Consider the following 57,280-nt stretch of genomic DNA (forward strand, 5'->3'; position numbering starts at 1 on the left):
CGGTGGCGCGGGTCGTCGGGCGCTATTTCGACCGCTTCGTTCGCACCGCCGACGGCTGGCGCTTCGCCCACAGGCGCACCGACATGACCTTTCGCGCCGCCTGACCTTGCTCAGCCCACCGTCTGGGCGCCGTCGACCACGAGCACTGCGCCGGTGACGAAGCAGGCCTCGTCGGACGCCAGATAGGCGAAGGCGCTGGCGATGTCCTCGGGCTCGCCGCTGTCCTTTCCGGCGAGCTTGGGCGGCTTGACCATGATATCGGGATCCTGATCCGCGATGGGCGCAAGTCCGGTGCCGATCTCGGTGCGGACGCGGCCGGGGCAGATGGCGTTGAAGCGCACGCCCTTGGGTGCATATTCCGTCGCCAGCGACTTGGTCATGGCGATGATGCCCGCCTTGGAGGCGGCATAAGCGGCGGCATAGGCGATGCCCTGCAGGCCTGCCGTCGAAGCCGTCGACACGACGTTGCCACGCGATGCGACAAGCGCCGGCAGAGCCTGATGCACGATGTGGAAGACACTTTCGAGGTTGATGCCGAAGACCAGCGACCAGTCGTCGCCGGTCTGGTTGGCGAAATGGTCGCGACGATAGATGCCGGCATTGTTGATGAGGCTGTCGAGGCGGCCGTGGAGTGCAAGTGCTGCGTCGACCATCCGGCGCGCCGAGGCCTTGTCGGCAGCGTCGTAGGCAAGCGCATCCGCGCGTGTGCCAAACTGTTCCGTGGCCATGGCGCAAACCTGCTTCGCGCCTTCGATATTGCGGTCGGCGAGGATCAGTGTCGCACCCTCGGAGGCCAGGCGCAGGGCGGTCGCGCGGCCTATGCCCGATGCTGCGCCGGTAACTAGCACCACCTTGTTGTCGAAACGCTTGAGCCCCATAGTCTCCTCCAGTGCGATACGCGACCGCTTCGCGCCGGCCGTCGGCAGCGAGTAGACTAGTCGAGGCCAAGCGCCAGCATCCCACATTTGGACGATGTTGCTGGCGCCGGCCGGTGGCATCCGGCATGAAGCGCTTCATTGCCGCATCAGGCGCAACGGCGCCGCTCCAATCCGTGCCCGACAGGACCGCATGCTCGAATTCACACCAGACCAGCAGATGATCCGCAAGGAAGCCCAGCGTTTCCTGCGCGAACAGTCGTCCTCCGAAGCGACCCGGCGCGTCGTCGACGCGGCCGCCAGCCACGACGCTGCGCTGTGGGCCAGCATTTCGCGCGAGCTCGGCTGGTGCGCCATGGCGATCCCCGAGGAATATGGCGGGTTGGGTCTCGGTGCCACCGAAGTGGCGATCCTGATGGAACTCACCGGTGCGCGTCTTGCCTGCGTGCCATTCTGGTCGACGGTGTGCCTGGCGGCACCGCTGTTGCAGTCGGCCGGAAACGAGGCTGCCAGGGCCAAGTATCTTGCAGCCATTGCCGCGGGCGAAATGGCCGTGACCGTCGCCTATGCCGATCCTTCCGTGGTCGATCCGGCGGCGACGGTTGCGGTCAAGGCGTCGCGCACCGCGGCCGGCTATCGGCTGGACGGCAGGGTCGCCCAGGTCGTCGATCTCGAAGTGGCCGATGTCGTACTGGTGCCGGCCGAGCTCGAGGGCGGAGCGACCGCACTGTTTGCGCTGTCGCGGGACGCCGGCCAGACCGTCACGCCGCTCAAGGTTCTGGACGGCACCCGGCCGATCGCTTCGCTTGATCTCGCCGTGGAAGTCCCGGCGGACAGCCGCATCGACGACGGTGGCGTGAGCGCCGACCAACTGGGGCAGGCGCTGGCATCTGCCAATCTTGGCCTCGCGGCAGAGCAGCTTGGTACCGCGCAAGGCGCGCTCGACGTCACGCTCGCCTACATCGCCGAGCGCGTCCAGTTCGGCCGCACCATCGCTTCCTTCCAGGCGATCAAGCATCGCTGCGCCAGGCTGGTGGTCGACATCGCCGAGGCGCGCTCGCTGGTTTTCGGCGCGGCGGCAAGCCTGGGCGAGGGGGGCGACAACGCCCTGGAGATTTCTGGCGCTCGCGTGCTCGCCTCCGACCTGCAGTTCCGCGCTGCAGAGGAGGCGATCCAGCTGCATGGCGGCATCGGCTTCACCTGGGAATACGACCCGCACCTCTATTTCAAGCGGGCGCAGGCGAGTGCCGCGTTGCTCGGCCCGCGCGACGCTCATCTCGACGGCATTGCCGCATCCGTCTTCGGCGACGGAGGCCTGAAGTGAGCGACCTGACCGCATTCCGCGCCGAGGTGCGCGACTGGATGGCGCGCCATCTCACCGGCAAGTTCGCAGAGCTGAAATATCGCGGCGGTTCGGGCGAGGGCGATGTCCTGCCGGAACTGCGCAAGGAATGGGAACGCGAGCTGGCCGCCGGCCGCTGGACCTGCCCGGGCTGGTCGCAGGAACATGGCGGGCGCGGACTGTCAGTCGCCGAGCAGGTCGCCTTCCAGGAAGAGTACAGCCGGGCCGGCGGGCCGGGCCGCATGGGCCACATCGGCGAAGGCCTGATGGGGCCGACGCTCATCGCCTTCGGCACCGAGGACCAGAAGAAGCGCTTCCTGCCGGGCATCCTCAGCGGCACCGAGGTTTGGTGCCAGGGCTATTCCGAGCCGAGCGCCGGCTCCGACTTCGGCAACATCAAGACCCGCGCCAGGCTCGACCCCGAGACCGGGGACTGGATCGTGTCGGGCCAGAAGGTCTGGACGTCGCTCGCGCATCTCTCCGACTGGATCTTCGTCGTGGCGCGCTGCGAGGAAGGCTCGGTCGGCCGCAACGGTCTGATCTTCCTTCTGATGCCGCTTGCCCAGCCCGGTGTCGAAATCCATCCGATCAAGCAGATTGGTGGCGGCGCCGAGTTCAATTCGGTGTTCTTCGACGGCGCACGCGCCAAGGCCGAAGATGTCGTGGGACAGCTCGGCGACGGCTGGAAGATCGCCATGGCGCTTCTCGGCTTCGAGCGCGGCATCTCCACCCTCGGCCAGCAGATGAGCTTCCAGCAGGAGCTCGACCTGATCGTCGATATCGCCAAGGGGAACGGCTCCGACCGGTCGCCGGCGATCCGCCAGCGCGTCGCCTATGCCTGGACCGGACTGCGCGCCATGCGCTACCTCGCCATGCGCGTCCTCAGCGACGACCAGTCTGCCGAAACGCGCCGCGAGGCGCTGACCTACAAGTACCAGTGGTCGAACTGGCACCGCGACCTCGGCCGCCTCGCCATGGACGTGCTGAAGATGGACGCCAACGTCGTCTCGGACGATCCGCGCCGCGAGCGGCTGCAGCAGATGTTCCTGTTTGCCCGCGCCGACACGATCTACGGCGGCACCAACGAAATCCAGCTCAACATCATCGCCGAGCAGGGCCTCGGCATGCCCAGGGAGCCGCGCGGCAAGCTGTAAGAGGCAAGGACGCGCCTGGGCCAGGGAGGAAATTGGCATGGGCATTCGGGAGGCAGACTTGGGCGAGCTTGCGGCGTGCGACGCGCTGCGGCGTCTGGTGACGGCCTATTCGCGGGCGGTCGACCGGCGCGACTTCAAGCTGTTGCGCAGCCTCTATCACGACGAGGCTTTTGAAGAGCATGGCGACATGTTCACCGGCGGGCCGGACGAATACATGGCCTTCGTCGAGAAGGCGCTGTCGAACTATGCCGCAACCGCACACTACGTCGTCAACACCAGCTTCGAGATCGATGGCGACCGCGCCGAGGGCGAGGTCTACAAGATCAACTACCACCGCGCGCATGGCCCCGACGCCCACGAGGTGATCACCGGCAGCCGCAGCCTCGACCGCTACCGGCGCGACGATGGCGAATGGCGCTTCCTCGGCCGCTCGATCACGCTCGACTGGTCGACCAGGCGCGCTGTCGACCCAGACGCCTACAGAAATTTCGCCGCCGGCAGCCCGCTCGGGCGGCCCGGGCCCGACGACCTGTCCTACCGGGTCCTCGCGCTTTTCGGCCGCCACGGCTGACGACTTCACCCATTCGCAGACAAGATTTCCTGAGGGAGGGAAAGCATGACTGACCAGAGACAATTTGCCGGCAAGATCGCCGTGGTGACCGGCGCCGGCAACGGCATCGGCCGAGCCGCCGCGATCGCCTACGCGCAGGAAGGTGCCGATGTCGCAATCCTCGACCGTGAGGCCGAGGCGCTGGCCGAAACCGCTGAGCTGGTGCGCGCTCATAACGTCAAGGCGCTGCCGCTCGTGGGCGACATGACGAGCCAGGAGGTGGTGACCGACAGCTTCGCCCGCATCAAGCGCGAACTTGGCCCGGTCGACATGCTGCTCAACAACATCGGCCAGACCGCGCGCGAGAACTACTCCGAGTTCTGGCAGGCAAAGCCGGAGACGCTGCAGTTCGTAATCGGTGTGTCGCTGATGACCACGCTCATGTGCACGCGCCAGGTGGTCGAGGACATGCGCGAGCGCCGCTCGGGCAAGATCGTGTCGATCTCGTCGGACTCGGCCATGAACGGCGACATCGGCACCGTCGACTACGCCTCGGCCAAGGCGGGCGTGCTCGGCTTCACCCGTGCGCTCGCCCGCGAACTCGGGCCGTTCAAGGTCAACGTCAACGCCGTCTGCCCCGGCCCGACCAACACGCGCGCCATGCAGCGCATCCCCAAGGACGCCTATGAGCGCGCCAAGAACATGATCCCGCTCGGCGAACTGAGCGAGCCGGAAGACATTGCAAACGCTGTGATTTTCCTGTCGAGCGAGAAGTCGCGCTTCATCACCGGCCAGACGCTGATGGTCAACGGCGGACGTGTCTTCTACTGATCGTTTTCGTTAGTTCATTCAGACGATGTTCCGCTTTGTGCGGCGCATCATTTGAAACAAGACAGAGCGATCGCCCACCTGCAATCTGGCAACGGGCGGTCGCCGGAACTTCCAGCGGGAGAGAATGCCCATGAGCCTGCATACCGTCTTGTGCGAACGCCTCGGCAGCCGCTACCCGGTGGTGCAGACGGCCATGGGCTGGGTCGCCGACGCCAACCTCACGGCCGCGACCTGCAACGCCGGCGGCTTCGGCTTCTTCGCCGGTGCGACCACCGAGCCGGGCGACGTGGAGAACCAGATCCTCGCCATCAAGTCGAAGACCGACCGTCCCTTCGGCGTCAATTTCCACATGTTCCAGCCCAACGCCGAGGAAGTGATCTCGGTCGTCATCAAGCACAAGGTGCGCGCCGTGAGCTACGGCCGCGGCCCCGACGCCAAGACCATCAAGCGGCTGAAGGATGCCGGTGTCGTCTGCATGCCGACGGTCGGTGCGGTCAAGCATGCGGTCAAGGCGGTGGAGCTCGGCGCCGACATCATCACCGTCCAGGGCGGCGAGGGCGGCGGCCACACCGGCGCCGTGCCCACGACCATCCTGTTGCCGCAGGTGCTGGATGCGGTGAAGGTGCCGGTGGTTGCCGCTGGCGGCTTCTTCGACGGGCGCGGCCTTGCCGCGGCCCTCGGCTATGGCGCGGCAGGCATTGCCATGGGCACGCGCTTCCTGATGACCAAGGAGTCGCCGGTGCCGCGTTCGGCGCTCGACCGCTACCTCGCCACCAAGGATCCGACGCTGATCCGCACCACCACCGCCGTCGACGGCCTGCCGCAGCGCTTCATCGAGAACGCCGAGATCAAGCGCCTCGAGAACATGAGCCTGCCGGCGCGCCTCGCCATGAGCATGAAATACGCCCGCCAGTGGGGCAGGGAGAGCGGGCTGGGGCCCATCGCCATGGCCAAGCTCGGCCTCAAGGTGCTGTCGAGCGGCGAGAACAGCTTTGCCCAGACCGTGATGGCGCCGAACCTGCCGACGCTGGTGCAGCGCGGCGTGGTCGACGGCAACACCGAAACCGGCCTGCTGCCATCCGGCCAGGCCGCCGCCATGATCGACAGGCTCGAGAGCTGCGAAGAGCTGATCGCCCGCATCGTCAGCGAGGCGGAAGCGCGGATCAAGGCCGTCTCGGCGCTCGTCGCTACCAACTGATTGGAGAGAATTCGATGAGCGACCAATTCTGGACCAGGATCGAAGACGGCATCGCCGAGCTGGTGATCGAGAGCGCCCCGGTCAACGCGCTCGACAGCATCGGCTGGCGCAGGCTTTCGCAGGAGATCGACGCGCTGAACGCCAATGCCGAGGTGCGCGTGATCGTCATCCGCGCCGAGGGCAGGGGCTTCTGCGCCGGCGTCGACATCAAGGAACTGCAGAAGCACCCCGAGCGCATTCCCGAAGTGAATGCCGGCAACTGGGAGACCTTCCGCGCCATCCATCGCGGCCTGAAGCCGGTGATCGTCGCCGCCCACGGCTACATCCTCGGCGGCGGCATCGGCATCTGCGGCTCGGCCGACATCATCCTGTGCTCGCCTGACGCGACCTTCGGCGTGCCCGAGGTCGACCGCGGTGCGCTCGGTGCCGGCGCGCACTTGCAGCGCCTGTTCCCGGTGCAGAAGGTGCGCCAGATGTACTTCACCGGCGAGCCGATCGATGCGGCCGAAGCCTATCGCCTCGGCGCCGTCGAGAAGGTGGTGCCGCGCGAGGAACTGCGCGATGCCGCCATCACGCTAGCCAGGACCATCGCCGCCAAGAGCGCGATCATGATCCGCTTGGCCAAGGAAGCGCTGAACGGCATCGAGGACGGCGATCTCGAGAAGAAATACCGCTGGGAGCAGGGTTTTACTGCCCAGGCCTACCTCACCCAGGAATCGCAGGAGGCGCGCGACGCCTTCGTCGGCAAGCGCGACGCCGACTTCAAGAAGTAATCTGACCAGGACGCCCCGACCATGACCGCCACCAAGATTCTTCCCGCCCCGCCCTATGTCGAAGGCCATGGCCTGCTCAAGGGCCGCTCGGTGCTTATCACTGCGGCCGCCGGCGTCGGCATCGGCTTTGCCGCCGCCCGCAAGGCGATCGAGGAGGGCTGCCGCGCCATCATGATCTCCGACGTGCATGAGCGTCGCCTGGCGGAAGCGGCCGAGAAGCTGCGCGAGCTCTCGCCGACGGTCGAGATCTACAGCCAGCTCTGCAACGTCACCGACGAGGAACAGGTGCAGGCGCTGGTCGACGCGGCCGAGGAAAAGCTCGGCGGCATCGACGTTCTGATCAACAATGCCGGTCTCGGCGGCCTCAAGCCCGTCGTCGAGATGACCGACGCCGAATGGAACCTGGTGCTCGACGTGACCCTGACGGGCACGATGCGCATGACGCGCGCAGCCCTCAAGAAGATGCAGCCGCGCGGCAAGGGCGCCATCGTCAACAACGCCTCCGTGCTCGGCTGGCGCGCCCAGAAGGGCCAGTCGCATTATGCCGCCGCCAAGGCCGGCGTGATGGCCTTCACCCGCTGCTCGGCCGTCGAAGCCGCCGAATACGGCATCCGCATCAATGCCGTGTCGCCGTCGATCGCCATGCACGATTTCCTCAAGAAGTCGGCGCCGCAGGAACAGCTCGACGCGCTGACCAGCCTCGAAGCCTTCGGCCGCGCGGCGGAAGTGTGGGAAATCGCCAACGTCATGATGTTCCTCGCCAGCGACTATGCCGGCTACATGGTCGGCGAGATCGTCTCCGTCTCCAGCCAGAGGGCCTGACGATGGGCCTCGTCTTCTCCTCGCCCGACGAGGCGGTGGCGGCGATCGGCCAGAACCTCGGCTCGACCGACTGGCTCCTCATCGACCAGGCGCGCATCGACATGTTCGCCGAAGCGACCGGCGACCATCAGTGGATCCATGTCGATCCGGTTCGCGCCAAGGACGGCCCGTTCGGCGAAACGGTGGCGCATGGCTGCCTGACGTTTTCGCTGATCAACGGCTTCCTGCCCGACCTGTTCAAGGCGGAGGGCATGAAGATGGGCATCAACTACGGCTGCGACCGGCTGCGCTTCCCAGCACCCGTGCCGGTGAACTCCAGGGTTCGCGCCACGGGTGAGCTGGTCAACGCCGAGTTCCTGCCCGGCAACGCCGTGCAGACGACGGTGCGGGTGACCATCGAGATCGAGGGCTCGGTCAAGCCCGGCTGCGTCGCCGACATGGTCGGCCGCTACTACTTCTGAAGCGCGCGGCGCTTCAGCCACCGGAGGTGACGATGGACAAGACGAGCGACGCGCAGGCCGAGATCCTGGCGCGGCTGGACAGGCTCGAGTCGCGCGACGAGATCCGCCAGCTGATTTCGAAATATTCGCTGGCGCTCGACATGCGCGACATGAACGCGATGGCCTCGCTGTTTGCGCCCGACGTCAAGGTCGGCGGCGGCAAGTCGGGCAGGGCGGCGCTGCGCGATTGGCTCGACGAGACGATGCGCAAGCAGTTCGACGGCACCTCGCACCATGTCGGCTCGACCATCATCGAGTTCATCGACGCCGACAATGCGGTGGGCGTCGTCTACTCCAAGAACGAGCACGAATGCGGCGCCGAGTGGGTCATCATGCAGATGATGTATTACGACCGCTACGAGCGCATCGACGGGCGCTGGTTCTTCCGCCGCCGCCAGCCGCTCTACTGGTATGCCACCGATCTCAACAAGCCGCCCGTCGGTTCGCGCAAGATGCGCTGGCCGGGCCGCGAGCCCTATGAGGGCTCGTTCCACGAGCTGTTCCCGTCCTGGAAGGAGTTCTGGGCCCGTTCCGGCCCCGACGAGGCGCTACCGGAACCGGCGCCGCTCGAAGCCTTCATCGAAACCATGCGCAGAGGCAATGATATCCGTGGCAACCGTGTGCGCTGACAATTTGATCGCCGACAAGCTGTTCCGGCCGATCAAGATCGGCGGCCTGGAGCTGTCCAATCGCATCGCAATGGCGCCTATGTCGCGCTACCTCTGCCCCGAGGGCATCCCGCACGAGAAGGTGTCGTCCTATTACGCGCGCCGCGCGCTGAACCAGGTCGGGCTGATCATCACCGAGGCGACCTATATCGGCCATCCGACCGCGCCGAGCTATGAAGGCGTGCCCTATTTCGCCGGCGAGGCAGCCTTTGCCGGCTGGGCCAAGGTTCTCACGGCGGTGCATGCCGCCGGCGGCAGGATCTTCCCGCAGCTCTGGCACACCGGCAGCTTCCGCAACTCGTCGATGGCGCCCCAACCGGGAGTTCCCGGCATCGGCCCGTCCGAAAACCTCAATGCCTTCACCGGCCATGCCGAACCGACCAAGGCGATGACCGAGAAGGAGATCTTCGAGGTGATCGAATCCTACGCCGAGGCTGCGGAAGCGGCGCAGAGGCTGGGCTTCGACGGCGTCGAGATCCACGGCGCGCATGGCTACCTGATCGACGAGTTCTTCTGGGCGACGTCGAACCGCCGCACCGACCGCTATGGCGGCAACCGGCGCGAGCGCACGCGCTTTGCCGTCGAAGTCATCGAGGCGATGCGCAGCCGTGTCGGTCCCGATTTTCCGATCTCGTTCCGCTATTCGCAGTGGAAGCAGCAGGACTACAAGGCCGTGCTGGGCGAAACGCCCGCTGAACTGGCCGAGGTGCTGGAGCCGCTGGTCGATGCGGGCGTCAGCATCATGCACTGCTCGACGCGGCGCGTCTGGGAGCCGGGTTTCGCCGCCGAAAACGACATGACGCTCGCCGGCTGGACGAAGAAGCTCACCGGATTGTCCGTCATCGCCGTCGGCGGCGTCGGACTGGACCGCCCGGGGCTCAATGCCGCCGAGGCCACCTCGCTCGAGGTGATCGAAAAGCCGCTGGCGCGCGACGAGTTCGACATCCTGGCCGTCGGCCGCGCATTGTTGGCCGACCCGGCATGGGCGCTGAAGGTCCGGCAGGGCCGGGCCCACGAAGGGGTGGGCTACTCCAAGGAACAGCTGAAATCGCTGTTCTGACCGCAAAAGGCGCCGTTCGCGGCGCCTTTCCTGTTTGTGGCGACGCCAGCCATTCCCTGCCGATCATCGTAGCCAGCAAAAAAAGAAGCGCCGGGGACTTTGTCCGCCGGCGCTTGTGAGCTTGGGTCGACTGGGAGGATTGCCGGTCAGGCCGCCTGGCGCGGACCATGGCCGAGGATGACGGCACTGTTGAGCACGAGCCGCACCAGCTCGGTCTGCCGCGTGATGCCGCTCTTGGAAAAGATCGAGCGCAGGTGCGCACGCGCTGTGTTGCGGCTGATGTCGAGCGAGCTCGCCGCATCTTCGAGCGACAGGCCGGCGGTCAGGCGGCGGGCAACGGCAGCCTCTGCCGGCGTCAGGTCGAAGAGCTGGCGCACGAGATCGCCCTCGACCTCGGAATTGGCCTCCGGGTCGCGGATGTAGACCGCAACCGCCGAATTGGCCGCCGCCGCGTTGTCCTTGCTGCCGCGGATCGGCCGGACGATGACGCCGAGGTTGCGCGAGCCTGACTGCTTGGTCAGCGACAGCCCGCGCGAGACGGTACCCTCGTCGTCGGCCGCGCTCTGCATGGCGATCTTCACCAGGTTCTGGAAATCGCGGTCTTCCTTGGCCGAGGTGGCGCGCAGGCGATTGCTCTGCACCTGGAGCCCGTCGCGGGCCTGAAGCAGCTTGAGCGCCGCATCCGAGGCGCGGACGATCTTGCCCGAATGGTCGAGGATGACGACGCCGACGTAGAGTTTGTCCATGACGTCGGAATAGAGCCTGCGCTCGACCTCCGTGGCGCCCATCCGCCACGACGTTTCGACCCCCCGGACGAGCTGCGAGACGAGGATCTCGCAAACCGATGCGGCATCGTCGTCGAACTTGGCGCCGGCACGATCGCGGAACACCCAGAGCGTATAGCGCGCGGCGTCGTCGGCGGTCACGTGCGTCGCTGTCATGGGCTGGCAGCGTTCCGCCAGATAGGCGAGCTGCGCCGGGCGGGCGAGGGGAGCGCCGGCGGCGTCCAGCATCGGCTCGTTGATTTCGGTAAACGCGTAGTAGGTCTCGCCGGTGCGCGCCCGGTCTTCGATCACCAGCACTGCGGCATAGGCATCGAACTGCTCGCGGATGAGTTCGAGCGAGCTGCGCAGCGGCTTGCCGTTGAGCAGGCTGTCCGAAACCCTGTTCAGGAAATGGCCGAATTCGACGATGGAGCGGGCGTGAAAGGTCATCTTAGGCTCTCCCAAATATCCGTCGCACGAGCGTGCGGTGTCCTTGCCCGGCAGCCGTCGCGCCGGGAGGTCAAACGAGAATGAGTTCGTGGTTCAGGCGGGCGTAGGGCCTGCCCGGACTTCGGCTTTCAGGATGGTGGGAGGAAACCGGGTCGTGCCTGCGACCGGACAATCGCTGACCCAACTGCCATGCGCATGCTGCTCGGTCCGGTCATCGCGCTTCCTCCCGAATGCGAAATGATTAACATCGACACAATGTCATTAAATTGACGCTGTGTCAAATGATGAGTAGGCGGCGTGGAATTTTTGACAGAATGTCAGCGGCGGATAACGCCCTCGCTGCAAAATCAAACGGGCCGGGTCTCGCGACCCGGCCCGTGATGCATCTGTCCTGCGTTGGCGGTTCAGTCGCCGCAGTTGGCTCGTTCGACCAGCCCGTCCTCGCGCGGCTTGTAGGGGTTCTTGACGACCTTGATCGATTCCGGCGCCGGCAGGAAGTGGCTCTTGGCGCTCGCCTGGATCGGGCCGGTGAGCATTTCCACCTTGGAGGCGTTCTCCTGCAGCCATGCGGCGATCGACGGACCGTCGGTCTTGCCCGAGCCGTTGATGGCCGCCGCCAGCACGATCGGCTGGATGTAGTAGGGGATCAGAGCCGAGGCGCCACCCATGCGGTCGACGTCGGCTACCTGCTCCCTGGCGCGCTTGACGAACTTGGCGAAGGGCGACGCGCCGACCGGATCGTTGGCGCAGTAGGTCATGCCGACGAACTGCACGCTGTATACGTCCTTGAAGGCTTCCTCGCCGACGACCGCGGCATTGCCGACCGCGTAGTTGGTCATGGTCTGGTTGGCCAGCACCGGCACGTCCCAGCCGATGTCGGCCCGGTTCTCGAGCAGCTTGCGCGAGTCGTCGCCGATCGAGTTGATGAGCAGGATCGCCTCGGCGCCCGAACTGCGCATCTGGAACAACTGCGGGGTCATGTCCTCGGTGCGGAAGGCGAATTCCTGCACGGCGGTCGGCTCGACGCCCTTCGACTTCAGGTAGTCGACGATCTCGACCACGGCGGCCTTGGACATGCCGCCATTGTCGGAGATGAGCGCCAGCTTCTTGAGCTTGAGCACGTCGATGGCGAAGTCGATGTTCGGCTTCATCTGGTTCAGCCCGGTGACCGAGCCCGAGAAATGAAACGGACCGGCTTCGGGGGTCAGCTGGGTGGAGGCGGCCGACGAGACCTGCGCGATCTTCTTTTCCGTCGCCACCGGCACGACCGGGATCGTCTCCTGGCTGGTCGCCGGGCCGACGAGGACCTGAACCTTCTCATTCTCGATCAGGCGACGGACCTCGCTGACGGCATGCGTCGGGTCGGTCATGGTATCGCCGAGCACCAGCTCGGCTTTTTTGCCGAGGATGCCGCCCGCGGCGTTGATGTCCTCGATCGCCAGCTTCCAGCCGACTTCGGCGGTCTTGCCGATCGATGCGCCGCCGCCGGTGAGCGACATGATGCCGCCGATCTTCATCGTTTCCTGCGCCGGGGCATTTCCGACCGAAAGGGCCAGCGCTGCCGCCGAGGCCATGCCGATGGTCAGACGTCTCGTAATGGAACCATTCCACTGGAAGTGCATGCGTTTCTCCTCCGCTTACTTCGACCGACAGCAGTCACGACCCTAGGTCATGAGGCATCGTCCGCTTGGACGATGGAGCGCGGGGACAGGCGGAAATCGTTCAGGGCGCGCTAAAATAAAACGTCGCTAATGTGCCAAATGGGCCACGCTCAGCGCGGTGGCAGCTTCCTGGCGACGACCGCTCGCGCCAGAGCGGGCTCCGGCAGCTTTCGCCATGCCAGCCAGGCAAGGATCGCTCCGAGGCCCATCAGCGGTACCACGACCGACATGCCTTTCACGGCGTCGCCGAGGAGGCCCGCGAGCACCGTCCCGGCAAGTCCGCTGCCCATCTGCATGAAGCCGCTCAGCGACGCGGCTGCGCCGGCATTGTCCGGAAAGGCGGCGACGGTCGCCGCCGACATCGCCGGCATGACGAAGGAGTTGCCGAAGACGAACATCGCCATCGGAACCATGACCGAGGCGAAGGTCGGCTCGTACAGGCCCAGGAAGAGCGCCATGGCCGCAGCACCGAGGCCGCTGGTCGCCAGACCGACGGGGACCATGCGATAGGCGCCATAGCGCGGAATAAGGCTGCGCATCACCAGCGAACCGGCGATGAAGCTGGCCGACTGGAACAGCATCGCCAGGCCGAATTGCGCCGGCGTCAGGCCGAGCCGATCCATCAGGATGAAGGGCAGCACGGTCGCCTGCGTGTAGTAGGCGCCCAGCGTGCCGGCGATGACGAGGCTGGAGAACAGGAAATAGCCGCTGCCGAGCAGCTTCCCGTAGGTTTTGATGACCGCCCCCGGTCGTGCCCGGCTCGGGTCGCGTTCGACGGTTTCGACCAGGGCGAACCTGACAGTCAGCAGGGCGGCGATGCCCATCAGGAACATGATCGAGAAGATCGTGTGCCAGCCGGCGATCTGCATGACCAGCCCGCCGATGGTCGGCGCCAGCGCCGGGGCCAGCGCAAGGATGAGGGTGATGAGGTTCAGGATGCGCGCCGACTGCTCGTGGGCGAACAGGTCGCGTACGATGGCGCGCGACAGCGAAAGCCCGACCGCGGCTCCCGCCCCCTGCAGCAGGCGCGACAGGATCAGCACCTCGATGGAGGGCGCCAGCAGCGCGCCGAGGCTGCCGAGGAGGTAGATGCCGAGGAACGCCAGCGTCACCGGCTTGCGGCCGTAGCCGTCGGCCAACGGGCCGCAGACGAGCTGGGTGAGGGCGAAGCCGGCGAAATAGAGCCCGAGCGTCATCTTCACCGCGTCCTCGGTCGTGCCGAAGGCGTGCACGATCTCCGGCATCGCAGGCGTGAAGAGCGACAGCGAGGCCGGACCGAGCCCGGCCAGAACCGCACCGACGACAGTCACGCGCCGCTCGCTCATCACGCCGGCCGGACGCTCGCTGGGATGGTCGTATTTCATGGCGCGGGCCTCCGGCTGGAATGGACGGCAGGCGCCTGTGCGGCAGAGTGCCTATGTCCAATTCCAACCGCGGCCGCGAAAGATCATCTGCCGTTCGGACTATTCCGGTGCCGGGTTGCCAGCGGACAGCCGAAAAGAAAAGGGCCGCTGCCGCGGCCCTGTCTTGGGGATCAGACGGCCTGGCCGTGCAGGTCGTAGGCGTCGGCGCGGTCGATCTTGACGGTGACGATGTCGCCGACGCGCAGCGGGCGGCGCGACTGGATGTGCACCGAACCGTCGATCTCGGGTGCGTCGTATTTGGTGCGGCCCTTAGCGGTCGTGCCGTTCGCCTCGTCGATGATGACCGGCAGGCGCTTGCCGACCTTCTTCTGCTGCTGGGCGGCGGATATCTTCTGCTGGCGCTGCATGAAGCGGTGCCAGCGGGCTTCCTTGACCTCTTCAGGCACCTGATCGAGGCCGAGCTCGTTGGAGCGGGCGCCCTGGACCGGCTCGTACTTGAAGCAGCCGGCGCGGTCGATCTTGGCTTCATCGAGCCAGTCGAGCAGCATCTCGAAGTCTTCTTCCGTCTCGCCCGGGAAGCCGACGATGAAGGTCGAGCGGATGGCGAGGTCCGGGCAGACGTCGCGCCAGCCGCGGATGCGCTCGAGCGCCTTTTCGCCGTGGGCCGGGCGACGCATGTTCTTCAGCACCTGCGGCGAGGCGTGCTGGAAGGGAATGTCGAGATAGGGAAGGATCTTGCCGTCGGCCATCAGCGGGATGACATCGGCGACATGCGGGTAGGGGTAGACATAGTGCATGCGCACCCAGATGCCGAGTTCGCCGAGCTCCTGCGACAGGTCGAGGAATTTTGCGCGGACCTCGCGGTCCTTCCAGGGCGAGGTCGCATATTTGATGTCGATGCCGTAGGCGCTGGTGTCCTGCGAGATGACGAGCAGTTCCTTGACGCCGGCATTGGCGAGCTTCTCCGCCTCGCGCAGCACGTCGGCTGCGGGCCGCGAGACGAGGTCGCCGCGCAAGGCCGGGATGATGCAGAAGGTGCAGCGGTTGTTGCAACCCTCTGAAATCTTCAGATAGGCGTAGTGACGCGGCGTGAGCTTGACGCCTTGCGGCGGCACCAGGTCGGTGAACGGATCGTGCGCCGGGGGCGCGGCCTCGTGGACCGCGGCCATGACGCTCTCATAGGCCTGCGGGCCGGTGATGGCGAAGACATTCGGGTGCTTCTCGCGGATCAGTTCGGGCGTGGCGCCCATGCAGCCGGTGACGATGACCTTGCCGTTCTCCTTCATCGCAGTCCCGATCGCGTTGAGCGATTCATCGCGCGCCGAATCCAGGAAACCACAAGTGTTTACGACCACGAGGTCGGCGCCGTCGTGCTTGCGGGCGATCTCGTAGCCCTCGGCGCGGAGCTGGGTGAGGATGCGTTCGGAATCGACGAGCGCCTTCGGGCATCCGAGGCTGACAAAACTCACGCGGGGTGCTGCGGTCATAAGCGGCTTCCAATGGACGCGGGCCGGCTACCCTGGGGTCCGGCCCGGAAATCTTGCGATGTGTCGATCTGTTCGCTCTGGCACGAGCTCAATTCGGGCGGCGCAATAGCACAGTTCTGGCTTCAAGCAAACCGGCGGATGCGGCATGCGAAACGGGCCGGGTTGACCCGGCCCGCTAATTCCGTCGCCTCAGAGGCCGCCGGCGCTCGGCCCGAACCAGGGGGGTGCCAGGAAGGCGAACTGCTCGGGGAACTGCTGCACGGCGCCGTCGAGCAGCATCTTGACCGCGACATAGAGGATGATCAGCAGGCCGATATAGGCGATCCAGCGGAACCTGTGCAGCAGGCGGGCCACGAAGGAGGCAGCGAAACCCATCAGCGCGATGGACAGCGCAAGACCGATGATGAGGACCGTCGGGTGCTCCATGGCCGCGCCGGCGACGGCCAGCACGTTGTCGAGCGACATCGAGACGTCGGCGATGACGATCTGCCAGGCGGCTTGTGCGAAAGTCTTGCGCGGCCCCTTGCTGGCGACGGTTCCGTCCTTGTCGTAGTCAACGTCGGAGAGGGCTTCGGTCGCGGCTTCTTCCTCTTCGTGGCTGACGCGCAGCTCGCGCCACATCTTCCAGCAGACCCACAAGAGCAGCAGGCCGCCTGCGATCAGCAGCATCGGCCCGATGGCCAGCAGCGTTTGCGTGATCAGTGCGAAGATGATGCGCAGCACGGTGGCGGCGCCGATGCCGACCAGGATGGCCTTCTTGCGCTGGTCGGAGGGTAGGCCGGCTGCGGCGAGACCGATGACGATGGCGTTGTCACCTGCCAGAACCAGGTCGATGGCAATGACCTGCAGAAGGGCCGAAAAGCCCGCAGCCGTGAATATTTCCATGAGACGAGACCTCTCCGTAGCGCGTCAGGAATGGGGCTATAACGCGCAAGGCTTCGCCGTCAACCGACAAGCCGGACGTTTTGGCGAATTCGCGCAAAACTGCGGGAATGCTGACGCCAGGCTGACGAAAATTGGTGAAAAACGGCCGTTTTCGGCTGCGATCCGCTGCCGGCCAGACGCTCAGTCGCAGACGTATCTGACCCGGCCGCCGGCGCCGGCGACGTTGCGGCAGGACAGCGGCTTGCCTGCCTGGGCGGATGCCGGAGCCGCGGTACGGCGGGACGGAACAGCGTGCGGACCGGGTTCCTGCTCGACGAAACGGATGTCCTGCCCGGTCGGGAAGGCCGACGCCTGCGCACGCTCGGCGGCGGCACGCCTGGCTTCGTCGTCCTGCCAGAAGCGCCGCGAGTCCAAGGGTCTCGGGATCACCACCGTGCCGTCGGACGAACGGGCGCAGCCGCTGAGTGAAACGGCAAACAGCAGGGTCGACAGCGCAAGGACAAGTCGCGAGAGCATCATGATGGATCTTCTATAGCCTGCCGCATATCCTTGGAAAAGACCAACATTACAGTAAGTTGCGCAAAGATCTGCATGCCGTCGCCGTGCCAGGGCGGCTGAGCCTTGCCAACGAGATCGCACCGCAGGCTCAAAGCGCGTTCTCGGCAAGCGTGAGGGTTGCCGTGATGACCTCCTTGTATTTCTCGAACTCCGGCGAGGTCTGGCGGATTTCCTGCACCGGGGGACTGGTCGCAGTGGGCTGTGTCGGCGGTGCCCTGCCGCGCATCTTCTTTTCTGCCCATGCCACGACGTAGCTGGCGTTCTTGCCGGTCAGGAACGGATTCGCCTTGATGACGCTCGCTCCCAGCAGGTCTACCAGCATGGCCTCCTGCGGCGCGGACAGTACCTGGTTCGCGCCCTCCATGCCGAGGAAATGCGCCAGATAGAGCCGCCCGGCCGTGATCTGGTGGCCGCGCGCCTTGAGGTAGGCCTCGCCCTCCCGCGCCAGGTTGCGCACCATTTCACGTGAGATCGTCGGATCGTACCGCAGCGCCAGCAACTCCTCGGTCGAAAGCGATTTGGCGAGGTCGGGCCGATAGGTATTGATCATCCGCAGCCAGGTCTTGCTGATGAACTGGCCTAGGCCGGTCGCCGAGGAGAGGGGGTTCTTGGCGGTGGCGCTGCCTCCGCTCTCGACGCGGACGATGCGGTCGGTGAGCAGTTCGATGGCCGAGTCGTCCGTGGCCACGACCGTGACGTTGCCGAGCGGGTCAACGGCCTGTGCGTCCTGGTAGAGCTCGAAATGCAGGTGCGGCCCGGTCGACAGGCCCGTGGTACCCACATAGCCGATGACGTCGCCGGCCTTCACCGATGAACCGACGCCAACTCCGGCCGCGAAGCGCTGCATGTGGGCATAGCGGGTCTCGCGGTTGCCGGCATGGGCAATACGGACAAGGTTGCCGTAGCCCTTTCCGTCGCCCTCGAAGACGACCTGGCCATCAAAGGCGGCGGCGACCGGGGTGCCGACGGGCGCTGCCCAGTCCACGCCCTTGTGGATGCGGACGGTCTTGAGGATGGGGTGCATGCGTGGGCCGAAGGTCGAGGTCATCACGCCCTTCACCGGGGTGAACAGGCCGCTCGTGGCCGCCAGCGAGCGAACCTGGTCGTTCTGGCTCACGCAGGCGAACTGCCCGTCGGACTGCTGGAAGACAAAGCATTCCAGGCTCTTGCCCGCGCCGCGCACGCCGACATAGAGCACCCTGCCGCTCAGCCCGTCCTTGCCGCGGGCGGTGTCCGAATACATCAGCACGAGGCGCTGGTCCTCGCTCGCGAAGGCGTTCAGGTCTTCGCCGCGCGAGAGATACATGATGGCCTCGCCAAGCACGCCCGTCGGCACCTGATTGCGGGCGGCTGTCGAATAGATGGCATCGAGCAGCCGATACTGGCGCTTGCGCCCACTTGTGTCCGGGGCGCCCGAGTAGTTGAAAAGGTCGTCGCGCACCCACGGATCGACACCGGAGGCGAATTGTCCGGTCGAGGCGCGCGCCAGCGTACCGACGAACCTGTTCCTGGCGTATATGGAGACCTGCATGAGGGCCAGAGCGGCATTGCGCCGGGGCCTGAAACCGCGCATGGCCACGACATAGCCCGGCTCGAGCTTCTCCATACCGAACAGCGATTTCAGCGAGGCGCCTGCCAGCGTCGCCTCGTCGGCGGCAAATTTCGCCTCCGCGATCACGCTGTCGAGGCTCCGCTCGGACAGAACCTTGACGAAGATGTCCTCTGTCGCCTCGAAGCGGTCTTGTTCCGATGCGACCGCCGCCACGCTCGTGTTGTTTTCGACCGCCGTCTTCTGGAAGGCGGGCAGGGCGGCTTCGCCCTCGTCGATCGTCTCGCCCCAGCCGGCGCCCAGGTCCGAGTCCGGGCCGGCATCCGCCTCGGCATCGCCCGGCTGCGAGGCCTCGTCTTCAGGCATGCCCGCGTCGGGAGGCGCAGGTTGGGCGGGAGAACCTCTTTGCGCCTGGAAAAACGCGAAATCCTCCTGCGACGACGGAATCGCCGTCATGAAGCGCTCGCTCGAACTCAGCATCGCGTCGGAGAGAAACTCGATCCGGGGCGATATCCCGTCCTCCCGCAGGTCGGCCGGCCTCGCGATGCTGCGCCGCTTCGTGTCGGTGCCCGCCTCGCGTGCGAGGTTGATCCACATTGGATCACCGGCCAGGTCGACGATGGCAGGCACATAGACGGGGGCATCGGCGGGAACGATGTCCGCATCCTCGGAAACCTGCAGGTCGCCTTCATATTCCTCGACCGGCTGCAGATAGCCGGAAAACAGATAGATCGCGGCGACGACAGCGACCAGCGCCAAGGCTGCGACCGCCGCCAGCGCCCGCCGCCAGCGCGCCCGCCGCTTCCTGGCGGCACGGTCCTGCTTGCGCGTCCGAAAGCTGGAGTCGATGCCATGCGTCATGGCGAGGCACCGGTGAGGAAGTAGGTCCACCGGACCTGGGCCTGCGTGTCGACCTCCTGGAACCGCGCCGCGATGTGCCCGCGCAGCCAGCACTCCTCGATGCCGCGAATGGTGAAACGCCGGCGCTCGACGCACATGTCGGTCGTGCCGGCAACGATGGCATTGCCGAAGACGTCGGTCGCGTAGACGTAGATGTAGCGGTTGGTCAGTTCCTCGCGGATGACGTTGACGCACTGGTTGGCGCCGATGGTCCACCACCCGTCGGTCTGGAATGCGCCCTCGACCTCCTGGCCGACGGCCAGGTTGACCACGTCGAGCGTCTGGTTGCAGACCGTGAACTCGGCTTCGGCCCTGGTTGGAAACCACAACAACATCAAGGCGATGGCGGCACGTGCTAATCCGAATCGGAGCAGCCGGCCTTCAGCTGCCGGCCTGGACGTTTCGGTCTGCCGCCGCCAGCCCCTAGCGGCCTCCCTCCGAAGGCTTGGTCTCAGCACTGTCCCTTGCGCCCCGCATCCGCACCAGCACGATGGTCACATTGTCGGTTCCGCCGCGCTCCAGAACCTTTGCCAGCAGCTCTTCGCAGGCAGCCTGCGGCCCGGCGGAGTTCGCCGCCGATGCGATCTCGGCGTCCGACACATGCGCGGTGAGCCCGTCGGTCCCAAGCACGAACACGTCGCCGGGGTGGATGTCGCCCTGGCGGAAATCCACCCTGATGTCGTCGCTGACGCCGATCGCCCGGGTGATCACGTTGCGACGCGGCCAGCTTCGCGCCTCTTCGGGCGTGATCGCGCCGCGGTCCACCAGTTCCTGTACTTCGGTGTGGTCGTGCGAGACCTGCACGATCGACCCGTCGCGCACCAGGTAAAGCCGGCTGTCGCCGAGCCACAGTCCGGCGAACTTGCCGTCCATGGCCAGCAGGGCGGCGACCGTGGAGCCGATGGTGACGCCGCGCTTGGCGGAAATCTGGCGGATTTCGGCATGCGCCTGCCGCAGCCGGTCCTCGAAACGGGCGCGCAGGTCGGGTGCAGAGGAGGCGATGCCGATGGTCGCGAGGTGGTCGACGATGCAGGCCGAGGCGATCTCGCCCGCGTCGTGGCCGCCCATTCCGTCGGCGACCACCCACAGGCCGCTGCGCGGCTCGATCAGATAGCTGTCTTCATTGGTCTGGCGGACGCAGCCCTGGTGGCTTACGCCGAAGCTCTCGAAGAGGAGGGCGACATCGGTCAATTGCGTCGGCGCTTTTCGGGCGCCCCTCTACGGTACGATCTCCCACGCGCGTAACCACTCTGCCACAGAGGCGGGGAATGGAATATCGAAATCAGCAGTCCGGCCGGTACCCCCATTGGCGGGTTCACAGGCCGTCCGGACAGCTGAACTCGGAAAAGGCCGGCAGCGCGAACGGATTGCCTGGCGGGTTCGTCTGCAGCCGATAGGCGACGTCGCGCCCCCCGATCACGAAGCGCAACTCGACGTCATCTCCGGTCGGCGTCGCGGTCGCTGTGTCGAGCAGGCGCTTCAGGGCCCAGGGGCCCTCGAACTTGAGGGCGGACTCGCGCCCCGGCAGCTCCGGCGTCAGGCTGAGATGGGCCGTTCCGGCCTGCATGCTGCCCGGCCATGTCACCACGCCCGCTGTGCTGCCGCTCTGGTAGCTCTGCACGACCTGGCCGTTCACGTCGAGCAGGGCCATGTCGGCATCGGTGTGCAGCGAAAACGGCGTGAAGGTGAGGTTGACCGACGGCATCGATCCGCCGAGTGGAAAGAACGCATCCCTGATCGCGGCAGCCCTCTGGAACTGCTTCAGGCTCGCTGCCGATAGCCCACGACTAGTGGGGGTATCCTGCCTCCACGACCATTCGGTCCCAGAGGTGTCGGCGAGCGGCGCGAGATTCTGGGCAAAAAAACGGTCCATGATGCCGCCGGGGGCGAAAAGCCTGGTGAAGTCCGCGATCGGCACCTCGTCCGCGGCGCCGGCAGCGAAGGGAAAGCGGTTGGCGATGGCCTGGTCGCAGGCGGCGCTGACCGTTTCCTTGAGCGTGCTGTCCAGCTGGGCGACCGAGGCCGAGGCCACGTCGACCTCGAACTCGTCGGCGGCAGCGCGGACCATCCGCGCCAGCGCCTTCGGCAGGCGGGATGCGTTGATGCCGAGGTTGGAGATCTGCATGCGCAGGTTGGCGTTCGCCTGGCCGGCCTGGGCAGGTGCTGCGGCCGATATCGCAAGGCTCTGCTGGATGGCGCGGAAGTTCTGGATCAGGGTGTCGATGGGCCGCTGCCCCGGGCGGCCATCGACCAGGAGCTGGAACGGCCGGAACTGCGCTTCGATGTTGGCGCCCAGCACCTGTCCCGGTTGCGCAGCAGTGCCGGCACGGTTCGCCGACTTCTGACCGGCGACCTCGATGCCGATGCGGGCCAGACCCTCGACGCGCGCCGCGTCCATGGCTGGCGCGTTGCGGGTCAGGGCGGTTTCCCGGGCGATCGCCTCGAACAGCTGTGCGAGCGGCGAGTTGGGCGCGCCCGCCGCCGACAGCGCCAGGTAGTCAGGCTTGTCTGCGGCCAGTGGCTTGAATTTCAGCCGGTCGAGGACGTCGTTCCAGGCCTTGGCGAAGTCGGCGCTGTAGCGATCGAGAAGCTCCGGGCCGAGCCGCAAGAGGTCCCGTTCGATGTCGCCCTGCTCGCCGCCCGCACCAATCACCCAGCCGTCGTCCTGAAGCTGCCCGGCGATGCCGGAGAGTTGCTCGAGGTAGACGTCGTGGAAGCCGGCATAGGTGTAGATGCCCGGGACGCGCAGGCCGGCGAAATTGCTGCCGTCGACGGTCTCGAACACCAGCGAGGCCTCCGGGCCGCTGCGGCTCGAAACGGAAAAATCCTCCGGCACCTTCGCCGACGTCGAAGCCTGGAGCAGCGCCGCGGCCCGGTCGGCCACCGTCATCCGACCGAGCGAACGCTGCGCCGCCTCCACCAGCTGCCGGTCGAGCGCGACCGACGGGCCATAGGCATCGTCGAGCGCCAGCATGGCGCGAAGGTGCCGTTCGAGCGCCATCCGGCCGTCGCGGTTCTGCGGGCCGGGATAGAGGTTCCGTTCCCAGTCGCTGGTCAGCCACGCGACCACCGCCTCGTCGTCGTTGCGGGGCGCGCTGCCGCCCAGCATCAGGTAGGTCTTCAGCGGCTCGTAGAGCGCGGCGGGATCGTTCATCCGCTCGGCGATGATTTGCTCCAGATGGACGAGCAGCCTGGGCCGGAACAAGCGCTCCAGCGCCTGCCTGTAGGCGCTCACCGAGGCGGACTGCAGCCGCTCGCGCTGGCTGAGGCCGAGCGTTTCCCGCGCCGGTACGGCCTGCTCGCGGGTCTCGTAGCCGACGGGAAGATTGCGGACGGCCTCCAGCGCGTCGATCACCGTGCCCATGTCCGCATCCGCCACGGTTGCAGCCGCAAGCTGGGCCTCGGCGGTAGCCTTGAACTGCTCCGTCGCCTGCTCGGTGCGTTGGATCAGGTCGCGATTGGCCTTGAAGCTTGCCCCCAGAACCCCGAGCGCTGCCAATGCCGCAATCGCGATCCCGCCGATGGCAAACGAGCGCCCGAGTCGCGCGCGCCTGTCGGCCGAACCATCGAACGACACCCAGCCGGACTCGCCGAAGACCACCTTGGCGAGCAGGTCGTGCAGGAAAAAACTCTTGCCCGTCCCGGAGAGCTGCGGCCGCGGCGCGTCGGCGAAGCCTCTTTCCATCGCCCCCAGCACGCGGTCGATCGGCGTGCCCTCCTGGGTGCCCGAGGAGAAATAGAAGCCGCGCAGGATGGCGCCGGCCTGCTGCCCGTTCGCAAAGACAGTCGCGAGGAAGTCACTGCAGTTCGGTTCGAGCGAGGCGAACTGCGCCGGAAAGCCGAAGATCGCGATCCGCGACACCGGATCGGCCTCGTCCTGCAGCCGGTCCGGCAGCTCTTCCCCGAGGCGCTGGACGAGCGCACGGAACTCGCCCGGCACGTCGCCGGGCAGGCTTCTCGATCGCTCGGCGCCCTGGAAGGTCGCCCCCCACACCGCTTGCCTGCGTCGCTCGTCAAAATCGCCGAAATAGTCCATGAACCCGGCGATCAGGTCGGCCTTGGTGAAGAGCACATAGACCGGGAAGCTGATCTTCAGCGTGTCGCCCATTTCCTGCAGGCGGTTTCTGATCTCGATCGCGCGAGCCTCCGCTTCCTGGCCGCCGGCGAGCATCAGGTCGGAGAGGCTGATGGCGACGATGACGCCGTTGATCGGCTGCACGGCGCGGTGCTGCTTGAGCAGCGACAGGAAGGCCAGCCAGTCGCCGCGATCGCGCTCCGGATCGGAATCCTGCGTTGCGTAGCGCCCGGCGGTGTCGATCAGCACGGCGCTGTCGGTGAACCACCAGTCGCAGTTGCGCGTGCCGCCGACGCCGGGCACCGGCTGGGCCGTGCCGGACACCGCCAGGGGAAAATTCAGTCCGGAATTGACCAGCGCGGTCGTCTTGCCCACCGCCGGGGGACCGATGACGAGATACCATGGGACCTCGTAGAGGAAGTTGCTCCTGCCGCTGGCCCGCTTCAGCTTCGCGATGGCATCCTGCATGCCCCTTTCCAGCGCTCGCGCATCGCCTTCGACATCGGAAGTGCGCGAAGCCGCCGCTTCCAGCGCACGCTGCGCCTCGCGAGCCCTGAACAGGCGAAACAGCCGGTAGGCGCCCAGCAAGGCGATCGCCGCGCCGATGAGCAAAAGGCGCACCCACGCCGAGCCGAGCGGTCGCGCTTCGCCGAAACCGATCAGCGGCCCCGCATACCAGACGGCTGCGGCGAGGGCAGCGAGAGCAAGCATGCTGATCGCCGGCATCAGCCAGTTCGCGGGCGCCTGTGCCTTCGGGCTGCGGCGCGCGCTCACTGGCTGGTCTCCCTGCGGATCATGACGTCGACGCGCCGATTCTTGGCCCGGCCCTCCGACAAGGCGTTGTCCGCGATCGGCTCGTCTTCGCCCTTGCCCTCGACCGCAATGCGCGACGGGTCGCCGACGAGCGGCGCGAGCAATGCCGCCACCGCCTGCGCGCGGGCGACCGAGAGGTCGTAGTTGGATTTGAACGGGCTCGTCCGCCCCGGCCGCAGATTGTCGGTGTGCCCGACGATGCGGATCGGTCCCTGTTCGGACTGCAGCGCAGCACCGATCCGCCCCGCCACCGGCCCGAATTCCGGCTTCGTGTCGGCGCCGCCGGGCTCGAACAGCAGCCGGTTGTCGATGGCCACTATGATGAAGTCCCCCCTGGGATCGACCTTCAGCGCGCCGCTTTCGATGTCGGGGGCGAGCGTGCCGCGGATGCGCTCGATCTGCGAGGTGACGGGTGGCGCGGGCTCTTCCTCCGCCGGCGGCGCCGGCGTCGCCCGCTCGATGGTCACCGGAACGGAGGGCGTGAGCGCAAGCAGCCGGCCGGCGAGGGCCTCGCCTTCGTCGGTGACTTCCGCCCGCATCCAGAAGAATGCGCCGGCGACGGCAGCGATGGTAGCCGCGGCGATCGCCCACAAGGGCAGCCGCCGGGAACGCCTCGCCGCAGCCGTCGACAGGCCCTGCCAGCGAGGCGACAATTCGATTCCGTCGCGCGGCTTGAAGTAGCGGAGCGCGTTGAACACGTCCTGCCGAACCGGCTCGAGGCTCTGTCCGCCCCGCGCCGTGCCGCGATAGGGCCCCTCGAAGCCCAGCGACAGGCAGGCATGCATCAGTTCGAGCAGGTCGCACCGCTCGTCCGGAGCGCCGAGCACGGTGTTGAGGGCGTCCAGGAAGCCGTTGCCGGGCGCTTCGAGCTGGTAGAAGCGCCACAGCAGGCTGTGCGGCTGCCAGGCGTCCTTTCCGATGCCGGGCAGGTTGCTCGCGATGTCGTCGGCGGTTTCGCAGAGCGCATACCTGGCGATGCGGGCGTCTTCGTCGGTGACATCGGCTTCCGCCGCCCTGTGGTCGAAGGTGTCGACGAGTTCGCCCAGCTGTCGGCCCAGTTCCTCGGCGCCCGCCTCGGGACCGGCAATGCGCAAGCGGCCGAGCATCATCAGCAGCGGTGCCGCTGCTGCGATGAGCGGGTTCGAAGCCGGAAAATCGATGCTCTGGTATACGTCGTAGGACGAATGCCGCGATCGCTCCGCCTCGGGACGCTCACCCCGCCGCCGGTTGCCATCATGAAATGCGGGCCCGTGAAACACCGTGCCCGAACCCTCCGCCGCCGGGCCGGCTGCATAGAAGATGGTCGGATCGGAAGGAGCGGCCGGCGGGCGATCGTCGCCTGGGCTCCGCGCTGCACGATGCGGCGCGGAGCGAACGATGGTCCTGCCGCCGGAGCCGGAAGGATCGTCCTTCGAACTCATCGCCGATCACCCCGTTCTCGCGCGGCGGCGACGCGTTGCAGCCGGCGTTGTCCCGCAGGCCGCACGCGCCGGAGGTGAGCCATCCTCGCTCCTTCGGCCCGCCGCTCGGAACCATGGTAGTGCAAGCATTTGGCGATGCAACGGGCATGCACGCCGGCGGCCGGCAACGCTGGAAGGTGTCGGGGCGCTACTTGTGGCCGGCAGACTTGGCGTAGGCCTCGGCGAAGTAGGCAAGGAAGACGTCGAGCATGCCGTTTTCGTGAGCGTCCTCCTTTGCTTCCCACGTCGCCACATAGGCATCCCAGGCGCGCCCCTTCTTTGAAACGAAGGACGGAGGCGCCTTGCGCTCCATCGCCTCCGGCGAAAGCTCTGCGAGCAACCGCGACAGCGCGGCCTGCATGGCGGCGTAGGTGGCGATTTCGTGCGACTTGAGATCGCGGAAGGCATCTTCGATGCTGCGCCGCGCGTCGAGATAGCCGGCATGCCGCCGCGCGAACATGATCTCGAGGATTTCGTCCGCACGCGGAATGAATTTGAGCGGATTGTTGTCCACCCCGCCGATCATGGTCCGGTGGCTGCTCTTGGCCAAGGCCTTCGCCGCCGCGCGCGCCTTGAGCAGCTGGGCAAGCTCGTCGACGACCGCGCGCAGCACCGATCCGATTTCGGCCGCCACGTCCTTCGGGTCGCGCTGGGTGAACACCTCCGGCGCCACGCCGGCGCCCGCCGCGATCAACCTGAGCAGCTCCGTGGCGTCGACTTGTGGCCGGGCAGGGGTGCTTTGTGGCGCCGGCTGCACCTGTCTTGCCGGCGCGGCGGGCATTGCCCTGGCCGGGGGCGCAGGCCGGGCGGCCGGCGGGGCAAAGAACGGGTCGACGGATTGCGGCGCCGGCGAGGGGCCGAAATCGCCGCCGCCGTGGTACGGCGCACCAGCCCATTCGCCCGCTGCCACCGCATCTGCCCGCCGGTCGTCCTCGATCGACACGGCGACGATGTAGCGGCCGATCCAGATGCGGTCGCCATCGCACAGGCGGTAGGGCGAGACCAGGCGCTCGCTCGTTCCGTTGACGAAGGTGCCGTTGCGCGAAACGTCGTGCAGCCAGAAGCTGCCGCCGTCAAATTGCACCTGGCAATGCAGGCCCGAGATGAAGAGATTTGGATCGGGCAGGTTCCAGTCGCGCCGCTCGCGGCCGATTTCGAAACTTCGGCCGTTCGAACTGAAGCTGATCGGCCCGCCGTTCGGCAGCCTGTCGACATTCTCGATAGTCAGACTGATGAACATCCGAATTTGCCCGCCAGATCTCCGGTAGCCAGCAGCCTCGTTGTAAATCTCCTTTTCATTCTAGCAGTTTGCGGCCGGTCGAGCACAGCGGCATTTCAGGTGGCCGCATCGGGTGCCATGCGAGCGGCATTTTGGCCGCCCGATAAACTTATGCTAAGCTTCCAGGGAAGGTCCGGCCGTCCCTGGAGAGGCGCGACGCCATGGCTAACGATCGTGCGACAGTGGTCCGGACACCCCTTGGCGCCGATACGTTGACTTTCACCCATCTCACCGGCAGGGACGAGGTGAGTCGCTGTTTCGGCTATATCGTCGGCTTCGTCAGCCCCGACCCTGACATCGATCCTTTGAAGATGCTTGGCGGCGCCGTTTCGGTCGAAGGCGAGTCCGACCCAAAGCGCTGGTTCAGCGGCCTGATCTCGGAATTTCGCCTTACCCGCATCGAGGATAGGCTGGCCTATTACGAGGCCATGGTCAGGCCGTGGCTCTGGTTCCTCGGCAACACCACCGACTGCCGCATCTTCCAGAACATGACGGCCATCGAGATCGTCGAGAAGATCTTCTCGAAATACGGTGCGGCGAAGTTCGAGAAGCGGCTGCAGGGCTCCTACCCCTCGCGCGAATATTGCGTCCAGTACGACGAGAGCGACCTCGATTTCGTGCAACGTCTGCTCGAACACGAGGGCGTCATGTATTTCTTCGAGCACGGCGACGGCGAGCACAAGCTGATCCTCGCCGACGCCATGAGCAAGCTAAAGCCGTCGCCCGGCTACGAAAAGGTTCCCTACCACTTCGAGGGTCAGGCGTCGCGTCGCGACGTCGAATACATCACCGAATGGGTGCCCGGCAGCTCCGTCCGGCCCGGCGCCTACGCCCATACCGACTATGACTTCCAGAAGCCCGGCGCCGACCTGATGGCCAAGTCCGAGCAGGCTTTCGGCCACAAGCTTGCCTCGGGCGAGCATTACCGGCAGCCCGGCGCCCATCTCGACGTCGGCCGCGGCGACGCCATCGCCTTGCTCCGCCGCGAGGAATTGCAGGCGGTCCACCAGCGCATTGCCGCCGCCGGCACTGTGCGCGGACTCTTGTCCGGCTGCACCTTCAAGCTGGAAAACTTCCCGCGCGACGACCAAAACCAGGAATATCTGGTGCTGAGCGCGGAGTACCGGCTGTTCGATCCGAACTACCGGGCAGGCATCGATACCGAGGGAGAGAATTTCACGGTGGTTCTGGGCGTGGCGCCGACGAGCCTGCCTTACCGGCCGCCGCGGATCACGCCGCGCCCGATCATGCGCGGGCCGCAGACGGCGACCGTGGTCGGTCCGTCGGGCGAGGAGATATTCACCGACAAATATGCCCGCGTGAAGGTGCAGTTCCACTGGGACCGCGAGGGCAAGAAGGACCAGAACAGCTCCTGCTTCGTGCGCGTGTCGCAGACCTGGGCCGGCAGCAGTTGGGGGTTCATCCAGATCCCGCGCATCGGCCAGGAGGTGATCGTCGACTTCATCGAGGGCGATCCGGATTGGCCCATCATCACCGGCCGCGTTTACAACGCCGCCCAGATGCCGCCCTATGGCCTGCCCGGCAACGCCACGCAGTCGGGCTGGAAGTCCGACTCATCGAAGGGCGGAGGCGGCTACAACGAGCTGATGTTCGAGGACAAGGCAGGCTCCGAACTGGTCAATTTCCAGGCGCAGAAGGACCACAAGCTGCTGATCAAGCATGATCGCACCAAGCTCGTGCAGCACGACCAGTCCGACCGCATCGATCACGACGCCAAGCATTCCGTCGGCCATAATCTCGATGAGGACGTCGGCAACAACAAGACCGTCAAGGTCGGCGTCGACCAGAAGACCGACATCGGCTCGAACGATACCGAGACCGTTGGCAAGAACCGATCGCTGACCGTCGGCTCCAACGAGACCATCAGCATCGGCTCCAATTCGACCGAGACCATCGGTGCCAATCATGCGCAGACGGTGGCAATCGCCCAGGCGATCACCGTGGGCGCCGCCCGCGTCGACACCGTGGGCGCGACCGAGACGCGCAGCGTCGGTGCTGCGCAGACCAACACCATCGGCGCGACCCGCTCGGTAAGCGTCGGCTCGGGCCAGAGCCACCAGATCGGCGCTTCCGACAAATGGACCGTCGCCGCCAGCCAGGAGGTGACGATCGGCGCCGACCAGAGCTTCACCGTGGGCGGCGGCCACTCCTCGCAGGTCGGCAAGGCACGCCTGGCCAGGATCGCGGCGGACGAGGGCATCGAGGTCGGCGGCGGCTATTCGCTGAAAGTCGCCAAGGCGAGCACCGTCAATGTCGGCGAAGACGGCGTCATGAAGTTCGGCAAGAAGCTCTACATCGAGGCGGCAGACGAGATCACGCTGAAATGCGGCGACGCCAGCATCGTGCTCAAGAAGGACGGCACGATCAGCGCCAAGGGCAAGGACATCAGGCTCGACGGCAGCGGCGACATCGACGTCAAGGCCGACGGCAAGACCAAGATCAAGGGCAGCAGTGTTCACAACAATTGAGGGCCGGACGATGGACGTTGTGGAGCGAATTGACGGCGTGGTCATCGGGCTTTTGATCGGCTTCGACGGCGACCAGCCGCTCGTGGTCTTTGTGGGCAACCCCAGCGACAAGGCGCTCAAGGCGCGCAGTCTCGCCGCCCTCGACGGCTCCGCCGTCGGCTCGGAAGTGGCGCTGCTGTTCGAGGCGGGCGACCCCTCCCGGCCGCTCGTGGTCGGACGGATCGTCGATCCGCGCCGCGATCCGCAAACGGTCGAGGCGCTGCGCGACGGCGACACGGTGATCCTGAACGCGCGAGACCGCATCGAACTCAGATGCGGCCTGGCATCCATCATCCTCGAGAAGAACGGGCGTATCTCCATCCGCGGCACCCAGCTCAACAGCCATGCGACGGGCACGAACCGCATCCGTGGGGCGGCCGTCCACCTGAATTAGCCGAGCCGATGCAGCGCCTCGCCACGATCCCGGCAATCGTCGAGCAGCACGCCGAGGATGCGGCCTTCCTCTGGTCGCGGCGGCGGCGGGAGATCGACGGGCCGCTTCTGGGCGAAGCCGACATCGGCCGCATCGACCAGCGGCTGGATGCCAATCTCGAGGGCCTGTTCGCCTCGGGCGAGGCCGCATGGGACATGGCGAAGGCGCGTTTCTCCGACTATCCGGAAGCCCCGGAACTTTTCGTCATGGCCTGCCTGGCGCTCCATTGGGGCTCGGAAAAGCCGCTTGCCGAGGTGATCGAGGCGGCAGCGTCGCTGGGCGAGGCCGGCACCACGGGCATGTCCGGCGCCATAGCGCGAACGCCGCGCGAACAACTCCGGCCCTTCGTCGCCAAATGGGTCGATAGCCGCGAAACGATGCTCAAATGCATCGGCCTCGCGGCACTCTGGCATTACCGTGCCGATCCCGGGCCAAGGCTCGGCGACCTCATCGCGAACGGCCAGACCGAGGTCCGGATCCGGGCGCTGCGCCTGGCCGGCGCGATGCGCCGCCGCGATCTGGTCGCTGCAGTCTGCGAGCGCCTGGCCGCCGACCAGCCACGGGAGCGGCAGGCGGCCTCGGTTGCAGCATGCCTTCTCGGCGCCGGCCACATGGCGCTGCCGGTTCTGGACGAACTGCTCGCTACGACAGGCGTTGCCTCGGCCGAGGTGCTCGACATGCGCCTGCTCGCCTCGTCGCGTACGGCCGCCAGATCCTGGCTCCAGAACTGCCTGACCGCGCCGACCTCGCGCCAGCCGGCCATAGCAGCCATCGGCGTGTTAGGCGACAGGTCGGTGGTGCCATGGCTGATCGAACGCATGCGCGAGCCTCAGTCCGCCTGGGCCGCGGGCCTCGCCTGGCGCGACCTGTTCGAGGTCGATTTCAACGACACCGACGTCTTCACCGTCGATCCCGCGCCGCTTGGCGACGGTTTCGCCGAGATCGAGGAGACGCCGCTTGCCGTGGCCGACCGTGCGGACAGGTGGTGGGACGAGGGGCGGGGACCGGCCAGGCATGCCCCGTTCCGCTCGATGCGCAGACAGCGGCTCGACGCTCTCCGCGCCGCTCTCGAGAACCCCGGCCTTGCCCTGGCCGACTGGCGGCGCACGCGGCGCTTCCCCGCCTGGATGTAGGTCAGCCGGACCTGACCTGGCTGACCAATGCCGCGGCGCGGAATCCGGCTTCGGACGCGACCTCGCACATGGCGACCGGACCGGGCGCATAGCCTGCGGTGAAGCTGTCGGCCGCGACCAGCAGGGCGAGTGCTCCACCGGCGGCACCCGTCTCGCCGACGGTCATGGCGGGGTAGGCGATGGGCAGGATCTCGCGCCGCGTCCGGTAGAAACGCGACCGCGCGATGTTTGCTTCCCAGCCGCTGTAGCGCTCGCCATTTCCGTTGCTGACCACAAAGACGATATCGGGTTCGCGCGGCCCGTTCCCGGTCCCGTTCAGCGCGGCCCGAAGCGAGCCGAGCAGCGCCTTGCCCTGGCTGAAGCGTTCCGTCAGGACGGAATCGGCCTCCGGGATGAATCCGGCACCGTGAATGGCGGCGAGGCCCGGCGACTTCGGCTCAGGCCGCGATTGCAGGCAGACGAAGGCTGCGGCCTCTCCCGGAACCAGCCCCTGGGCATTGTCGGAGCCTTTGAGGCGTCCCGCCTGGGCAAGCCGGTCGATGTCCCTGTCGTTGACCAGGCTGTCGACGCCGCCGAGCAGGACGCGCTCGACGCCGGGCTGGGCGAGGATCTCGGCCATCTGGCCAATCACGCCGATGCTCGCTGCGGCACCGCCGTCGATGGCGCGCGACGCTGGGTGGAACGGGCCGCCGCACGCGCGCGCGACCGCATCCAGGAAGCCCGAGGGATCGCGTTCCTCGAACGCCGCATGGTTCCTGAACTGCTCCGGCAAGGCCAGCATCAGCACGCTGGAGCGCGGGTCCGCCTCCGACGCAAGCGCATCCGTGATGGCGCGCGCCGCCATGTTCACCAGCCAGTCCCAGTCCGTGCTCCTCAGCGACCAGTGGGTGGGAATGCGCGAGACGATCTGCGTCTCCCCCATCGGCTCTTCCAGCAGGTATTCTTCGAAGGCGGAAATCCCGGCGCGGATCGCGGCCAGCGTTTGCCTCCGGTTCAGGCCGGCGGGCGTCACGGCACCGCCGCCGCAGACATAAGTCGGCCGCTTCATGGCAGCCAGGCCGGACGGTCGGTGATGGTGCCGTCTGTCCCGCGCAGCGCGATATAGTCCTTGCCCTTGAGCTTGGCCGCGATCAGCGCCGGCGTGACATGGCCGAAGACGATTTCGCGCAGCGCCGGCCGGTTGCGCCGCGTCGTCACGGCCACCCGCGCCTTCAGCGTCACCCGCAACATGTCCGGCTCGATGATGATCGTGTCCGGCCTGAAGACCTGGTCCTCGACGCGGTCCTCGAAGATCAGGCGGATGGGCGCCACCACGCGCGGCAGCCTGAAGCTCCAGCGGCCGCCGGGGGTGAGCCCGATCAGGGTGGCCTGCTCGCCGCCGTTCAGATGCGGAAGCTGCTGGTCGGCCGGCGCCGCGAGATTGTAGCGCGGGTCGAAGTCCTTCGGCGGCAGTGGCCACTGCGCGTCCATCCAGGCCTGGTCGTAGGTCCCCGCCAGCGGCAGGCGCGGCTGCCACCCGCGCCCCAGCGCCCCGAAACCCGCCGGCCGCGGCTTGTCCGAGGGGCTCGTGAACGGCTCGGCCGGGTAGGTTATGTTCGGCGCCTGCGTCCTGACCGCCGGATCGGCCGAGCGGGCATGGGCGAAACCCACGCCCAGCGGATTGCGCGGATCGGTCTTCTGGTCGGCGGTGGTTCCGCCATAGGCGCGCTCGTAGACGATGGGCATCCGTGCGAACGGATGCGGGGCGCTGTAGCTGCCGGCGTCGTAGATGCGGTCGCCGACGACGTTGAGCACCTTCTGCAGCGGTCCGAATTTCACACCCGCCTGCATTTCGCGAACCGGCTTGCCGTTCGGCGCATATGCCGTGCCGTTGACGATGACGTCGATGCCGGGCTTCACCACCGCGATGTCGGCCTCATAGCGCGTCGATGAACAGGCGGGATCGCCGAAGAACACGTCGCTGAGCGTCACCGGCACCTGGTCCTCGGCCGGTTCCAGGGGGCTCGTTTCGTCCGCCCCCCTGAAGCTCGCCGAGAAAAGCCCCAGGAAGACCTCCTGGCCGTCCGCGTCCGGCAGCGCATAGGAGTCGACTGAAAAGGGGGTGCGATTCTCCAGCCAGACAGCGAAGCTCATGGCTCAGCACCACGCGCCGTTCGCGTCCATGCCGATCGGCCAATAGGGCATGCAGGCGATCAGGCGTACCAATTCATCTTCCTCGGCGTCGACCAGCCATTGCAGCAGCAGGGTTTCGGGATAGACGACGCTGCCGGTCTCCTTGTTGACCTCGCAGCAATCGAGCCAGTAGTTGCGCACGATCCAGATCACGTTGCCGTGCGCGGCAGCGCCCGCGGCTCGCTTCATGAAGGCTTCGCGGATCGCTGCGTCGCGGCTGAGGCCCAGTTGCAGCTGCGCGGCGACCGTGTTGGCCCACCAGCGCGCCGCGATCTCGTAGGCGGTCCGGATATCGTCCCGGTACCCGTCGAAAAGCGCCTGGTGACGCTCGGAACTCTCGCCGAGCTTGCGGGCCGCGACCTTCGCGTCCCTGGGCTCGACATGGCCCGGCTGGCGCAAAAGGCGGTGGATGCCGCGTTCCGTTTCGAAGAAGGTGATCAGCGACATCAGGTGATCTCGTCGTCCTGGTCTAGCCCGACGGGCACGAACACGAAACCGTTGACGACCTCGACCAGGTCGGGCGCCTTGCTGGGAATGTCGTCGATGAGCAGATCTATGTGGCCGGCATAGCGGGGGCTGTCGCCGATGTCGTCAACGCCCCATTTCTCCTCCGGCGCCTTCTCCGCTGCTTCGACGAATTCGTGCTCGTTCTTCCGGTTCAGGTTCTCGATCTCGAAATAGAACTTTCGGAAGACGTGCAGGAAGCGCGGATGTCCGGAAATTCCGGTCGGCCAGGTCAGCGAGGCCGCATCATAGCCCTCCGCCGCGACGACGCCGCTCCACCAGGCCCTGATCTCGGGCAGGGCCGCGCGCAGTTCGGCGATATAGCGTTGCTGGATGTCGTTGTAGCTCTTGGCAATCGCAATCATGGCCAGCCCCCTCAAAGCGTCGCCGCATAGGCGTCCGCCTGGCTTCCCTGGCTGCGGTAATGCGCTTCGCAGTGAGGTTTGACCCTGCTTGCCCGTTCGAAATACTTCTTGAAATCCGCAAGCTTCATGTTGCACCCGCCAAGCGCCCAGGCCACGCACAGCGGCGGTTGGTGGTCGTGGGTCATATGGCCCTTGCCGCGCGCCATGTCCTTTCCGTGGACCGGGTCCTCGTAGCGCACGATCGCTCCGGTGCTCGACCGCTCGGTGCGCCAGTGGGCGCGCGAGACACGTTTGTCGTCTCGCTTGCATTCCCAGCATGGCTTGTTGCGCACCGCCTTCTTCTGGGCCGGGGAGGGGTCCTTGTCCGGCCGGTGGACGTCTGCGTCATAGGGCTTGCTCGGGCACGGGCCGGGCGCGATGCCCTTGCGCCTCAGCAGCGCCTTGAAGGTGTTGATCGCCGTCTGGTCGATGCAGTTGGGTATGTCGCTGGCCGTGTTCTGGGCCATCATGTCGCCGTGGCGGTCGACACCCTTGCCCTCCGCCTTGACCGTGAACGACCACAGCTTGAAGACGCCCTTGCCCTTGATCTTGTGGGTGATGACGCCGGCGCCGAGGCCCTGCGTCGCCGGCTCGTTGCCGGTGCTCGTCGAAATCTCCGAGGAATTCTCGATCGCCGTCGGCTCGCCGTCGATCTTGACGCTCTTGGTGCCATTGGACAGGTCGGAAGAGGACAGCATGTTGACATAGGGCACCGGCACCGGGCCCGCAGGCGGCGACGGCGGCGACAGGCAGACATCGCCGGGTGCAATGCCCTTGCCGTTGCTGCCCTTGTGGAAGAAGCCCATGTTCTCGGCAAAGACGGTGATCGCCATGATCAGCCTTCCTCCGCCGGCAGGGGCACCGTGCGCATGGCCGGCAGGCCGTTGTCGGCAAGGTCATGGATATCCCGGAAATGGCATTCGTGGACGTGCCAGCCCTCGCACCAGAAGACGATGCCCGGTTCCGCGTCGCCGGCGGCCGGCAGCGGAACGGCGCCGAGCCGTTCTGCGATCATGGCGCTCGTCCAGTAGCGCGATACTGCATCACCCGCGATTGCGGCGACCTTGTCGAACCATGCCTCGTCCTTGCGTGGCGCGTGCCCGACGGCGGCGATCGCGAACGGATATCTGCGCCCTGCGCGATCCTCGCTCATCCGCCACGCGCCGGCGCCAGGCTGGTCGCAGAAGATGCCGGCCGGCACCGTGAAGCGCCACACGCGCGGGTCGAGTTCGCCCTCGTCGGGACGGGCCCGGAGTTCCATCGACATCCAGCGGTCCCAGCGGTCGACGAAGCTGCGCGGCAGGTTCCAGGAAACGAAGTCCCCCGTCGCCGGAATCTTGCCGAAGAAGCCCGTGGTCACAGCTGCGGCGGGCATGTGAACCTCTTGAACATCTGCAGATTGTAGGGGTTCTCGACGCTTGCCGCCTTGAGCTCGAAATCTGCGTAGAAGTTCTTCGCCCCGAGGCGAAGGTTGTAGACGTCGGGCAGGGCCGTGCCGGAGAAGCGGCCGTTGCTCAGCATCCTGAGCCACGCCCAGCTGCCGGTCTCGTTGACGATCACCTCCGGCGAACCGTCGATCGGCTGGAAAGCCAGCGAGATCGTGCCCGTGCCGTCCTTGCCCGGCCAGGTCATCGGCTGCGGCCGCGTGGCGTTGTTCGAATAGACGAGGTTCTGGCCATCGAGATTGAGCGTGACGCGCACCACGCTCGGCGACAGATCCTTGGGCTCAAGCGTAAAGCTCATCACCGGCCCGGTGCCGCCGGGAAAGAGGTCGTCGCGGATCCGCCGCGCCTGCTCGAAGGCGGCGAGTGCCGCGGAATCGAGGCCGAAGTCGGCACGCCATGTCCACGGCTGCCTGGCCGTGTCGACGTAGCTGATCAGATGGTCGTTGGTGAAGCTGTCGATCAGCCCGCCGGGCCCGAACAGGCGGGCGAAGTCGCGCACATTGACGTCGACGGCGCTGTTGGGGCTGAACGGGTAGCGGTCGGTCAGCGCCGCCTGGCAGAAGGGCAGGATGTCGGCGCGCCAGATGGCGTTGAGCTCGGAGGTCACGGCCCTTTCGGTGAGGCCGCTGGTGTCGCCGGCGATGCCGCCGAGCCAGTCGTCGATCGGGTCCGGCAATATCTGCGCCTGCCTTGCCACCGCGCCGGTGAGTTCGGCCAGGCCGCCCTGCTTCTTGATCGCGTCCTGCGGGTCGGGGCTGGCGGTCACCGTCTGCAGCACGTTGGAAAGCGCGGTCAGCGCCACGACGGCCGAGTCCAGCGCCGGTGGCTGCCCGTCGACCTCGGCGACTGCGCCCTTGAGCGGCTTGAAGTGCTCGGCGACCAGCGTGCCGGTCATGTCCACCTCGTCCGCCGAGCCGGCGCGCGGCAGGAGCTTTGCGCCTGCCTTGGCGAGCTTGCCGACCTTGCCGAGCTTGCCCAGGAGCTTGGACGCGCCTTTCGAGCCCGCCTTGTTGTCGGCCGGCTCCTCCTCGTCCGTGCGGGTCAGGTCGGTCTCGCGCACGACGGCGGTGACCAGCCGCTTGAGCGCCGAATCCGCGCTCGACAGGTCCTTCAGGTTCTCGCTGGCGACGTTGAGGTCGGTCAGCGGCGCGAGCCGGATGTCGCGCAGCATGCTGTCCCACTGGGCGATGAAGTCCTCGTAGTAGAGTTTGAGGATGTCCTGCGAGAGCGCCGACACCGACGTCTCGGCATTCTCCTCGCAGCCGCCGGCGAACACCGCACGGTCGAGCGCGGCCTGGGCCGCGACGTCCTCCAGCCTGTCGAGGATGACGTCGTGGAAGCCGGCATAGGTGAAGGCCCCTGACACTCCCATGCGCAGGGTCTTGTCCGAGCGGCGGGCGAACACCTTGGAGCCGTTCGGGCCGGCGAAATTGGCCGGTATCCACTCCTTCAGCTCGGCCACCGCCGGGTCGCCCAGCAGCTGCTTGTAGGCGCGGGCGGGCAGCGAAATGGTGCACACGCTCTTCAGCGCCTCGCCGACGAGCGCCTGGTCGGGGGCGACGTAGCTCACGTCGACGGCCATGCGGCGGATCGCGGCGAGCTGGTGCTCCTCCGCGTCCGGGGTCGGGAAGGGGGCGACCGGCGCATAGTCCGGCAATTGGTTGACCCACCAGTCCTGCGCGAAGTCCGTGTCCATCTGCGACAGGCCCGTCATCATCCGGTAGGTCTTGAGCGCACCCAGCATGAATTCGGGGTCGCGAACCTGCCGCCACATCGTGGTTTCGAGCAGCGCCACCATGCGCGGCTCCAGTATGTTGCGCAGGGCGTGGTCGTAGGCGTCCGTCTGTGCCCGCAGCAACTCGGGGGAGGCGCTCGGTCCGATGAAGTCGCGGGCGCCGCCGGGCGGCGCGGTCCGGGCATTGGCCACCTCCGTCATCGCCGCAAGCGCCACGTCGATGTCGGGCGTGTCGACGGGGGCAGGGCTCGCCGCCATCGGCGCCAGCGGCCCCTGCAGCGCCTCGAACTGGCCCGCCTGCGCCGAAATCGCGTTGCGGCTGTCGTAGTAGGACAGCCCGAACACCAGCGCCGCGATCAGGGCGGCGGCGACCGAGGCAGCCGCGGCCCCGCGCCAGATCCATGTCCGGCGGCGCTGCGCCAGCGGATCGAAGGTGCCCAGCCCGGCTTCCTTGAAGATCACCTCGGTGAGCAGGTTCTTCAGGAAGAAGCTGCGCTTCTCGACCCGGGGCGAGGACATCATGCGCCGCTGCGGCAGGCCGAACGAGGCTGAAAGTGCTGCCGTGAGCCGGTCGATCGGGGCGCCTTCCTGGGTTGCCGAGGTCAGGTAGACGCCGCGCAGCCAGGCGCTGTCCTCATAGCGGCTTTCGCCGAAGATCGTCTCGACCAGCAGCCTGACCGGATCGGACAGGCTTTGCAGTTGCGCGGGAAACCTGAACATCTCCGCCCGCGCGGCGAGGTTGTCCTCTTCTTCCAGGCGCGGCACGAGCCGGCGTTCGAGCTCGCCGCCAAGGGCGGATATGCCCTGCGCGACCATGTTGCCGTCGACGCGGGCGTCGGGCGCGTAGGTCGTGCCCCAGACCTGCTCGCGGGCTGCGGTCGAAAGCCCGTCGAAGAAGGGCTCGAACCCCTTGATGAGGTCCGCCTTGGTCAGCATCAGATAGACCGGCAGGCGAATTTCGAGCCGCTCGTTGAGTTCGGCCAGCCGCCGGCGGATCTTGCGGCCATGCGCCTTGACCGCCTCGTCGCCCTCCGAGAAGGCATCGACCGACAGCGCCACGATCACGCCGTTGAGCGCGCGGCGGCCGCGATGCTTCTTCAGCAGGTCGAGGAAGCCGAGCCATTCGGCGGCGTCGACGTCCGGCTGGCTCTCCTGCTGCACGTAGCGGCCGGCGGTGTCGATCAGCACCGCGTTCTCGGCGAAGAACCAGTCGCAGTTGCGCGTGCCGCCCACCCCGTGCAGGTCGTCGCCGAGGTCTATGGGGAAGCTCAGGCCAGATTGCCGCAGCGCCGTGGTCTTGCCGGTGGCAGGGGGGCCGACGATCACGTACCACGGCATGTCGCGCAGCAGCTTGCGGCCGCCCAGCTTGCGGCGCTTGAGCTCGTCCATCAGCCCCTGGAACCTGGCGCCGACGGCGGCGACGCTTTCCTCCTGGGGCGTCAGCGGCTTTTCGGCGGGTGCTGCGGCGATTTCGGCCACGAACACCCGGTTGGCCAGGATGGCGCGCCGCTGCGCCACGATCAGCCAGATCAGCCACAGGATGACCAGCCCCGCAATCATGCCGATGCGCACGGTCTCCGAGGCGAAGGGCGCGCTCCGGCCGATCTGGACGATGGGGCCGAACACCCAGATGATGGCGGAAAGCAGCGCCAGGCCGATGAACGTCCAGAGCCACCGCGACGTCAGGACCGACCAGAGGAAGCGCAGGATGAACATCTGTCACAGCCTCTTTTCGACCAGCACTTCGACGCGGCGGTTGAGCGCGCGGCCTTCGCGCGTGGCGTCGTCGGCGACCGGATCGGTGGCGGCGCGTCCCTCCGATTTGACGCGCTCGGCGGGCACGCCGTTGTGGACGAGGAGATCGGCGATGGTCTCGGCGCGCGCCTCCGACAGGCGCTGATTGGTCGACAGCGGATTGCTGCGCTGGAGCGGGATGCCGTCGGTATGGCCGACGACCGTGACGTTGCCGATCAGTTCCTGGTTGTCGAGGATCACCTTGGCGACCGAGGCGATGAGCGGCTGGAAGCCGTCGGTCAGTTCGGCGCGCGACGACTGGAACAGCTCGGGATTGGTGGCCTGGATGACCAGCTTGGCGAGCGAGACGCTTTCGGTTCCGCTCAGCGCAGGGCGCAGCCCTTCCGGAGCCGCCGCCTGGAATTCGGGCAAGAGCGCGAAGTCGACCTTTTCCACCGGCGGCGCCTCGGCCTGCGGCGTCGACCGCAGCAGCTCGGCGCGCTCGGCCGGCGGTAGCGCCCGCACCAGCGCCGACAGCTGCAGCGCCTGGTTGCTCAGCGACATCTGCAGCGCGACGTAGATCCCGGTCGCCACGACCGCCGCCAAGGCGGCCATCACCCAGATCGGCACGGTGAAGCGCTGCGGCTCGTCGGCGGCGACCACGCCCCGCCAGTTCGGCGAGAGCGGCGCATCGGCGGCGTCCGCGTCGCGCAGGAAGCGCGCGGCGGCGACGCGCACGGCATTCAGCGAGCGGTCGCCGGCCCTCCCGGGTACGCGGTACTTGCCGCGGAAGCCGAGCGCCATGCAGAGATACTGCAGTTCCAGCATCTCCCTGTCGCGGTTCGGATGGCGCTCGAGCTCCTCCAGCCGCGAGAAGAACTGCGCCCCGGCATCGACGTCGCCGCGCAGCATCACCACCAGCGGCTGGCGCGGCCAGGCGCTTGTCCCGCCCCAGGGCGTATTGAGTGCGAGGTCGTCGAGCAGGGCCGCGACCGACCAGGCCGCCTGGTCGGCCCGGTCCAGCGAAGATCCGCCGGCCACTGCCGTGTCGCGCGCCCGCACCAGTTCCTCTTGCAGGCGCGTCCTCAGCGCCTCGGGATTGTCGGGCGGCAGCGCGCTCTCCAGCTCCGGTGCGAATTCGAGCAGCGCGGAGAATGCATTGACCAGCTTGTTGGGGTGGTTCCGCAGCCGCCTGGCAGGCGCGGATGCAGCAGGCACGGCGGCGGCACGCGGCATCGGCGTGGCGACCATGCGTATCCTGGTTCGCTCGCGATCCTCCGACAGGCCGAAAGGATCGTCCTGGCTCATCGCGTCACCTGTTCACCGAATAGCAGTCGACCTCGGGTTCGCTGGGCAGCACGCCGGAAACCCCAATGACGAAGCCCGGCGCGTTGAGCAGCGAGGCCCAGTGCTCGCTGCGCTGGTCCAGTTCGAGGCACAGCCGGTCGCCGTCATAGGGGATCTCGCGCGGCTGCGAATGCAGGGGCTTGAGCGGAATGCCGGGCAGGCGCGACTTCCACAGCCCCTCGAAATCCCCGGCCGCGCCCACCGTCGCCTGGTTGACGAAGATCTTGCGCAGCGCGTCTTCGGAAAGCTCCGACCCGACCCGGATGACGATGCGGCTGGACACCAGGAGCTTCGGATTGTCGATGCGCACTTTCCACACGTTGGTGGAGTGCCGCATCACGGGCAGGGCGCGCGACTTGGGCTCGACATAGCGCAGGCTGAGGATCAGCGAGCGCAGGGTCTCGGCCAGCGCCAGGTAGGCCGGTCCGGGCGCCATGTGGTCGTAGGCGGGCAGTTCCGCCAGGCGTCGCGAACTCGACCCGAAGGTGGCCATCGAGCCCGCCAGGCCCGCCAGCTCCATGAAGAGGTCGGCCGGGTGGAAGATGTCCTGCGCCAGCATGTGCGCCAGCCGCGGTCGGGCGGCGTTGGCGAGATGCAGCATCATCAGGTCTTCGACGCTGCGGCCAGGCCCGCCGAGCACCATCTTGGCATGCGCCTCGGCGATCTGGTCGAGCCCGGTGATGACCTCCAGCAGCAGTTGCGCATACCAGGCGACCGCCCCCGTCGCGAGAGTCGGCGGCAGGAACGTTTCGTCTATGGCAACGCCGCCGTCGGCCCTCAGTCCCCGGACCTCGGTCACCGGCAGCGCCGTGTAGCCGCCGACCGACTTGCCGGGCGGCAAAAGCAGCGCCTCCGGCCTGGCGATCTCGATCTCCTCGGGATCGGCCCCTCCCTGCACCGCATCGCGGACGGTGACGATCCGCCCGCGATAGCGCGCGCCGGACGTCTCCGTATGCGCCGGGTCGAAGCCGACCCCGCCCGGCGGCTCCAGCGGCAGCGCGACGAGCACAGGGCCGACGCCCATCTCGGCGGTGATGGCGAGCGGCCGCGGCGGATCCATCGTCTCGGGTATGGCGAAGGGCGTGCCGTCCGGGAAGATGCCGCGCGCGGTCAGCACCGCGACCTGCCCGGCTTCCAGCAGGGCAGGGTCGAGCGTCAGCGAACGGAAGCCGAAGGTGTGGAGCTGCCCGGCCTGGAGGGCGCCGCGCACCGTCGTTTCGAAGAAACGGTCCTGCTGCTGGAAATGCTGCGTCCTGAGGAACAGCCCTTCGGACCACAGAACCCTGTTTGCGTCGGTCATGCGGCAACTCTCTGCATCGACAATCCCACGTCTCCGGCTAGGCCGAAATGCCTCCCTTGCCGAGCGTCACGGGTATCGTGAGCGTCGACCCGGGCGACACCGACTTCGTCGTCCGCCATGTCCGGCCGGTGGGCTCGCGGACGAGCGCGACGAAGCCCAGCGCCGTCGCCTCCGGCTCGACCGTGATCGTCTTCGAGGCCGGCTTGCCGGGCCCCACCGCGATCTGGTCGGAGCCGAGCAGGTCGCCGGCAAGCGCCGCGGCGGCGTCGCCCTGGAGGGCGAAATAGTCGGCCGAATTGAATTTTCCGGTGCTCTTCAGGCGCAGGACGAGAACCGTCACGGGCCGGTCGCTGCCGTCGGGCCCGGGGTTCATGCCGGCTTGGCCGCTCATGTTGATGGTGACCGTGGAAGGCTTGGGCGGCCCGCTTTGGCAGGCGGCCACCAGTCCGGTGGCACCGAGGGCAAGAATGAAGTCGCGCCGGTCGATCATGCGTCACTCCTCTTCATAGGCGTTGCGGAAATCGGCGCCGATTTCGCCCATGAAGCGGGTTTCCGCGCTCACGGCGATCTCGCGATGGCGTTTCTTGTAGAGCTCCCAGAGCTTGGCGCCGCGCCCGCCGGCAAGCAGCGTCTCCAGCGACGAACTCGACTTCAGCTCCTCCTCGAGCGCGGCCGGGTCGAAGCGGTCGATCATCCGCCGCAGCGCGCCCTGCAGGCCGCGCCAGGCCCGCACATGGTGGTGGGCGAGGTCGCGGACGGCGTCCTGGATCGCCGCATCGCCGTTGAGGAAGCCGGCGCTGCGCTCGGCCAGGATGGTGGCAAGCGCGTCGTCGACGGTGGGCAGGAATTTCAGCGGATTGACCTCGGAGGCACCCACGACCGTCTGCTCGAGGCGGGCATTGCCCTTCTCCTCGGCCCGCTTGCGCAGGAGCTGCATCAGCCCTTCCATCATCATGCGGTACTGCCGGCCGAGCCTCTCCATCTCGGCGACCGGATCGCGGTCGGAGGCTTCCGCGTCGTCCAGGCCCATGCCGCGCATGAAGGCGGCCCGCAGCTCCAAATCGGACGGGGCGGCGTGTGCCTGCGGCCGGCCCGGTTTTGGCTGCGGCGCACGAGCCGGCGGACTTGGCGCGGCCGGTTGCACCGGCAAGTCCCATGGCGCCGGTGAGGGCGACCTTGCCGCGGGTGCGCGTCGCTCTTCCGGGCGAGCGGCGGGCGTTGCCGGCTCCATGGCGAACCCGTCGTCGAACTCTGCCGGAGAAGGCGCCGGACGGGACGGCGCCGCCGCCATGCCAGTGTCCGGCGCGAAGGGATCGGAGAATGTCGACGTGGCGCTCCGCTCGTCGACGCCCTTTGTCGAAGCGGGCGTCGGCACGGGATCGAGGCTGAACGGATCGTCGAAGGCGGGCGGAGTTCTTTCCGCTGCGTCGCTTCGCTCATAGGCCCGGAAGGCGCCGGCCTCGGGCTGCTCGAACGGGTTGGGCAGGTCTGCAGGGCGCGGCGTCGGAGGCGCTTCCTCGGTCGTTGCCGCGAAGAAGTCGTCGCTGCCGATGCCGACAGGCGCGCGCGACGGCGTGGGCGCGGGCGGCGCGGCGCGAGCGGGGGCGGGTTGGCCTGCCGCTTCGCCCACCTGCATCTCGACCCACAGCACATAGTCGCCGAGCCTCAGCCGCATGCCGTTCTTCAGCCGCATGCTGTTGCCCGCGCCCAGCGGGCTGCCCGCATTGTCGACGAACAAGCCGCTGCTCGACGTGTCGGTGACGAGATAGCCGTCCCTGTCCGCCGTGATCTTGCAGTGGGCGCGCGAGACGAACATGTCGGGATCTTCGATCTGCCAGTCCGCATCGGGACTGCGACCTATCACCAGTTCCCCCTTGTCCAGCCGGGTCTGGCGCACAGCCTGTGCGCGCGGTCCCTGCTCAAGCGTGAGGAGCAAGCTCATGCCCCGACTCCCGCCACTTCGGGACGCCAGCCGACGATCGTCCGCAGGCGCATGTCGTCAGCATCTTCCCTTTCCTGCCCAGGCGCAAGCCACGCCGTTCGGCCGAGCCGCGCCGCCCCGATCCGCGCCGCCGGCACCTCGTCGCGCGCCAGCACGATCCTCAGGTCGACGTCGAGCGTCTCGCCGATCAGGTCGCGTATCGCCCGTTTCAGCAGCCCGAGCCGTGCGCCGCCCGGCAGGAACTCCAGATAGGTAGCGAGCCCGAGCGGGCCGATGCGCAATTCGACCCTGCTTTGCCGGCTGAAGCTGCGCGGTCCGATGGTGGCGCCTCGTCCGAGCGCGGCATGCTGGCCGCCGAGCCGCGTCTGCAGCGCGCGCGGCACCGGCAGCCAGGCCGCGACGAACTCCTTGAGCCGGACCGGCACGTTGAAGGCCTCGGCGATGAACAGGGTGAGGCGCTCGGGCCCGTCCACCTGGCAGGCCAGCGATGCGGCCTGGCGCAGCTTCACCGCATCCAGTTCCGGCGCTTCCGCATTGCCGGTGCCGGGCAGGCCGATTCCGGCCATGGCTTCGAGCATCGCGCGCACCCGCCCGGCCACCGGGCGCTCGACCTGCACGCCCGGATGGGCGTCCGCCCAGGCCCGGTAGTAGAGCGCGATCATGCGGTGCTGCAGCAGGTTGACGAAATCGACGAAGGTCGTGTCGCTGGTCTGGTGCGCATCCTGCCCCGCGAACCAGCGCTGCGACAGCCGGTCGAGGACCCAGCGCGTGATGTGCAGCGGCAGCGGCCCCTCCGGGCCGAGCAGCCCGAGATTGGCGACGGTGACGCGGGCGGGGGCGTCCTCGCTTTCCGCGCGGAACGCCACCACGTCCTGGGTGGCAAATCCGAGCCGGATGTGCTGGCCCAGGCGCGCCGGCTCGCGCTCCGGCCGCCCGGAATGGCCGAACAGCCGGCCGCTCTGCGCCTCGAGACGCCGCAGCAGCTCGAAGAAGTCGTAGCGTTCCGAAAGCGGCAGGCCCGCGCCTAGATCAGGAAGCGGTTGCCGGGCGTCATCGGCCATGGCACGTCCTCCTGCTTCTGAAGCAACCGCGTGCGGGTCCGCACGAACCCGTTGATGCCCGAGTGCCGGGCAAACAGCCGCGCCAGCAGCGCCGAGAGCAAAAGGCTGCTTTGGCCGCTCTGCGCCTCGAGACGCCGCAGCAGCTCGAAGAAGTCGTAGCGTTCCGAAAGCGGCAGGCCCGCGCCTAGATCAGGAAGCGGTTGCCGGGCGTCATCGGCCATGGCACGTCCTCCTGCTTCTGAAGCAACCGCGTGCGGGTCCGCACGAACCCGTTGATGCCCGAGTGCCGGGCAAACAGCCGCGCCAGCAGCGCCGAGAGCAAAAGGCTGCTTTGGCCGGAAAGCACCGACTGGTCGACCTGCAGCGTCACCTCGGTGCCGCGGCCGAAGCACATCGGGCCTTCGATCGGCAGCCGCTCGATCACCGGGCGCGACTCGATGCGGACGATCGAGCGCACGTGCCGCGCCATCCCGGGATCGCCGCGGTCGGCATAGAGGTCGAGCAGAGCGTGCAGCGGGTCGACCCCGCGGCCCTCCTTGGCGAGGCTGAGGAAATTCAGCGACAGTTGCGCCACCAGCCGCCAGGCAAGCTCGTCGGCTCGCGATTCCCCGTCCGCCCCGGCCGGTAGCGCTGCCGGTATCGACGGCTGCGGCGCGCGCAGGGCGCCAAGCAGCCTGACCGCCTCGACGGGGTCGCCGCTTTCCAGCGTCAGCGACGGCGTGTCGTCGAGGATCGGCAGGTCGCGGTTGGTGCACAGCGCATTGACCTCGATGCGCCTGAGCGGACGGTTGGCGGTGCTTGCTGCCGGGCGCGAGATCGACAAAAAGACGTCGTCCCCGAGATAGGAGGTGCGGGTCACGCCTTCGCGCCGCTCGTCCTCGGTGGGGCGGCGCGGCCGCCGCTCGGTGGCATAGACCCAGCCGCTGCCGCGGTTCTGCCCGAGGCTGAACAGGGCAGGGATCTCCGCATCGGGACCCTCGCTCTCCGCATCCGCGACCCGGGTGACGCGATAGATCTCGAAATCCCGCGGACGCGTCCGGTCGGCGTAGAGCACCTGCCGCGTCCTGCGGGCGTCGAGCTCGATGACGTTGCACTCGCGCTCGAACAGGTTGATCAGCGGCGTCGCGAACAGCTCGAAGTCGGTCGGCGCCAGATCGGCGAGTTCCGGCACCGGGCGGCGCAGGAACAGCACGATCTCCAGGCCGGCGTCGCAGTTGCGGACCACTGGCTGCAGCCCCTGCACGCGCAGATAGTGGAAGCGCTCGGGCATCATGAAATATTCGCGCAGCAGCCGGTAGCCCTCGAAGGTCGGGCGCGTGCGCGGCATCAGCGCTTCCCCGTCGCCGATGCCTGCCATCTCCGGCGCCGGCAGCGGCGTAAGCTTGCTGGTCTTGCCCGCGGGGCGGGCGGCCATGCCGGCTGAAGCGCCGAAGATCGTGTCGAACAGCAGCGGCGCCTTGGTGCGCCCGGCGAGGTGCAGATCGAGCCGGTCGAGCGCCAGTTCGCCGAGCTTGCCCTTGCCCGCCCGTCCGATGGCGATGCGGATCGCCGCTTCGCCACCCATGCCTGCAACAGGAGCCAGCCCGGCCGTCGCCAGCGCGCTGCGGTCCTGGAAATAGCCGACCGACGCAATCTCGATCGGCCACAGCGTCACGTCCTGCACCGTCGTGAACGTACAGCGCGTCGAAAGCCCCGGCTGCAGGCTCGACACCAGCCGCGTCCCGCGGCTGACGAGGTGGCCGGCATTCATCGTCTGGATCTGCTGTCCGGGCTTGAGCACCGCCATCGCCGTCGCCGGCGCCGGCGCGACCAGGTCCGGATAGAGCACTTCGATGATGCTGCGGGCGAAGCGCGAGCGTTCGGCGTCGACCTTCAGCCGGGTGCGGGCGGCCAGGAAGGCGACGCCGTCGAGCAGCCGTTCGACATAGGGGTCGGGGCAGGGCACGGTGTCGAGCGAGAGGTTGCGCGCCACCGTCGGATGCATGTCGGCGAATTCTGCGGCCAATGCGCGGATGTGGGTCAGTTCCTCCTCGTAATATTCCAGGAAGATCCGATCCATGGTCAGGCTTCCTTGAAGTCCGTGCGCGCCACGCCGTTGTCGAGGTTGATCGTGGTCCGCAGCCTGAGGCGCTCGGGCGTCGGCGTCATGATGAGCACGGCGTCGATCTCGATCTTGAGACCCGTCCTGTCGCCGAGATTGACCGTCACCTTGGTAGCGCTCTCCTTGAGGCGCGGCTCGAATGTGGCGAGCACAGCGCGGATCTCGCGCGCCAGCGACTCGCGGTCGAAATCGCGCGACGAGCGACCGGAGAAGGAGGGCACGCCGTAGTTGACCACGCTTCGGCGCACTTCCGGGAAGTCCTCGAGCGTCGGCGGCAGGCCGGCCGACTGCTCCAGCTCATAGTCGGTGAGCAGCGGGTGGGCCTCGAAGCGCTCGGTATTGAAGAGCGCTTCGATGTCGCGCCGCACAGCCTCGCGCAGCACGCGCGCCGACACCACCACGCCGCGGCTTTCGAGCTCGGCGCGATGCCGGTTCTGGACGATCAGGCGGTGCAGGCGGCGCTTCTGCTCGGCTGTCAGCTCCGCATCGGCGTCTATCGCCCGTGCCCCGGCGGTCATCAGCCCGTCGAGGCGCTCGGCGCCCAGTTCGTCCTGCAATGCCCGCTGCAGAGCGTCGATCTCCGAGGCGAGCCCCGGGATGTCGTTCAGCAGGCGATCCCACAGAGACGGCTGGACCGCCTCCCGTTTGGCCCGCGGGCTTGCTGTGGTCTGCGCTGTATCGGTACCGTGACGGCGGGCATGCTCACTTGCCGACATGGACATCCATTTCGACCTCATGCTTGTCGTCATAGTTGAACTTGATGGACTTGTAGGCGAACGCCACCTTGTCCTCGATCACGTCCGGCTCGTCTACGCTCGGACGCATGTAGTAGGTCACCACGGAGGCATCGGTCAGGGTGACCACCAGGTAGTCGCTCGTTTCGCCCTCGATGGTGCGCCGGCAGGAGAACACCACCTCGTCCATCAGCGTGTTGTCGAACAGCGCCTTCTGCAGGTAGGGCGACGCCATGTCGTAGTGCTTGGTGAACTCGATCATGCCGAGCGCCACGCGGCCGCGCCGCGACAGCGAGTTCGGATCGTGCGGCGCGACCATGCTGTAGTCGACGCCGTAGATTTCGATCTCCTCCTCATGTCCGTCGCGCACGCTCGGGCCGGGGATGTCCGGGACTTTCAGGAAACCGTCTATTCTGGTTCTGATCTCAGGCATTTCGCTCTCCGTGGCTCAAGGACAAAATCAGGACTTGACCGAAGGCAGCTCCGAAACGAGGCGGAGCGAAGCGTTGATCCCTTCCAGTTGGTAATGCGGGCGCAGGTAGAAGCGGGCGTTGTAGTAGCCGGGCCGCCCCTCGACGCTGTCGACCTGGACTTCCGCCGCGGCCAGCGGCCGCTTGGCGCGGGCCTTGTCGTCGGCGAAGGCGGGGTTGGCCAGCACGTAGCGGTTGATCCACTCCGTCAGCCAGATCTGCATGTCGGAGCGTTCCTTGAACGAGCCGATCTTGTCGCGCGCGATCGCCTTCAGATAGTGGGCGAAGCGCGAGACCGGGAACAGATAGGGCAGGTTGGCGCTCAGCCGCTCGTTCGACTGGGCGTCCGGATCGACCAGCCGGCCTGCCCTGGTCTCATCGTCCTGCAGCGAATGGGCGCCGATGAAGGCCGCGATGTCGGTGTTCTTGCGGTGCAGGATCGGCATCAGCCCGAGCTTGGCGAGCTCCGCCTCGCGCCGGTCGTCGATCGCCACTTCGGTCGGGCATTTCATCGCCACCGTGCCGTCGTCGGTCGGGAAGCTGTGCACCGGCAGGTTGATCACCGCGCCGCCGTTCTCGACGCCGCGGATCTGGGTGCCCCAGCCGAACAGCTTGTGGCTGCGGTTGATGTTGACGCCCATCGGGAAGGCGGCGTTCATCCAGACATATCTGTGGTGGTCGCCCTGCACCTCCTCCTCGAAGGCGAAGCCCTTCACCGGCACCGTCTCCGAGCCATAGGGCAGGCGGGCCAGCACGCGCGGCATGGCCAGCCCGATGTAGCGCGCGTCCTCGCTTTCGCGCAGCGACTGCCACGACGCATAGGCCGGGTTGGAGACGATCTGCTGCAGGTCCTGCGGGTTCGGCAGCTCCTGCCAGCTGTCCATGCGGAACAGGCGCGGCGAGGCGGCCGCGATCAACGGCGTGTGCGCCGAGGCGCAGATGCCCGAGATGTTGCGCAACAGGCTGACGTCGCGGGGGTGGTTGGAGAACTCGTAGGCGCCGATCAGGCAGCCGAACGGCTCGCCGCCGAACATCGAGTATTCGTCCGTATAGACCTTCTTGAAGATCGGGCTCTGGTCCCACATCTGGCCTTCGTAGTCCTCGAGCGTGTCGGCCAGTTGCTCCTTGGAGATGTTCATCACCCGGATCTTCAGCTTCTGGTCGGTCTCGGTGTTGTTGACCAGGTACCAGAGGCCGCGCCAGGTGCCCTCCATCTCGCGCACTTCCGGCGCATGCAGGATCTCGTTCACCTGCTCCGACAGCATCTTGTCGATGCCGGCGATCAGCGACTTGATCGACTTGATCGCGTTCGACGAGATCGTCGTCGTCTCGGAGCGCGACTTGGCGGCGAGCGCCAGGTTGCGCACCAGCTGCTGCAGCTTCTCGCTGTCGTCCTTCTTGACCTTGAAGTCCTTTTCGAGGAGTTCGCCGAATTCGCCCAGGTCGACGGCCTCGGCCTCGGCGACGGTTGCGACTTTCTGCTGCTCGGCCATGGTTCAGCCCTCGACCTTGTCTTCGCCGGCCACGGCCTGGCTGGCGATCTGTCCCAGAAGCGGTTCGTTGTTCAGGAGCTGGGCGATGCGCTTTTCGGCATCCACGCGGCCGTCCATGAAGCCCAGCAATTCAACGAGTTGGCGGCGCATCTTGAGAATTTCCGCCAGTTGCGGCACCTGCTCGGCGACCTTGTCGGGAGCGAAGTCGCCCATGCTGGCGAAGCTCAGGTCGACCGCCAGCTCCTCGTCCGTCGCCTGGCCCTCGGCGACTGGCAGGGTGTTCTTCACCCGCGCCTTCACCCGTGGCCCCAGCGCTTCCATGAATTTCGGGAACCGGTTGGCGTCGGTCTCGACGAAGCTCCGATCCTGGATCGACTTCATCGCTTCCCTGGTCTGCGACGCTCCGGAGAGATCGGCCATCACGCCCATGACGAACGGCAGTTCGATCGTGGTCGGGCTGCCGTAGGTCTCCACGTCGTAGGCAATCTGCACGCGCGGTGCACGATTGCGCTCGATGACCTTTGCTTTGCTTTCGGCTGGCATGCTTGGCTACCTTTCATCCTTCTGGGGCGTCTTCTTCGTGTCCGGAACCCCGGCCAGCAGCCGGAACTCCTTCAGCCCGGAGGGGGCCAGATCTTCCATCAGCTCGACGAAATCCATCGGCACCATCCTGCGCACGCGCCGCGCCAGATGCGGGATCGGGCTCGACGGTTCGGTTCGGTCGTAGAACGAGATGACGAGGTCGAGGCACTTGACCACGTCGTCGCGGGAATTGATCCGCTCCGGCAGCACCGCCGCTCCCGCCTGGACGGCTGCCGGCGCATGGTCGCGGCCGTTGCCGACCGGGGGCGGGGTCGCCTCGGCGCCGGCGGGGGCTGTCTGCGCCGCCGACACGCGTTCGAGCGTGGCCAGTGCACGTTCCAGGAAGCGCGACAGCGACGGCACGGCGGGCCCCGTCGCCTCGACGCGGGCGTTGAAAGCCTTGTCGAGTTCCTCCAGCGCCGCTCGCGCGGCCCGCAGCTCCGCCACCACCCGGTCCAGTTCCGCCGGACCCTGGTCCCTTTGTGCCGCGCAGGCGCTGCGCACCCGTGCCAGAAGCTGCTCATGGGCGGTCGCAAGTGCTGCCCTTTCGCCGCCGCTCAGACCTTGTGCCGCCTCCTGCAGCATCACCCGCTCGTCGATTGCTGCCTGCTCGAGGTCGCGGCCGCTCACCGGGCCGACGCCGCGCGGGGCGAACAGCTTCATGCGGCGCAGGTTTCCCAACAGCCCGTCCTGGGCATTCTGCAGGTCGAGCAGCACGTTGACGCGTCTCAGCGCCGCGTCGCGCGGCGTACCCGCCGGCCGCAGGGCAGGGTGCATGGTCTCCCAGTGCTGTTCGAAGCTCCGCGCGATCAGCGTCAGGCCTTCGGCGAGACCGGGAAAACCCTCTTCGTTGGCGAGCGCGCGGGTGACGATGATGAGCAGCCGCAGGTCGCGGCCATGCGGACGGAGTTCGTCGGCCTTGCGCAGGACGGCCGGCCAGTCGACCGGCACGGCGACTTCCGCCGAGGGCTTGTTGTTGGCGTCGTGAACGACTTCGGCGGCGGGCTCGGTCAGCCGCTCCAGCTCATGGAAGCGGGGATCGTTGCGCAAATCTTCTCCCGACGGATTCGCACCGTCCAGCGGGCTAAGCCAGAGAGCAAGATCAACCACGCATCCCCCCACGCCAGTACTCGAAGGTCGGAAGTCGCCGGTATTGTCACTCGGTCTTGGTTTATCACAATTCAGTGCGTGCTCAAAGCTGGGCGAGACCATGGCTTAAGCGATGGTGACCGGCAAGGCGCGAATTGTTCCGGTTCCGCCCGAAGCAGCTAAGCCCCGGCACCGCTTTGTAAACTTCCGTTTTGTGTGGCAAGCTGTCGGCAACGCAGTCCGGCCATCGGAGCAGTCCCATGGAACAAAGGGGCATGCAGCAGCGCAGGGCATCGCAGGGCGTCAAGCGCAAGGAACTCGTCGGCAAGCTGAACCCCACATGCGTGCGCGCCTTCAAGGCCGCCGCCGACACCGCGAAGCTCCGCGGCAACCCCTATGTCGAGCTCGTCCACTTCATCGAGCAGCTGGTCCTGTCGGACCGCTCCGACATGCAGATGATCCTGCGCGACGCGGGCGTCGACGCCGCACGACTGGCCGCCGACATGACGCGCGCCGTCGACAAGCTGCCTTATGGCGCGACCTCGATCGAGGAGTTCTCCGACCACATCTTCCATGCCATCCAGGAGGCGTGGAGCCTCGCCACGCTCGAATTCGGCACCGAGGAGGTGCGCAGCGCCCACATCCTGCTCGCCTGCCTCAGGACACCGGTGCTGGAAGGGCTGGTGTCGAAGATCAGCGCCGAGTTCGACAAGGTCGATGCCGACGCCGTCATCGGCCGCTTCGGCGAGGTTATGGAGGGTTCGATCGAGGCCGGCGCGCCGGTCGCTGCGCCTGCCTCCGAGACGCCGCGGCGTGGCGTGCCGGGCGGCGATTCCGCACTTGCCAAATACGCCACGGACCTCACCCAGCGCGCCAGGGACGGCAAGATCGATCCCGTGGTCGGCCGCGATCCCGAAATCCGCCAGATCGTCGACATCCTGATGCGGCGGCGCCAGAACAACCCGATCCTCACCGGCGAGGCGGGCGTCGGCAAGACCGCCGTGGTCGAGGGCTTCGCCTTGCGCATCGCCGAGGGCGACGTGCCGCCGATGCTCAAGGACGTCAGCGTGCGCATGCTCGACGTCGGGCTGATGCAGGCGGGCGCCAGCGTCAAGGGCGAGTTCGAGAAGCGGCTGAAGGCGGTCATCGACGAGGTGCAGTCGTCCGAGGTGCCGATCATCCTGTTCATCGACGAGGCGCATACGCTGATCGGCGCCGGGGGCGCTGCCGGCACGGGCGATGCCGCCAACCTGCTCAAGCCGGCGCTGGCGCGCGGCGAGCTGCGCACCATCGCCGCCACCACCTGGGCCGAATACAAGCAGCACATCGAAAAGGACCCCGCGCTCACCCGCCGCTTCCAGGTGGTCAAGATCGAGGAGCCCGAGGAGGCCGCCGCCATCCTGATGCTGCGCGGCGTCGCCGGCATGCTGGAGAAGCACCACCAGGTGCAGATCCTCGACGAGGCGATCGAAACCGCCGTCAGGCTGTCGCACCGCTACATTCCCGCCCGCCAACTGCCCGACAAGGCGGTCAGCCTACTGGATACGGCCTGCGCCCGCGTCGCCGTCTCGCAGCACGCCCGGCCGGGCGAGGTCGAGGACCTGATGCGCCGCAAGCAGGCGCTCGAGGTCGAGCAGGGCATCATCGGCCGCGAGGCTGCGATCGGCATAGAGGTCGACGACAGGCGCGCGCGCGTCGAAGCAGGCCTGACCGAGACCGAAACGGCGCTGGCGGCCGCGCAGGTGCGCTGGGACGCCGAGAAGGCGCTCGCCGCCGAAATCCTGGAGCTGCGCGCCCGGCTGCGCGGGCAGGGGGTGGCCTTGGACGCGGCCACAGCCGGGGCATCGGGCGGGATCACGCGGGATACCCCCACCCCTAGCCCCTCCCCACAAGGGGGAGGGGAAGCGGAACCGATTGCGCCCGTTGGAGACGCCACTGGCCAAGCGCTCACTGATCCGCAGACTGTTCTCGAAACCGGTGCTCCGGCCACTACGGCCGCTGGCGACAGTGCCGGGCAGGCGCAAGAGTCCCCCGCCCCCTTGTGGGGAGGGGTTAGGGGTGGGGGTAGCGCCGCTGAAGACGCGCCACCGCCCTCCGACCCCGCAGCCGATCTCGCCCGGCTCAAGCAACTGATGGCGACGCTCGCCGAAGCCCAGGGCGAGGCGCCGCTCATCCTCTTGTCGGTCGACCGCAACGCGGTCGCAGCCGTGGTGCAGGACTGGACCGGCATCCCCACCGGCCGCATGCTGTCGAGCCAGACCGAGAAGGCGCTGCGCCTGGCGCAGACGCTGGCCGAGCGCGTCGTCGGCCAGGACCACGCCATGGAGATGATCGCAAAGCGCGTGCAGACCAGCCGCGCCGGCCTCGGCGCGCCGGAAAAGCCGGTCGGCGTGTTCCTGCTCTGCGGTCCCTCCGGCGTCGGCAAGACCGAGACGGCGCTGGCGCTGGCCGAAACGCTCTATGGCGGCGAGCAGAACCTCATCTCCATCAACATGTCAGAGTTCCAGGAGGCGCACACCGTCTCCACCCTCAAGGGCGCGCCGCCCGGCTATGTCGGCTACGGCAAGGGCGGCATCCTGACCGAGGCGGTCAGGCGACGGCCCTATTCGGTGATCCTGCTCGACGAGGTCGAGAAGGCGCATCCCGACGTGCACGAGATCTTCTTCCAGGTCTTCGACAAGGGCATGATGGACGACAGCGAGGGCCGGCGCATCGACTTCAAGAACGCGCTGATCCTGCTCACCTCCAATGTCGGCTCGGAGGTGATCATGCAGAAGACCAGGAACGGTCAGCTGCGCGAGAAGATCGAGGACCTCGACGCGGCGCTGCGGGCGCCGCTGCTCAAGGTCTTTCCCGCCGCCTTCCTCGGCCGCGTCGTGACAATTCCCTACTACCCGCTGTCGGGCGACATGATCGAAGCGATCACCCGCCACCACTTCGCCAAGATCGCGCGGCGGCTCGCCGCCAGCCACGGCGCCGAGCTGGTCATCGGCGAGGGCGTGATGGAGCTGATCAAGGCACGCTGCACCGAGATCGAATCCGGCGGCCGCATGATCGACGCCCTCCTGACCAACACGCTCTTGCCGGAGTTGAGCCGCGGCGTGCTCAACCGTTCGCTCGACGGCGAAAAGCTCACGCGCGTCACCGTCGGCGCGTCAGATGAGGGGTTCACCTATGAGTTTGGGTAGCGACAGCCAGCGACTCATCCACCCCAACCACCGCCGCTGTCGCCGCGATCGCTGGAGGCTGGAGCCGTTGGAACGATGGGCTTCTTGACCACCTTCTTCTGCACCGGCTGCTGAACGGGCGCCGCCACTTTCTTCACCGGCGCCTTCTTGACCTGGACCGGAGCCGGCTGGACCACGACGGGCTCCTCCGCCTTCATCATCGGGAGACACCCCGCCACCGATACGGCCGCGGTCGCCATGAGCAGCCTGAGGACGAGCGATCGCATTTCGTGTCTCCCTGTCGGTTTCAAGATTTCAGAGCATGTCGAGCCGGGGCCTTGAGGCCAGCCACTCCTTCCGAAGCAGATCGATCAACAATTGCCGCGGCTCGCGCGGTGCTGCCCCCCCAAGAACCGCATTCGCGGCTTCGCGGCTGCGCGCGCCCAAAACGCCGTCCATGTCGCCGACGTCCTGTCCCATGCGTGCAAGCGCCGCCTGGACCTGCATGCCGATGTCGCGGCTGCCCATCTTGCCCAGCGCCGCCTTCGCTTCGTCTGAAGCGTCGGGCACGTTCTGAGACGCGCCCAGAGCAAGCAGGCGGATGACTTCGCCGTCGTCCGCCTTGAGCGCCGGATTGTCCTGGAGAAGCTCCGCCGCGAACAGCGCGCCCCAGGCGTCGCCGCGCTCTGCGCTTTCGCGATACCAGCGGGCGAGGGTGGCGGGATCAGCCGCGTTGTTCTTCACCGCCATGCGGCCCAGCAGGCGGCCGGCATAGGGATGGCCGTTCGCACGGGCCTTCTCGAACAGTTCGGCGGCCTTGGCGGTATCCTGCTGCACGCCGGCGCCGTCGCGGTAGAGGATGCCGAGATTGACCATGCCGTAGATGTCCTGCCGCCCGGCGGATTCGGTGAAGAAGCGCAGCGCCCTTGCGTCGTCCTTCTGCACGCGCTCGCCGATGTGGTACTCCCAGCCCAACTGGTTCATGGCATAGGTGTGGCCGGACTCGGCGGCGCCGGCCAGCAGCGCCAAGCCGCGGTCGATGTCGGCGCCAACGCCGCGTCCGTCGATCAGCGCTCGGCCCAACGCATATTGCGAATACGGATCGCCGCGCTTGGCGGCAGCCTCATAAAGCGAAACCGCCTTGGCGAGGTCGCGTTTCACGCCTGAGCCAAGTTGATACAACCGCCCGAGCAGATAGCTCGCCCGCACGTGCCCGGCATCGCTGGCCGCATTGAGCTCACCCAATGCTGCGTCGAACTGGCCGTTCGCATAGAGCGCGCGCGCATACTGGTACTTGAAGCGCGCGACGTCCGGATACTGCCCGACCGCCGCCTTGCAGGCCGCGAGCGCCTTGGGCACGTCGATGTCGTTGGGCAGCTTGCCGTCCGACACGGCCTGGACGTCGAGCGGCTCGGCCGCAAGCGTGTCGCATTCGTTGACCGACACCGCGACCTTGATGGTGATCGGCGCTGGCGCCTGCGTCTTGACGGCCGGCGTCAGCACCACGGTCCGCACCGGCGCCGGCATAGCCTTCGGCGCGGGCGGGGGAGCCGCCGCGGGCTTGGTCTCGGTGCCCGGCTGCGCGCCGGTCGCCACCCTGGGCTCGGCAGCCTCGGCGTCGCTGACCACGCGCAGCGACGGACGGATGCGCAGCTTGGCAATGTCCTCGACCTTGATCAGATCGCCCTCGGACACGACGTCCTCGCCCACCGCCACCTGGGTCTCGGGATCGCGGCTTTCGAGCCGCAGCCAGCCGCTGGGCACGCTCACCGAGCGCACCACCTCTTCCGGCATCGGCACGAAGCCGGTGCCGATGTCCGAGGCCATGGCCACCTGGATCGGCTTCGGCGCGGGCTTGGGCTTTTCCTCCTCGCCGCGCTGGATGGCGAGCGTCGGCTTGACCGGCTTCTCCGCCGTCGCCTTGGGGTCGACCACCACCTTGACGATGCCGCTGGCGCTGCGCCCGCCTTCGGTCGTGACGGTGTAGCGCACCTCGTCTGCGGTCATGTCGGCGGCGGACGGCTTGAACATGACCCGTTCGACGTCGTCGGCCGCGATCTTGCTGTCGAGATCTAGCTTCTTGTCGTCGAGCCACAGCGACCCCTTGTCGGGCAGCTTGGTGAAGCTCAGCCCCAGCGGCGTGTCGCCGCTGGTGATCGGCGGCGAGATGCGCAGCGCCACCTGTTCGATGCCGGGCGGCACGCGTACTTCGCGCAGGTCCTCGATGATGAGCAGGTTCTGCCGGGTCACGAAGAAGAAGGACGACGTCAGGCTCGACGCATCCCACGGCGTCTGCTTGCCGTCCGTCCGCCGGATCACCTCGGAGCGGATGTCGCTCAGCAGCTTGCGCACCTCCACGTTCGGCTTCAGCGCAAATTCGGCGAAGGTGCCGGTGAAGGGGCTGAGGTCGCCGCTGCCGTCCAGCGCCACCTGGTCTGGGGCGGTCGAATAGACGATCAGCGTGCCGGTCTCGGGCGCCACGGTGGCGAGGCCCTTCTTGCCTTCCACCGCCACCTTCTTCTGCCCGACATAGTAGGAATTGTTGGCGAAGGGGTTGGCGCGGCAGGCGTCGAGTATGGCGATCTGCAGCGACGAGGTCTCGCGCATGTATTCGAGCAGGTTCGACATGTTGTAGGCCTCGACCTCGAGGTCGTAGGAGGTCGCGAGGCTGGCGTCGACCGGGATCATGTAGTTGTTGCCGGCCACCTGCACGGCGTGCCCGCTGTAGTAGAACAGGGCCACATCGCCGTCGTTCAGCGTGCGCAGGAAGCCGAGGATCGATTCCTCCAGGCCCTTCTTGTCGAGATCCTTGCCCAGCGTGACCTCGAAATTCGCCCGTTCCAGCACCTCGCGGATGCGGTCGGCGTCGTTCACCGCGTTGGGCAGTT

Annotated in this window: 48 protein-coding genes and 1 pseudogene (2 of these 49 cut by a window edge); 15 read left to right on the forward strand and 34 right to left on the reverse strand. The window is 67.2% G+C overall.

Going from position 1 to position 57,280, the window contains the following annotated elements; genetic code table 11:
- A protein-coding gene (locus tag AmiPiv_RS19690) for a nuclear transport factor 2 family protein (RefSeq protein WP_340040094.1) crosses the window boundary here: on the forward strand, positions 1 to 104 show its 3' portion. The gene continues 310 nt to the left of window position 1, outside the view; only the last 104 of its 414 coding nucleotides appear in the window; the start codon falls outside the window, past its left edge; the stop codon is at positions 102 to 104.
- Positions 105 to 110: 6 nt separating this feature from the next.
- Here AmiPiv_RS19690 and AmiPiv_RS19695 read toward each other — a convergent pair whose 3' ends face one another.
- The gene (locus AmiPiv_RS19695; RefSeq protein WP_340040097.1) at positions 111 to 878 is read right to left on the reverse strand and encodes an SDR family NAD(P)-dependent oxidoreductase; all 768 of its coding nucleotides are present in this window, start codon (positions 876 to 878) and stop codon (positions 111 to 113) included.
- 190 nt (positions 879 to 1,068) lie between these two features.
- Between AmiPiv_RS19695 and AmiPiv_RS19700 the strand changes: the two genes are divergently transcribed.
- From AmiPiv_RS19700 to AmiPiv_RS19745, 10 genes are all read left to right on the forward strand, one after another.
- Positions 1,069 to 2,199 (forward strand): acyl-CoA dehydrogenase family protein, encoded by a 1,131-nt coding sequence (locus AmiPiv_RS19700; protein WP_340040101.1) that lies wholly within the window; start codon positions 1,069 to 1,071, stop codon positions 2,197 to 2,199.
- Positions 2,196 to 3,371 (forward strand): acyl-CoA dehydrogenase family protein, encoded by a 1,176-nt coding sequence (locus tag AmiPiv_RS19705; protein ID WP_340040103.1) that lies wholly within the window; start codon positions 2,196 to 2,198, stop codon positions 3,369 to 3,371. Before AmiPiv_RS19700 ends, AmiPiv_RS19705 begins: the two co-directional genes overlap by 4 nt.
- A 37-nt stretch (positions 3,372 to 3,408) precedes the next feature.
- Entirely contained in the window at positions 3,409 to 3,942 is a 534-nt protein-coding gene (locus AmiPiv_RS19710) for a nuclear transport factor 2 family protein (protein ID WP_340040104.1), read from the forward strand.
- A gap of 45 nt (positions 3,943 to 3,987) precedes the next feature.
- The gene (locus tag AmiPiv_RS19715; RefSeq protein ID WP_340040106.1) at positions 3,988 to 4,752 is read left to right on the forward strand and encodes an SDR family NAD(P)-dependent oxidoreductase; all 765 of its coding nucleotides are present in this window, start codon (positions 3,988 to 3,990) and stop codon (positions 4,750 to 4,752) included.
- Between the two features lie 130 nt (positions 4,753 to 4,882).
- The gene (locus AmiPiv_RS19720) at positions 4,883 to 5,950 is read left to right on the forward strand and encodes an NAD(P)H-dependent flavin oxidoreductase (protein WP_340040107.1); all 1,068 of its coding nucleotides are present in this window, start codon (positions 4,883 to 4,885) and stop codon (positions 5,948 to 5,950) included.
- A gap of 14 nt (positions 5,951 to 5,964) precedes the next feature.
- Positions 5,965 to 6,723 carry an enoyl-CoA hydratase family protein gene (locus AmiPiv_RS19725; RefSeq protein ID WP_340040108.1) on the forward strand — a complete coding sequence of 253 codons (759 nt, stop codon included), beginning with the start codon at positions 5,965 to 5,967 and terminating at the stop codon, positions 6,721 to 6,723.
- A gap of 21 nt (positions 6,724 to 6,744) precedes the next feature.
- Positions 6,745 to 7,545, forward strand: a complete 801-nt coding sequence (locus AmiPiv_RS19730; protein WP_340040110.1) for an SDR family oxidoreductase — start codon at positions 6,745 to 6,747, stop codon at positions 7,543 to 7,545.
- 2 nt (positions 7,546 to 7,547) lie between these two features.
- Positions 7,548 to 8,006, forward strand: coding sequence for a MaoC family dehydratase (locus AmiPiv_RS19735; RefSeq protein ID WP_340040112.1), 459 nt, complete (start codon positions 7,548 to 7,550; stop codon positions 8,004 to 8,006).
- 32 nt (positions 8,007 to 8,038) lie between these two features.
- The gene (locus AmiPiv_RS19740) at positions 8,039 to 8,674 is read left to right on the forward strand and encodes a nuclear transport factor 2 family protein (protein ID WP_340040114.1); all 636 of its coding nucleotides are present in this window, start codon (positions 8,039 to 8,041) and stop codon (positions 8,672 to 8,674) included.
- Complete coding sequence (locus tag AmiPiv_RS19745; RefSeq protein ID WP_340040115.1) at positions 8,646 to 9,773, forward strand: NADH:flavin oxidoreductase; 1,128 nt, start codon at positions 8,646 to 8,648, stop codon at positions 9,771 to 9,773. The genes AmiPiv_RS19740 and AmiPiv_RS19745 overlap by 29 nt, the downstream gene beginning before the upstream one ends.
- Before the next feature lie 146 nt (positions 9,774 to 9,919).
- Here the strand turns inward: AmiPiv_RS19745 and AmiPiv_RS19750 are convergent, their stop codons facing one another.
- From AmiPiv_RS19750 to tagH (AmiPiv_RS19805), 12 genes are all read right to left on the reverse strand, one after another.
- A complete protein-coding gene (locus tag AmiPiv_RS19750) occupies positions 9,920 to 10,987 on the reverse strand; it encodes a helix-turn-helix transcriptional regulator (protein WP_340040118.1) in 1,068 nt (355 codons plus the stop codon).
- A gap of 404 nt (positions 10,988 to 11,391) precedes the next feature.
- On the reverse strand, positions 11,392 to 12,609 hold the full coding sequence (locus AmiPiv_RS19755; protein ID WP_340040120.1) for an ABC transporter substrate-binding protein: 1,218 nt from the start codon (positions 12,607 to 12,609) through the stop codon (positions 11,392 to 11,394).
- A gap of 149 nt (positions 12,610 to 12,758) precedes the next feature.
- The gene (locus AmiPiv_RS19760) at positions 12,759 to 14,012 is read right to left on the reverse strand and encodes a multidrug effflux MFS transporter (protein ID WP_340040122.1); all 1,254 of its coding nucleotides are present in this window, start codon (positions 14,010 to 14,012) and stop codon (positions 12,759 to 12,761) included.
- A gap of 170 nt (positions 14,013 to 14,182) precedes the next feature.
- Entirely contained in the window at positions 14,183 to 15,499 is a 1,317-nt protein-coding gene (gene rimO, locus AmiPiv_RS19765; RefSeq protein ID WP_340040124.1) for a 30S ribosomal protein S12 methylthiotransferase RimO, read from the reverse strand.
- Positions 15,500 to 15,688: 189 nt separating this feature from the next.
- Positions 15,689 to 16,384: a TerC family protein gene (locus AmiPiv_RS19770; protein WP_340040126.1), complete on the reverse strand. Its 696-nt coding sequence runs from the start codon at positions 16,382 to 16,384 to the stop codon at positions 15,689 to 15,691.
- Positions 16,385 to 16,564: 180 nt separating this feature from the next.
- On the reverse strand, positions 16,565 to 16,903 hold the full coding sequence (locus tag AmiPiv_RS19775) for a hypothetical protein (RefSeq protein WP_340040128.1): 339 nt from the start codon (positions 16,901 to 16,903) through the stop codon (positions 16,565 to 16,567).
- Between the two features lie 127 nt (positions 16,904 to 17,030).
- On the reverse strand, positions 17,031 to 19,352 hold the full coding sequence (locus tag AmiPiv_RS19780; RefSeq protein WP_340040130.1) for a M23 family metallopeptidase: 2,322 nt from the start codon (positions 19,350 to 19,352) through the stop codon (positions 17,031 to 17,033).
- On the reverse strand, positions 19,349 to 19,726 hold the full coding sequence (locus AmiPiv_RS19785) for a DUF1036 domain-containing protein (protein WP_340040216.1): 378 nt from the start codon (positions 19,724 to 19,726) through the stop codon (positions 19,349 to 19,351). Before AmiPiv_RS19785 ends, AmiPiv_RS19780 begins: the two co-directional genes overlap by 4 nt.
- A gap of 88 nt (positions 19,727 to 19,814) precedes the next feature.
- Complete coding sequence (locus tag AmiPiv_RS19790; protein ID WP_340040132.1) at positions 19,815 to 20,582, reverse strand: PP2C family protein-serine/threonine phosphatase; 768 nt, start codon at positions 20,580 to 20,582, stop codon at positions 19,815 to 19,817.
- A gap of 124 nt (positions 20,583 to 20,706) precedes the next feature.
- On the reverse strand, positions 20,707 to 24,240 hold the full coding sequence (tssM, locus tag AmiPiv_RS19795) for a type VI secretion system membrane subunit TssM (RefSeq protein ID WP_340040134.1): 3,534 nt from the start codon (positions 24,238 to 24,240) through the stop codon (positions 20,707 to 20,709).
- Positions 24,237 to 25,700 carry a type VI secretion system protein TssL, long form gene (tssL, locus tag AmiPiv_RS19800; protein WP_340040136.1) on the reverse strand — a complete coding sequence of 488 codons (1,464 nt, stop codon included), beginning with the start codon at positions 25,698 to 25,700 and terminating at the stop codon, positions 24,237 to 24,239. The genes tssM (AmiPiv_RS19795) and tssL overlap by 4 nt, the downstream gene beginning before the upstream one ends.
- Before the next feature lie 187 nt (positions 25,701 to 25,887).
- The gene (gene tagH / locus AmiPiv_RS19805; RefSeq protein ID WP_340040138.1) at positions 25,888 to 26,979 is read right to left on the reverse strand and encodes a type VI secretion system-associated FHA domain protein TagH; all 1,092 of its coding nucleotides are present in this window, start codon (positions 26,977 to 26,979) and stop codon (positions 25,888 to 25,890) included.
- A gap of 200 nt (positions 26,980 to 27,179) precedes the next feature.
- Between tagH (AmiPiv_RS19805) and AmiPiv_RS19810 the strand changes: the two genes are divergently transcribed.
- Genes AmiPiv_RS19810 through AmiPiv_RS19820 form a run of 3 tightly spaced genes read left to right on the forward strand, consistent with a single transcriptional unit; the run spans position 27,180 to position 31,112 of the window.
- Positions 27,180 to 29,507 (forward strand): type VI secretion system Vgr family protein, encoded by a 2,328-nt coding sequence (locus AmiPiv_RS19810; RefSeq protein WP_340040140.1) that lies wholly within the window; start codon positions 27,180 to 27,182, stop codon positions 29,505 to 29,507.
- 10 nt (positions 29,508 to 29,517) lie between these two features.
- Positions 29,518 to 29,940, forward strand: coding sequence for a DUF6484 domain-containing protein (locus AmiPiv_RS19815; protein ID WP_340040142.1), 423 nt, complete (start codon positions 29,518 to 29,520; stop codon positions 29,938 to 29,940).
- 8 nt (positions 29,941 to 29,948) lie between these two features.
- Positions 29,949 to 31,112: a hypothetical protein gene (locus tag AmiPiv_RS19820; protein WP_340040144.1), complete on the forward strand. Its 1,164-nt coding sequence runs from the start codon at positions 29,949 to 29,951 to the stop codon at positions 31,110 to 31,112.
- Position 31,113: 1 nt separating this feature from the next.
- Here AmiPiv_RS19820 and AmiPiv_RS19825 read toward each other — a convergent pair whose 3' ends face one another.
- The 19 genes and pseudogenes from AmiPiv_RS19825 to tssA form a co-directional block, all read right to left on the reverse strand.
- Positions 31,114 to 32,160, reverse strand: coding sequence for a hypothetical protein (locus AmiPiv_RS19825; RefSeq protein ID WP_340040146.1), 1,047 nt, complete (start codon positions 32,158 to 32,160; stop codon positions 31,114 to 31,116).
- Positions 32,157 to 33,245 (reverse strand): DUF2169 family type VI secretion system accessory protein, encoded by a 1,089-nt coding sequence (locus AmiPiv_RS19830; RefSeq protein ID WP_340040148.1) that lies wholly within the window; start codon positions 33,243 to 33,245, stop codon positions 32,157 to 32,159. The genes AmiPiv_RS19825 and AmiPiv_RS19830 overlap by 4 nt, the downstream gene beginning before the upstream one ends.
- A gap of 3 nt (positions 33,246 to 33,248) precedes the next feature.
- Positions 33,249 to 33,731, reverse strand: a complete 483-nt coding sequence (locus AmiPiv_RS19835) for a hypothetical protein (protein WP_340040150.1) — start codon at positions 33,729 to 33,731, stop codon at positions 33,249 to 33,251.
- A complete protein-coding gene (locus tag AmiPiv_RS19840; RefSeq protein ID WP_340040152.1) occupies positions 33,731 to 34,153 on the reverse strand; it encodes a hypothetical protein in 423 nt (140 codons plus the stop codon). The genes AmiPiv_RS19835 and AmiPiv_RS19840 overlap by 1 nt, the downstream gene beginning before the upstream one ends.
- 11 nt (positions 34,154 to 34,164) lie before the next feature.
- Positions 34,165 to 35,025, reverse strand: a complete 861-nt coding sequence (locus tag AmiPiv_RS19845; RefSeq protein ID WP_340040154.1) for a DUF4150 domain-containing protein — start codon at positions 35,023 to 35,025, stop codon at positions 34,165 to 34,167.
- Between the two features lie 2 nt (positions 35,026 to 35,027).
- Positions 35,028 to 35,567, reverse strand: coding sequence for a type VI secretion system-associated protein TagF (gene tagF, locus AmiPiv_RS19850; RefSeq protein WP_340040156.1), 540 nt, complete (start codon positions 35,565 to 35,567; stop codon positions 35,028 to 35,030).
- A complete protein-coding gene (gene tssM / locus AmiPiv_RS19855; protein WP_340040158.1) occupies positions 35,549 to 39,088 on the reverse strand; it encodes a type VI secretion system membrane subunit TssM in 3,540 nt (1,179 codons plus the stop codon). The genes tagF and tssM (AmiPiv_RS19855) overlap by 19 nt, the downstream gene beginning before the upstream one ends.
- A 3-nt stretch (positions 39,089 to 39,091) precedes the next feature.
- Positions 39,092 to 40,414, reverse strand: a complete 1,323-nt coding sequence (gene icmH, locus AmiPiv_RS19860; RefSeq protein WP_340040160.1) for a type IVB secretion system protein IcmH/DotU — start codon at positions 40,412 to 40,414, stop codon at positions 39,092 to 39,094.
- A 4-nt stretch (positions 40,415 to 40,418) separates the two neighbouring features.
- Positions 40,419 to 41,753, reverse strand: coding sequence for a type VI secretion system baseplate subunit TssK (gene tssK / locus AmiPiv_RS19865; RefSeq protein ID WP_340040161.1), 1,335 nt, complete (start codon positions 41,751 to 41,753; stop codon positions 40,419 to 40,421).
- 37 nt (positions 41,754 to 41,790) lie between these two features.
- The gene (gene tssJ / locus AmiPiv_RS19870; RefSeq protein WP_340040162.1) at positions 41,791 to 42,243 is read right to left on the reverse strand and encodes a type VI secretion system lipoprotein TssJ; all 453 of its coding nucleotides are present in this window, start codon (positions 42,241 to 42,243) and stop codon (positions 41,791 to 41,793) included.
- Positions 42,244 to 42,246: 3 nt separating this feature from the next.
- Entirely contained in the window at positions 42,247 to 43,695 is a 1,449-nt protein-coding gene (tagH, locus tag AmiPiv_RS19875; RefSeq protein WP_340040163.1) for a type VI secretion system-associated FHA domain protein TagH, read from the reverse strand.
- Positions 43,692 to 44,756 carry a type VI secretion system baseplate subunit TssG gene (tssG, locus tag AmiPiv_RS19880; RefSeq protein ID WP_340040164.1) on the reverse strand — a complete coding sequence of 355 codons (1,065 nt, stop codon included), beginning with the start codon at positions 44,754 to 44,756 and terminating at the stop codon, positions 43,692 to 43,694. Before tssG ends, tagH (AmiPiv_RS19875) begins: the two co-directional genes overlap by 4 nt.
- A pseudogene (locus AmiPiv_RS24775) lies at positions 44,720 to 44,875 on the reverse strand (type VI secretion system baseplate subunit TssF); the annotation flags it as partial. The pseudogene AmiPiv_RS24775 and the gene tssG, both read right to left, overlap by 37 nt.
- Before the next feature lie 65 nt (positions 44,876 to 44,940).
- Positions 44,941 to 46,815: a type VI secretion system baseplate subunit TssF gene (gene tssF / locus AmiPiv_RS19890; protein ID WP_340040168.1), complete on the reverse strand. Its 1,875-nt coding sequence runs from the start codon at positions 46,813 to 46,815 to the stop codon at positions 44,941 to 44,943.
- Between the two features lie 2 nt (positions 46,816 to 46,817).
- Complete coding sequence (gene tssE, locus AmiPiv_RS19895) at positions 46,818 to 47,573, reverse strand: type VI secretion system baseplate subunit TssE (RefSeq protein WP_340040170.1); 756 nt, start codon at positions 47,571 to 47,573, stop codon at positions 46,818 to 46,820.
- Positions 47,560 to 48,024 (reverse strand): Hcp family type VI secretion system effector, encoded by a 465-nt coding sequence (locus AmiPiv_RS19900; RefSeq protein WP_340040173.1) that lies wholly within the window; start codon positions 48,022 to 48,024, stop codon positions 47,560 to 47,562. Before AmiPiv_RS19900 ends, tssE begins: the two co-directional genes overlap by 14 nt.
- Before the next feature lie 27 nt (positions 48,025 to 48,051).
- Entirely contained in the window at positions 48,052 to 49,554 is a 1,503-nt protein-coding gene (tssC, locus tag AmiPiv_RS19905; protein ID WP_340040175.1) for a type VI secretion system contractile sheath large subunit, read from the reverse strand.
- A gap of 3 nt (positions 49,555 to 49,557) precedes the next feature.
- Positions 49,558 to 50,097, reverse strand: coding sequence for a type VI secretion system contractile sheath small subunit (gene tssB / locus AmiPiv_RS19910; RefSeq protein ID WP_340040177.1), 540 nt, complete (start codon positions 50,095 to 50,097; stop codon positions 49,558 to 49,560).
- A 6-nt stretch (positions 50,098 to 50,103) separates the two neighbouring features.
- Positions 50,104 to 51,246 carry a type VI secretion system protein TssA gene (gene tssA / locus AmiPiv_RS19915; RefSeq protein WP_340040179.1) on the reverse strand — a complete coding sequence of 381 codons (1,143 nt, stop codon included), beginning with the start codon at positions 51,244 to 51,246 and terminating at the stop codon, positions 50,104 to 50,106.
- Between the two features lie 254 nt (positions 51,247 to 51,500).
- Here tssA and AmiPiv_RS19920 point away from each other — a divergent pair, with 254 nt between their 5' ends.
- Positions 51,501 to 54,413, forward strand: a complete 2,913-nt coding sequence (locus AmiPiv_RS19920) for a type VI secretion system ATPase TssH (protein WP_340040218.1) — start codon at positions 51,501 to 51,503, stop codon at positions 54,411 to 54,413.
- Positions 54,414 to 54,427: 14 nt separating this feature from the next.
- On the opposite strand, the gene AmiPiv_RS19925 is transcribed toward AmiPiv_RS19920, so the two are convergent.
- Complete coding sequence (locus AmiPiv_RS19925) at positions 54,428 to 54,679, reverse strand: hypothetical protein (protein WP_340040181.1); 252 nt, start codon at positions 54,677 to 54,679, stop codon at positions 54,428 to 54,430.
- 28 nt (positions 54,680 to 54,707) lie between these two features.
- On the reverse strand, positions 54,708 to 57,280 hold the 3' portion of the coding sequence (locus AmiPiv_RS19930) for a caspase family protein (RefSeq protein WP_340040183.1). The gene runs 91 nt beyond the window's last position; 2,573 of the gene's 2,664 nt are visible here — the last part of the coding sequence; its start codon lies beyond the right edge, outside the window — the gene reads right to left on this strand; it ends in the stop codon at positions 54,708 to 54,710.

Source organism: Aminobacter sp. Piv2-1 (genome assembly GCF_037625995.1).
GTDB lineage: Bacteria > Pseudomonadota > Alphaproteobacteria > Rhizobiales > Rhizobiaceae > Aminobacter.

Coding starts and splice junctions, on each gene's coding strand:
- AmiPiv_RS19920 (WP_340040218.1), top strand. CDS start 51,501: ATGCAGCAGCGCAGGGCATCGCAGGGCGTCAAGCGCAAGGAACTCGTC.
- AmiPiv_RS19760 (WP_340040122.1), bottom strand. CDS start 14,012: ATGAAATACGACCATCCCAGCGAGCGTCCGGCCGGCGTGATGAGCGAG.
- AmiPiv_RS19845 (WP_340040154.1), bottom strand. CDS start 35,025: ATGGCGATCACCGTCTTTGCCGAGAACATGGGCTTCTTCCACAAGGGC.
- AmiPiv_RS19730 (WP_340040110.1), top strand. CDS start 6,745: ATGACCGCCACCAAGATTCTTCCCGCCCCGCCCTATGTCGAAGGCCAT.
- AmiPiv_RS19740 (WP_340040114.1), top strand. CDS start 8,039: ATGGACAAGACGAGCGACGCGCAGGCCGAGATCCTGGCGCGGCTGGAC.
- AmiPiv_RS19830 (WP_340040148.1), bottom strand. CDS start 33,245: ATGAGCTTCGCTGTCTGGCTGGAGAATCGCACCCCCTTTTCAGTCGAC.
- AmiPiv_RS19725 (WP_340040108.1), top strand. CDS start 5,965: ATGAGCGACCAATTCTGGACCAGGATCGAAGACGGCATCGCCGAGCTG.
- tssL (WP_340040136.1), bottom strand. CDS start 25,700: ATGAGTTCGAAGGACGATCCTTCCGGCTCCGGCGGCAGGACCATCGTT.
- tagH (WP_340040163.1), bottom strand. CDS start 43,695: ATGAGCTTGCTCCTCACGCTTGAGCAGGGACCGCGCGCACAGGCTGTG.
- AmiPiv_RS19720 (WP_340040107.1), top strand. CDS start 4,883: ATGAGCCTGCATACCGTCTTGTGCGAACGCCTCGGCAGCCGCTACCCG.
- tssC (WP_340040175.1), bottom strand. CDS start 49,554: ATGGCCGAGCAGCAGAAAGTCGCAACCGTCGCCGAGGCCGAGGCCGTC.
- AmiPiv_RS19750 (WP_340040118.1), bottom strand. CDS start 10,987: ATGACCTTTCACGCCCGCTCCATCGTCGAATTCGGCCATTTCCTGAAC.
- AmiPiv_RS19745 (WP_340040115.1), top strand. CDS start 8,646: ATGATATCCGTGGCAACCGTGTGCGCTGACAATTTGATCGCCGACAAG.
- AmiPiv_RS19900 (WP_340040173.1), bottom strand. CDS start 48,024: ATGCCTGAGATCAGAACCAGAATAGACGGTTTCCTGAAAGTCCCGGAC.
- AmiPiv_RS19710 (WP_340040104.1), top strand. CDS start 3,409: ATGGGCATTCGGGAGGCAGACTTGGGCGAGCTTGCGGCGTGCGACGCG.
- AmiPiv_RS19825 (WP_340040146.1), bottom strand. CDS start 32,160: ATGAAGCGGCCGACTTATGTCTGCGGCGGCGGTGCCGTGACGCCCGCC.
- rimO (WP_340040124.1), bottom strand. CDS start 15,499: ATGACCGCAGCACCCCGCGTGAGTTTTGTCAGCCTCGGATGCCCGAAG.
- tssB (WP_340040177.1), bottom strand. CDS start 50,097: ATGCCAGCCGAAAGCAAAGCAAAGGTCATCGAGCGCAATCGTGCACCG.
- tagH (WP_340040138.1), bottom strand. CDS start 26,979: ATGTTCATCAGTCTGACTATCGAGAATGTCGACAGGCTGCCGAACGGC.
- AmiPiv_RS19755 (WP_340040120.1), bottom strand. CDS start 12,609: ATGCACTTCCAGTGGAATGGTTCCATTACGAGACGTCTGACCATCGGC.
- icmH (WP_340040160.1), bottom strand. CDS start 40,414: ATGAGCCAGGACGATCCTTTCGGCCTGTCGGAGGATCGCGAGCGAACC.
- AmiPiv_RS19700 (WP_340040101.1), top strand. CDS start 1,069: ATGCTCGAATTCACACCAGACCAGCAGATGATCCGCAAGGAAGCCCAG.
- AmiPiv_RS19735 (WP_340040112.1), top strand. CDS start 7,548: ATGGGCCTCGTCTTCTCCTCGCCCGACGAGGCGGTGGCGGCGATCGGC.
- tssK (WP_340040161.1), bottom strand. CDS start 41,753: ATGACCGACGCAAACAGGGTTCTGTGGTCCGAAGGGCTGTTCCTCAGG.
- tssF (WP_340040168.1), bottom strand. CDS start 46,815: ATGGATCGGATCTTCCTGGAATATTACGAGGAGGAACTGACCCACATC.
- AmiPiv_RS19715 (WP_340040106.1), top strand. CDS start 3,988: ATGACTGACCAGAGACAATTTGCCGGCAAGATCGCCGTGGTGACCGGC.
- tssM (WP_340040158.1), bottom strand. CDS start 39,088: ATGTTCATCCTGCGCTTCCTCTGGTCGGTCCTGACGTCGCGGTGGCTC.
- tssG (WP_340040164.1), bottom strand. CDS start 44,756: ATGGCCGATGACGCCCGGCAACCGCTTCCTGATCTAGGCGCGGGCCTG.
- AmiPiv_RS19785 (WP_340040216.1), bottom strand. CDS start 19,726: ATGTTGTTGTGGTTTCCAACCAGGGCCGAAGCCGAGTTCACGGTCTGC.
- tssJ (WP_340040162.1), bottom strand. CDS start 42,243: ATGATCGACCGGCGCGACTTCATTCTTGCCCTCGGTGCCACCGGACTG.
- AmiPiv_RS19775 (WP_340040128.1), bottom strand. CDS start 16,903: ATGATGCTCTCGCGACTTGTCCTTGCGCTGTCGACCCTGCTGTTTGCC.
- AmiPiv_RS19770 (WP_340040126.1), bottom strand. CDS start 16,384: ATGGAAATATTCACGGCTGCGGGCTTTTCGGCCCTTCTGCAGGTCATT.
- AmiPiv_RS19780 (WP_340040130.1), bottom strand. CDS start 19,352: ATGACGCATGGCATCGACTCCAGCTTTCGGACGCGCAAGCAGGACCGT.
- AmiPiv_RS19695 (WP_340040097.1), bottom strand. CDS start 878: ATGGGGCTCAAGCGTTTCGACAACAAGGTGGTGCTAGTTACCGGCGCA.
- tssE (WP_340040170.1), bottom strand. CDS start 47,573: ATGTCGGCAAGTGAGCATGCCCGCCGTCACGGTACCGATACAGCGCAG.
- AmiPiv_RS19840 (WP_340040152.1), bottom strand. CDS start 34,153: ATGATTGCGATTGCCAAGAGCTACAACGACATCCAGCAACGCTATATC.
- AmiPiv_RS19810 (WP_340040140.1), top strand. CDS start 27,180: ATGGCTAACGATCGTGCGACAGTGGTCCGGACACCCCTTGGCGCCGAT.
- AmiPiv_RS19815 (WP_340040142.1), top strand. CDS start 29,518: ATGGACGTTGTGGAGCGAATTGACGGCGTGGTCATCGGGCTTTTGATC.
- AmiPiv_RS19925 (WP_340040181.1), bottom strand. CDS start 54,679: ATGCGATCGCTCGTCCTCAGGCTGCTCATGGCGACCGCGGCCGTATCG.
- tagF (WP_340040156.1), bottom strand. CDS start 35,567: ATGCCCGCCGCAGCTGTGACCACGGGCTTCTTCGGCAAGATTCCGGCG.
- AmiPiv_RS19835 (WP_340040150.1), bottom strand. CDS start 33,731: ATGTCGCTGATCACCTTCTTCGAAACGGAACGCGGCATCCACCGCCTT.
- AmiPiv_RS19820 (WP_340040144.1), top strand. CDS start 29,949: ATGCAGCGCCTCGCCACGATCCCGGCAATCGTCGAGCAGCACGCCGAG.